This window comes from Flavobacterium sp. ZB4P23 (assembly GCF_003970375.1).
GTDB lineage: Bacteria > Bacteroidota > Bacteroidia > Flavobacteriales > Flavobacteriaceae > Flavobacterium.
Map to the genome: position 1 here is coordinate 634385 of NZ_RYDK01000001.1, position 57671 is coordinate 692055.

The window sequence follows — 57671 nt, forward strand, 5'->3', positions numbered from 1 at the left end:
GTAACTAAAAAGCACTCTTTTACCGGAATTATCGTAGGTACTAGTGTAGCTGATTATTGCAACAATATCATCAAAAAACACGAAGATATTATCGCTTTCAGAGTCCGATTATTAAAAGACTACATGAAATATTCTGAGTTCAATACGGAACCGGTTTTGATGACCTATCCGGATAATAAAACGATTGAAAACTGGATTTTTAATTGTACCCAAAAATTAGCCGATTTTGAGTTTTCAACCACCAAAAAAGAAATTCACTACTTATGGAAAATTGAAGATGCGTTAGAAATCAATTGGCTTCAGAACATTTTTGAAAAAACAGATAGTCTTTATATTGCAGATGGCCATCACCGTACCGAAGCCTTAAAATTATTATCCGAGGAAAATGATGATCCAGACAACGCAGCCAAAAATCATATTCTGAGCTATTTAATTTCTGAAAACAATGTCAAAATATATGAATTCAATCGCTTGGTAAAAGATTTAAACGGTTTCTCGAAAGAAAATTTGATAAAGGAATTAGAAAAGAATTTCATTGTTACAAACAAATTTCAGCAGCCTTTTCAGCCTTCTCAAAAGCATCAATTCGGAATGTATCTGGACAATGAATTTTATAGCTTAATTTTACGAAAAGAAAATGAAGTTTTCTTAACGGCTTTGGATAGTTTAGACACACAAATTTTATACAAAAAAGTGTTATTGCCTATTCTTGCCATCGAAGATTTACGCAATGATGAGCGAATAGAATACCTTTCAGGAAAACAATCCGTATTGGAAGTAAAAAACAAAATTGATCAAGGAGAATTTGAAATCGGTTTCATATTATTTCCATCCAATATTGGAGAAATAAAAGCCTTGGCCGATGCCAATTTAATAATGCCTCCAAAAAGTACGTATATTGAACCAAAGTTTAGAAGCGGATTAGTCGTGTATGAACTTTAACACATTAAAATTTAAACATTAAAATGCCAATAAAAAATAATTTACTCCAAATAAAATCCACTTTACCGGAACATATAACCTTAGTTGCGGTTTCAAAGACCAAACCTGTTTCGGATTTAATGGAAGGGTATGAGGCCGGTCAACGCATTTTTGGAGAAAATAAAATCCAGGAAATGGCGGAGAAATGGGAACAAATGCCAAAAGACATTCAATGGCACATGATAGGCCATGTTCAGACCAATAAAGTCAAATTTATGGCGCCATTTGTGAGCTTGATTCACGGTGTGGATAGTTTGAAATTGCTACAGGAAATCAACAAACAAGCACTAAAAAGCAATAGAATTATTGATTGTTTATTACAAATGCATATTGCCGAAGAAGAAACTAAATTTGGTCTTGACCAAGAAGAACTTGCTTCACTCCTATCCTCAAACGAATTCCAGGAATTAAAAAACATTAGAATCGTTGGATTAATGGGAATGGCAACTTTTACAGACAAGAAAGATCAAATCAAGAAAGAATTCACCCATCTGAAATCTATTTTTGATAAATTCAAAATTCACAATTCACAATTTACCATTCTTTCTATGGGAATGTCCGGTGATTATCAACTTGCAATTGAATGCGGAAGTACGATGGTTCGCATTGGAAGTAGTATCTTTGGAGGAAGAAATTGACTTTTGATTTGAGATTAACGAATATTGACCCGAGCGGTAGCGAACTGGCGAAGCATTTCAGATTTAAAAATCTCTACTTCAAAACTGAATACTAAAAACTGAACACTGAATACTTATTTTGTACGCAATACTAGACATAGAAACCACAGGAGGACAATTCAACGAAGAGGGAATCACTGAAATCGCTATCTATAAATTTGATGGACATGAGGTCGTGGATCAGTTCATTAGTTTGGTAAATCCGGAAATCCCAATTCAACCTTTTGTAGTTAAACTTACCGGTATTAATAATGCCATGTTGCAATCTGCTCCCAAGTTTTTTGAAGTAGCAAAACGCATCATCGAAATGACAAACGATTGTATTATCGTGGCTCATAATGCTTCTTTTGATTACAGAATCTTACGAACCGAATTCAGACGATTAGGATACGATTTTGAAGCCAGAACACTTTGTACGGTTGAATTATCAAAAAAATTATTGCCGGAACAACCGTCCCATAGCCTAGGAAAACTCGTTCGTGCGCTTGGAATCCCAATGGCAGACCGCCACAGAGCCAGTGGTGATGCTTTAGCAACAGTCAAATTATTCAAAATTCTTTTAGAAAAAGATTTAGAGAAAGAAATTGTAAAAGATTTTATAAAGCTGGAAATCGAAAAAGGAATCGCTCCAAAATTACTGGATATTGTGTCCGGATTACCAGCAAAAACAGGTGTCTATTACATTCATAATGAGAAAGGAAATCTAATTTACATTGGCAAAAGCCGAAACATAAAAAAACGAATCAATCAGCATTTTACAGGAACTTCTACAAAATGCAAGAAAATTCAAGCAGAAGTGTTTTCCGTAACCTATGATGAAACCGGAAGTGAATTGATCGCATTATTAAAAGAAAGCGAGGAAATAAAAATCAATAAACCCATATATAACAGAGCACAGCGAAAAAGTATTTTTCAACTGGCACTCTATGCTGAAAAAGATAAAAATGGGTATCTCAACCTAAAGCTTCAAAAAGCAGATGGACGCAAAAAAGAAATCACATCCTTTTCCTCCCTGCAAGAGGGTAAAAACGCATTATTCAGAATTACTTCTCATTATAATTTATGTCAAAAACTAACTGGTTTGTATGTTTCTAAAACCAACTGTTTTCAATACACTATAAAAGAATGTGACGGCGCTTGTATTAGCAAAGTTTCACCTGAAGAATACAATATCAGAGTTCTTACTTTTGTCGATAAAAATAGTTTCGAAAATCAAAATATGGTATTGATTGACAAAGGCAGAACCATCAGCGAAAGATCTGCCGTTTTGATCGAAAACGGAATTTACAAAGGCTATGCTTTTTACGATTTAAATTATCAAATCAACAATATCGAAATACTGAGAAACATCCTCATTCCGATGCAAAATAACCGGGACACTAAAAATATTATCCAAGGGCACATACGAAGCAATAAAACCTTGAAAACGTTAAAATTCTAATCGTATGCTATCAATCCATCCATAATTATGCACCGAATAAAGTCAAAATTTGACACTTTCAGACAAAAAACCAATGTCATTATTTATGGCACAAATACGGCTTCCGGGCGCATGTTTGACCTAGTACTTTTAGGAGTAATTTTGTTAAGTGTTGTAATTGTGATGCTTGAAACCGTAAAAGGTTTCGATACAAAATACCACCAAGAACTCATTATCCTAGAGTGGGTCATTACGATTTTCTTTACCTTAGAATACATTCTTCGAATTATATCTATAAAAAAACCTGTCAAATACATTCTCAGTTTCTATGGAATCATTGATTTGATTGCCACTTTACCTATGTATTTGTCCTTGTTTTATTTTGGAACAAGCGTTTTAACTGTGGTAAGGGCTTTGAGATTACTGCGATTGTTCAAAATATTGAAACATCCAAAATTCTCCAGTCAATCCACTCACTTAAAAGAAGCGCTAATTGCCAGTAGAGGAAAAATATTAATTTTTATCTATTTCATGTTGATCAGCAGCATCCTGATAGGCTCCGTTATGTATGTGGTAGAGGGTAAAGAAAGCGGTTTTACCAGCATTCCCACCAGCATTTATTGGACCATTGTAACACTCACAACCGTTGGCTACGGTGACATATCGCCCATCACACCATTAGGCCAAGCTATAGCATCAGTAGTAATGATCATGGGATATGGAATAATAGCCGTTCCTACGGGTATCGTTTCAGCTGAATTTGCAAACAGCAACCGTAAAAAACCAAGAGCCGAAAGAATTAATCCATGCACCGTTTGCGGAACTGACGGTCATGAATATAATGCAAAATACTGCTACCATTGTGGCACCGAATTATAATTTATTAATTTGAAGCAATTCCAGCTGTACACTGCAACTCCTCGTTATTCCAGTTGTTTTTCTAAGGCTTAAAAGGAGCTTCCTCCGGTCGCTCTTTTACACCAAGAAAAAAAACTGCAATACCTCCGGGGTTTCCGTTTCCATCTGGGCTAAAAACTATGAAATACCTAATCACCATTATCGGACCCACAGCGATAGGAAAAACTTCCTTGAGCATCATTTTGGCTAATTATTTTAAATGCGATATCCTGTCATGTGACAGCCGACAGTTTTTCAAGGAAATGACCATCGGAACCGCAGTTCCAAACCAAGCCGAGCTAGCAACAGCTACCCATCATTTCATCCAAAACAAATCCATATTCGAGAATTATACCGTAGGTGATTTCGAGAAAGAAGCCATTGCAAAACTGGACGAATTATTTCTGACCAATGATTATGCTATACTAGTTGGTGGTTCGGGATTATATGTAGACGCAATCCTAAAAGGTTTTGATGAATTTCCAGAAATAGACCCTACAGTTCGCTCAGCAATAACACTGAATTATGAAAAACTGGGAATTGGGTATTTGCAACAAAAACTCGAAGTTTTAGATCCTAATTATTACAAAACTTTGACTGTCGAGAATTCTCAAACCTTACAAAATCCACAACGTATGATGCGTTTCGTAGAAGTATGTATTGGTGCCGGAAAACCATATTCTTCTTTTTTAAATCAAAAGCAAAACAGTCACAACTTCACTCCTATTTTAATTGGTTTAGAAGCCGACAGAAAGAGTATCTATAACCGAATTAATCAACGTGTAGATGCCATGATGAACGAGGGTTTATTAGCGGAAGCAAAAACGTTATTCCAGAATAAAGAATTGAACGCCTTGCAAACAGTGGGTTACAGAGAACTATTCCGTTATTTTGACAGGGAAATTTCATTGGAATTTGCCATTGAAGAAATAAAGAAAAATACCCGCCGATTCTCAAAACGTCAACTCACTTGGTTCAAAAAAAATGAAAACACCAAATGGTTTGATTTTGAAACTCCTTATGAAACGATTGTGAAGTACATCAATTCAAAAAAATAAAAATATCATTATTGACGACGATCAAAAAAATTTAACCACTAATTCGCTAATAAAAAACCTATACTTCGAATATAATTAGCGGTCATTATTATTATTTATAAAATGTTTTGTTTTAACAATCCCTATAAACAAAAGAAGTACAACAAAAAAGCCTTTTTAAACCCATTACTAATAATTACAATCTATAAATATGCCCATTTCACCTAACTTCACATCTATTCTTAGCAAAGACTGGGAAATCAATTTTACACAATGTGCTCCAAACGGGTTTTTAAAATACACTGATTTGTGTTCTATATTACAATTAACAGCAGCTGCACATTCAGAAATTGGTGGAATCAGTTTTACGGACATGCAGGAATTTAATCAAGCGTGGGTTTTGAGCAGAATGCGTGTTGAAGTTACTAAATTACCTAAATCCGGAGATGTCGTAACGGTAAAAACCTGGATCAATTCCTTAGAGAATTCCCGTTCAGTACGGGCGCTGGAAATGCATGTAAATGGAGAAAAAATTGTGGGTTCAGAGACTTTCTGGGCTGTATTCAATACTAAAAAAAGACGGCCGGAAGCATTGGCGTTGCCGTTCGAGCATTTTGAAGTATATCCAGAAAAAAAAGCTACTCATGAAGGTTTTTCTAAAATTAATTTCAATCAGGAGAAAGAAATAGTTTTTGAAAAAACCATTTTCTTATCGGATTTAGACATTGTAAATCATGTTAATAATGTCAAATATCTGGAATGGTGTTTGGATCTGGTTGATGAAAAATTAATCCTGAATCAGGAAATTATTAGTTTCGAAATGAATTTCCTAAAAGAATTATCTCTAAAGGATAACGTAATTATTCATGAAACTATTTCTAAAAATGAAACTATTTTTAGTATTACAAAAGAAGAAAAAACCAATTTCGCTTTGCAATTAAACTGGAAATAAATATTTTTAAAATAAAAAAAGCCTCAATTTCTTGAGGCTTATAGCTACTTATTCTGCTACTTTATTTTTTACAACTAATCTAAATCCTTCTCCGTGGATATTCAAAATTTCAACATCTTCATCCAGTTTAAGGTATTTCCTCAGTTTTGCTATATAAACATCCATACTTCTGGATGTAAAGTAATTATCATCTCTCCATATTTTTGTCAAGGCTAATTCTCTTGGCATCAAATCATTTTCATGAAGAATCAACATCTTCAACAAATCATTTTCTTTTGGAGATAATTTAATTGGCTCTTCAGTATTAAAAGTTAAAAAACGAAGTTTTGAATTTAAATAAAACTTCCCAATATTAAATTCAAATTGTACTTGTTCTGCTCTGGTATCTGATGATTTTCTTTGAATTATCGCTTTGATTTTCATCAACAATACTTCTGAATCAAAAGGTTTATTTAAGTAATCATCCGCACCCGCTTTGTAGCCTTTCAACACATCCTCTTTCATCGATTTTGCAGTTAAAAAGATAATTGGAACTTCGTTGTTTTTTTCTCTGATTTCTTTTGCTAAAGTATAACCATCTTTGTAAGGCATCATTACATCCAGAATACACAAATCATAAGTATCTTTTTTAAATTTTTCGAAACCTTCCATTCCATTTTTGGCTAACGTGACGTCAAAATCATTTAGCATTAAATAATCTTTCAAAACCGCACCAAAATTCAGGTCATCTTCCACTAAAAGTATTTTCTTATTTACATTTTCCATATTCTAATTTATTAATGGTAATTTTATTATGAAGGTACTCCCTTTTCCCTTTTCACTTTCTACATATACTTGACCGTTGTGGTCATCTACAATTCTTTTTACATACGCTAAACCTAATCCATGCCCTTTGACATTATGAATGTCGCCGGTATGTTCTCTATAAAATTTTTCAAAAATTCTTTTTTGAGCTATTTTACTCATTCCTAAACCGTTATCTTTAACTTTGATAATAACCATATCTTTTACATTTTCAGTAAAAATGTCTATTTCTGGCACATTAGGTGAATATTTTATAGCATTTTCTAAAATATTGACAATCACATTGGTAAAATGAACATCGTTGAGTAATACGGTAGTTCTTAAAGCGCCAAAGTGACTTCTAATGGTTCCTTCTCTATCTTCTAAAATTAGATTTACATGTTCAATAGCATCATTTATAATGTCATGTACATTGAGCGTCTCTTTGATAATGTCCAGTTCTTTCTTTTCTAGTTTAGAAATTCTTAATACATTCTCTACCTGGGCGTGCATGCGTTTATTCTCGTCTTTAATCATCTGAAGGTATCGTAAAACCTTCTCCTTATCATCTATTATTTTTGGATTTCGTATCGCATCTAATGCTAAATTAATTGTGGCTATTGGAGTTTTAAACTCGTGCGTCATGTTATTAATAAAATCATTTTTAATTTCAGAAATTTGACGTTGCCGGATCAATTGATTCAATGCACTTGAATACGCAATCAAAATAATTAGAGTAAAAACAATTGAAAGTACGGTAATACTTACGAGTTCCGACAATAAAAATTTCTTTTTAAGCGGAAATGTAACCAACAAATCATACTTACTGCTTCCTTCATTATCAATAAATACCGGAATAGAATAGGTAGCATCTTTATCATATTTAAACTCGCTTGATTTGATTTTAGTCGCTAAATTATTGCTGTAAATACCAAATTCAAATTTTGTTTCAATACCGTGTTCTTCTAATTCTTTCTTGATTAATTTTTGTAAAACACTGCTCGAAACACGTTCCTCAAGCGGCATTGCTGACAATACATCTTTTGCTGAAATTTTAAAAAGAGCATTGTCTAAAATATCTAAATTTCCTTCTTTTTCAATTCTAACATCTGGAATCAAACTTTGATTCCCACCTAATTTATCAATAGAATTATTGTTGTATACTTCTGTAACGCGTTTAGAACTGAAATTTTTAAATTTTTCACTATCAAATTTCTTATCAAAGAACGTAGAAGAAATATTATAATTCTCAGACATGATACTATTTGAATATATTATGGTTTTGTTTGTTCTTGGGTTTTTCTGAACGTAATAAAACTCTAATATATCATCCTTTTCAGGAACTTTTCCGGTACTATCCTTGTAATGATTTATTTTATCATAAAAATTATACTCTTCTTGTTTTTGAAGATTATTTGCCACATTACCAATAACTTGCTTAACATTAAACTTAAATTGCTCATCATTATTTTTAAACGAGGTATTGAACCAATATACCTGAACTAAAATTATCCCTATTAAGGACAAGCTCATTAATAAAACAAGTAATCTAAAAAAAAGTTTATTCATCAAAACAAATTTAGTATTTTAACAATATATTAAATAATAGATTAACCAAACATTAACAACTATGCTTGTTTTTATACAATCTTTAATATTTTAAGAATTTCATTTGCCTCCTGCTTTGCTGTTTCAAGTGAAACATTATGAATAACAAAATCACTTTTATCAATTCTCTGTTTATCAGTCCATTGTGTATTTATTCGTTTCAAAACAAGATCTCGATTTGATTTATCTCTGTCGATTACCCTTTGAATTCTCAATTCTAACGGTGCTGTAACCGTTATAATAAAATCACATTCTTTATCACGCCCACTTTCAAATAAAATAGCCGCTTCATAGATAATAAACGGCGCCGTCTCTTGTTGTAAAATCCATTGATCAAAATGTTTTTTTACTGCCGGATGAATAATAGCATTGAGTTTTTCTAATTTTTCAGGTTCCTCAAATACGATTTTAGCTAATTTTTCTCTATTTAACAGGTTAATTTCAAAAACAGAACTCCCAAATTCGTTTTTTATGGCTTTTAAAATTACAGCAGATTCCATCATTTTTCTGGCCTCCGCATCCGCAATATAAACGGGAATCCCAAATGATTCAAAATATTTTGCAAGGGTTGTTTTGCCACTTCCTATGCCTCCGGTTAAACCAATGATTTTTGTCATCTTACACTTTAAAAAATAATTCTGGAAAAGCCTCTTGTGGTTTTTGCCTTAAAATAATAACTTTATAATAGGATTTTATGAAACCTAAACCGTAACCATAAAACTGTTTCCAAACCGCTATTAATGATAAATAACCTATTTTAAGGCTCTTATTCTGGTAAGAAGAGACCAAGAACAATACCAAAAAGTAAATAAAATACAACTGAAGCAGATAATCAAAATTAAAAATTAACAACAATACAATTGAAAAGAAAAATCCAATGATGAAAACCGAAGGAAAGAAAAAAGTAAGCTTATTGTATTTTGGATACCAACTGTTAAGAATTGGTCGTGCTTTTCCAAATTTATTTACCTGAGTTGAAAACTTATCCCAGTCGATTCTTCGTTTGTGATATACAAATGCTTGTGGGAAAAGTGTGGTTTCAAAACCTAAGTTCCACAAACGAATTGACAAATCAGGATCTTCTCCTGGATGAATATTTCCAAAACCTTTGGATGCTTCAAAAGCTTTGCGAGACAGCCCCATGTTAAAACTTCGGGGCTGAAACTTATCGATTTTTTCAGAACCGCCTCTAATTCCTCCTGTGGTTAAAAAAGAAGTCATTGCAAAATTAATTGCTTTTTGGATGTCTGAAAAACTATCTAAAGCCTTGTCCGGTCCTCCAAAACAGTCTACATAATTTTGCTTTAAAGCCGTATCAACTTCAGACAAGTACTGCTCAGGTATGATACAATCCGAATCAAAAATGATAAAGTAATCCCCTCTGGCTTTTTTCATTCCATAATTTCTGGAATCGCCAGGTCCTGAATTCTCTTTGTAATAATAGGAAATATCAAGTCTGTCTCCATATTTTTGAGCAACATCCTGACACACTAAAGCAGAACCATCTTCTACGATTACAATTTCAAATATCTCTTTATAGGTTGTATGAGACAAACTTTCTAAAAGTTCATCTACTTCGTCCGGGCGATTGTAAACTGGGATTATTAAGGAAAATAACATATATCAAAATGAGGTATTAGTAGTCTGTTTTTAGGTCTTTAAAATTTTAACAAATATAATGGTTATCCATAAAAAAACCATCAACTATTAATTGATGGTTTTATAAATACTATTTTAAGGTACAATAATTAAGAAATACTTTTAATGTTTACCACTTCGTTTGTATCCGCTTTGTAATCTACACCATCCACGTCAAAACCAAATAAATTGTAAAAATCTTTTCTGTATCCTACTAAATCTCCTATTTCGGATAAATTTTCAGTTACAGCCTCCATCCACAATTTAGCTACTTTTTCCTGAACATCAGGACGCATCTCTAAATCATCAATCCTAATTCTTCCTTTTTCGTCAACAGGAACTTCATTGCCGGTAAACAATCGTTCTTGATACAAACGCTGAATTTGCTCAATACATCCTTCGTGTATACCTTCTTCCTTCATTATTCGATATAATAAAGAAATATACAATGGAATAACCGGAATTGCAGAACTTGCTTGTGTAACCAATGCCTTATTTACAGAAACAAATGCTTTTCCATCAATAGCTGCTAAACTGTCCGTGATTGCAAATGCAGTCGATTCAAGATGATCTTTGGCACGACCAATTGTACCTTTTCTATACACTGCCTCAGTCAATGATGGCCCAATATAGGAATAAGCAACAGTTGTAGCGCCTGGAGCTAATAGATTTTGAGCTTTTAGAGCATCAATCCACATCTCCCAATCTTCCCCGCCCATAACGGCGACTGTGTTTTCTATATCATCACCAGTGCAAGGCTCAATTGAAATTTCAGAAACTTTACCAGAATGAAAATCAACTGTTTTATTGGTAAAAGTACCACCAATTGGTTTCAAAACAGAACGATGCAATATTCCTGTTACAGGATGCATACGAACGGGAGAAGCTAAACTGTAGATTATTAAGTCCACTTGACCTAAATCAGCTTTTATAAGATCTAATGTTTGTTGCTTTACTTCATTCGAAAAAGCATCTCCATTGATACTTTTTGCATACAAACCTGCTTTATGCGCTTCATTTTCAAAAGCTGCAGAGTTGTACCAACCTGGTGAAGCTGTTTTTCCTTCAGAAGGAGCTTTTTCAAAAAATACACCAATAGTTGCTGCATTAGAACCAAAAGCACTTGTAATTCTGGAAGCCAAACCAAAACCGGTTGAAGCCCCAATTACTAATACATTTTTAGCTCCGTTGATTGCGCCTTTTGATTGTATGTATTCTATTTGATTTTTTACATTTTGCTCGCATCCTTTTGGGTGTGATGTCGTACAAATAAATCCTCTCATTCTAGGTTCTATAATCATAATTCTATTGTTTCCGTTTTTATATTGTTGGAAATCCTTATTTTTTAATTCAAAAAAATATAAATTCCTTATCTTATTATTTTATTAATATTTTCCCTAACCGTGATTATATCTATTTTTTTGTTTTCACATTTCACGTTTTCTAATTGGTGACTGGTTAAAAATTCATTAAAATCCTTACAGTCTTTTAAAACATTAAACTCTTTTTTATTGATATCAAATACAATTCCTTTTAGTCTATTCATTGACACCACCAATAGCTCCACCACTTCCATAGGCCAATCCTTTTGACCAACCATTAGCAAGCTCCGCCTCTAAATATAGAAACTTTCCGGCTTGCAAAACCCTGTGATACGAATTTGGGTTATCTCCTTCTTCACTCTTATCACCTTTCAATGCATATTTACGGAAATTTTTTTGTTGTACATAAAGATTTCCATTTAGTGAAACAGCAAAAACTCCGGTCAATTTAGTTTCGTCAGCAATAGTGTACAGAAAAATATGATCAACAATAGAATTTTGATGTATTAATTTTTTTTCTAACCCTACAATTGTTCTACGTTCTACTGGATTAAGTTTGGTGGTTTTTTTATTAATGAAATCTTCTAAAGTAACGTAAAATCCCTCTGGATAATCACTCATCGAAAACATGTAATTATTGGCTGGAATAGAACCAACTGTATGGTTCGAATCTAACACTTGCCCAAAAGAGCTGTTAAAAAAAGAAATACTAATTACACTCAATATTACGATCGATTTTTTGAAATACATATTTTATTTTTTTAAATAGATAATTTTAATTGAATTCGTCTTGATTTTTTAGAGACAAATATAATTTAAAATATTAGTTCAACAAGGCTTTGGCATGATTTAAGGCTGAGTCGGAAACGATTGTTCCAGATAACATTTGCGCGATTTCAACCACTCTTTCTTCTCTAGTTAATAATTTCAATTCAGATTGCGTATCCTCGCCAACAGTCGATTTAAATACTTTGAAATGAGCATTCCCTTTTGCCGCAATTTGGGGTAAATGCGTGATAGCAAAAATTTGCATTTGCTGACTCATTTCCTTCATAATTTCCCCCATTCTTATGGCTATTTCTCCGGAAACACCAGTGTCAATTTCATCAAAAATTAATGTTGGTAATTTTGAATAGTGTGCCAATATCGCCTTAACAGCAAGCATAATCCTTGACATTTCTCCACCAGAAGCTACTTTTTTTAACAAACCAAAATCCGTCCCTTTATTGGCCGAAAATAAAAACTGAAGCTCATCTTTTCCGTTTTGAAAATAGGTTTCAGTTGATTTTACATCCATTTTAAAGCGCACATTAGGCATCCCTAAAGTTTCTAAAATCGCAATCAACTTTTGGGATAAAACTGGAATCGAATTCAATCTATTCGTATGAATTGTAGTTGAAAAAACATCTAATTCAACGGTTTTTTGCTTTAGAGAAAGCGTCAGTGCAGCGATCTCTTCTTCCATATTTCCTAATTCTAATACTGAATTTTCAATATTCATCTGAATTTGAAGTAGTTCATCCACAGATGACACCTGATGTTTCTTTTGCAAGGTAAAAATTACCTGAAGCTTTTGACTAATTAAATCCAATTGTTCCGGATCATTAATCAATTTTTCAGAACAACGATTCATTTCTTCCAAAACATCCTCAAATTCAATCGTTACGCTTGTAATTCTTTCTAAGAAAGATTGGTAATCCGATGAAAAAACAGCAATTTTTTGTAATGAAACCTTAATTTCATTCAAATTATACATCACACCCATTTGTTCTTCATTGGCTATAGCCAAAGATTTATCAATAGATTCCTTTATAATTTCAACATTATTTAATTTTTCAAAATTAGCCTCAAGAGATTCTTGTTCACCTGATTTTAATTGCGCTGCTACCAATTCTTCCAATAAAAAAGTATTGTATTCCTGCTCTTTCTTAGATTCGCTTTGTCTTTTCAGTACCGAATTTAATTTGGATCTATCCGATTTATATTTTTTTAAAAGCGACTGATACTCCAGAATTATATCTTTATTTGTGGCAATAGCGTCTATAATTTCAAACTGTACATTTTCATCCGAAAGTTCTTGAGTTTGTTGTTGCGAATGAATATCAATCAAGAACAAGCTCAATTCCTGCAATTCCTGAAGATTTACGGGGCTGTCATTAACAAACGCTCTTGATTTTCCTGAAGGCAGGATTTCGCGTCTAATTATGGTGTCATTTTCATAATCTAAATCATTTATTTCAAAAAAAGGAAGCAAATTATACTTAGAAATTTCAAAATGAGCCTCAATAATACACTTTTCTTCTTTGTTTTTTAGAGAAGTCAAATCGGCTCTTTTTCCTAAAACCAGCCCCAATGCACCTAAAATTATTGATTTTCCTGCACCAGTTTCTCCAGTGATTGTTGAGAAACCTTTTGAAAAATCGATTGTCAATTTTTCTATTAAAGCATAGTTTTTTATCGAAAGTGACGTTATCATTTATTTGTTTTTTTTATTGGAACCGGGGATTAAATTAAAATCTGGCCGCTAATTAATAGTGTATCAGTGCCCATTTGCTAGAATTCAAAGGAGAAATTTTATTTAGATTATCAACTAAATCTGAAATTGTGATACTAGGACCACCTGAAAATACAGCTACAATTTCATCTGATTTAGCATCAAAAAAGACACGGGTTAAAAACGCATTAGGTCTTGAAGCATTTAACTTAGCTAAATCAATTAAAGATCCTTTTATTTTTTCTTTAGCCTCTTTTAAATCCTGATTCATCAAATCTAATCCGGAATGGTACTCAAACATCGTTTGTCGAACTTGTTTGAATGCCGGGGATAAAATATCATTTATCAAAAAATAACGGTTTTGATTTCCATCGGCCTGACTCCATCCTTTTGATCCTCCTTGTTGTGCTACATTCAAAATATTCTGAGCAGTTTCAAAATAAGGATTTCCGGATTCCATCACAAAAGTATCCGCATCCATTCCTAAAATGACATAACTGTAAAAAGAAAGAACCGAAACTAAATTAGAATCAAAACTGGTAGGGTTAAAAATTAAATTTTCAAACTCAGTATACCGAAAACTAAAATCTTTGTCGTTATAATTTAAAACTGGTGAAGTGTACGATGAATTAAAAACCGGACGGGATGATTGTACCTGGATGGTGGCTATAAATTGATCGGAATTATTAGCAGAAACAGTAATATAAATTGAGCAATTAATTTTTTCATTTTGCTTCACTGTTTGACCGGTCCAATCTGTTTTGTTTACAAACTCACTGATCGAGGTTTGCAAGGTTTTAAAAACTTGTTGATTGGTAACACTCAATCGCTGTGCATCAACCGTTACAGTACAATTCAGTTGTTGTGCTTGGACACCTCCAAAAATAAAAAGCAGCAAAAAAGTAAATATTTTATTCATCTGTAGATTTCTGTTTTTTTATCTGTCACCATAAATCACAACCGTTATTACCTCATAGAGTGTCATGTACTACCTTAGTTTTTCAAAATGCGCTATTACTTTATTTAGTATATCATCCGCAACAGCCTCTTTCGATTTTAATTCCATTGGTTCAAGATTAAAAAACTGGTCTATAAAAGTAACTTTATTCGTTGGTTTTCCAAAACCGGCACCCTGATCTTGAAGGGAATTCAAAACGATCAAATCTAAGTTTTTTTTCTGAATTTTCAGCTTTGCATTTTCGATTTCATTTTCTGTTTCTAAAGCAAAACCAATCAGAAACTGATTTTTCTTCAGCGTTCCCAAAGAAGCTAAAATATCCTTGGTTTTCTCGAGTTCAATTACAAAATTATCAGCTGCCTTTTTAATTTTTTGTTTAGCTACATTCTTGGGCTTATAATCCGCAACTGCTGCTGCTGCAATGGCGACATCTACATCACCGTACCTCTGGTGGCAGGCTAGATACATCTCTTCGGCAGAGACTACATTAATAACTTCAATCAAGGGATTTGAAACTGTAAAAAGCGTTGGTCCACTTACTAAAAATACTGAAGCACCTAGATTAGCAGCGCTAATTGCTATATCAAAACCCATTTTACCTGAAGAATGATTTCCTATAAAACGCACGGGATCGATTGCTTCATAAGTAGGACCAGCAGTAATTAATATTTTTTTTCCTTTAAGAGGTAATTTATTGTTTAAATCCGCCTCAATAAAAGCCACTATATTCTCTGGTTCCGCCATTCTGCCTTCTCCGGACAATCCACTTGCCAATTCGCCTGTTTCGGCAGGAATTATTGTATTACCAAATTGTGTCAAAGAGGAAAAATTAGCAATAGTTGAAGGATGTTTGTACATATCTAAATCCATTGCAGGAGCAAAATACACGGGACATTTTGCGGATAAATAGGCTGCAATCAATAGATTATCACAAATACCATTTGTCATTTTAGACAATGTATTTGCTGTAGCTGGCGCAATAATCATCAAATCAGCCCAAAGTGCCAATTCAACATGATTGTTCCATTTTTCATCTTCATTGTCTTGGTTATAAAAACTAGAATAAACCGGATTTTTGGATAACGTAGATAATGTAAGAGGGGTTACAAAATCCTTAGAAGCAGGTGTCATTATCACTTGGACATGTGCACCTGCTTTTATGAAAAGTCGTACTAATGAAGCGGTTTTATAGGCTGCAATTCCACCAGAAATTCCTAGTAAAATTTTCTTACCGTTTAAAACTGACATAGCATTTATTATTTATTAGAGTCTCTGTGGTAAATTTTACCATCTAACCATTCTTGAACTGCTAAAGCGTGTGGTTTAGGCAGTTTTTCGTAAAATTTTGAAACCTCAATTTGTTCTTTGTTTTCAAAAACTTCTTCAAGACTGTCATTATATGTTGCAAACTCTTCTAATTTCTCTGTCAATTCTTTTTTAATTTCTGAATTGATTTGGTTTGCTCTTTTAGCCATAATGGTTATTGCTTCATACACATTACCAGTAGGTTCTTCAATAACAGTTTTATTATATGTTATTGTATTTACTGGAGCATTCGTCTTTTTTAAATCCATGACTTTATTTATTTAGTAAATTTTTGTAAATCTTTTTCTATTTGAGCTAACATTTGGTTCGCTACTTTTATATATTTCGTTTCAGCATTAAATTTTATCAAATTTGCTTGCGCTGTTTTTGCAACATTCAAACGTTCTTCCATTTTTGCAGGAACACTATTTATTGCCAGTTGGTAAGCTGAATCTAATTTAAAAAACAATGCGTCCTCTTTTAGTGGTGTTCCTGGATAATCTGCAACAAAATTATCTAAAGCAATTATCGCTGATTTAAAATCAGAAATCGTATGGTATCCTTTAGCATTTTCAAAGACTTTTTTTTGTATTTTCTCGCTAAGCATTTTAACGGAAGCATTGGCATCAGCCAGATATTCTGAGTTTGGATAACTATCAATAAACAGTTGTAATTTATCCAATGCTTTGTTCGTGTCCGTTTGATCTAGACTATAAGAAGGAGAAAGCATCGAGTAACTTTTTGCCCCTAAATAAGCTGCTTCTTGTATTTTTTCACTTTTAGGATATCCTGAAACAAAGCTTTCAAATTGATATCCTGCTAAATAATATTGCTTTGTCTTGTAATAGGATTGCGCAAACATATAAAACAATTTTTCTGCTTGAGGCTTTCCTCTGTATGCTGGGCCAATCTGCTCAAAAATACGAATTGCTTTAGAAAATTTTCCTGTATCGTATAATTTAGTCGCCATTTCAAACTTGACAGCAACATCTTCGGTTTTTAGTGCTCTTTGGTATTCGTTACAAGAACTAAAAAAAACTACAAGAAGCAATAGAGATATTATTTTTTTACTCAACATTTAATATTGTTTTTTAGATTTCGTGAATCTTTGATTTCATTTTTTTACTTTTTTCATGATTCCTTTGGCTGAAACAACCTAGCAAATCATACCGAAGTTTCGGTGGCAAATTTAGTTATTAATTTAGCGACTTCAAAATATATTTTTTGTTTAAAAAAATGCTACTTTTTCATCCTTATTTATTCATTTTTTTTACAAACTGATCAATTCTATTTGCTAGTGAATCATCTACTTTTACCAGTGGCAAACGCACTGTATTTTCAGAAATCCCTAGTGACAGAAAGACTTGTTTAATTCCTGCTGGATTTCCCTGCTCAAAAATCATGTCAATACAATCTGATAAAAGATACTGTGTTTTGAACGCTTCATCTGTCTTTCTGTTTAAGCCCAATCGAATCATTTCAGAAAATTCTTTAGGGAAACCTTGACCAATAACTGATATCACACCTGCTCCACCTGCTAAAACCATTGGTAAAGCTATCATATCATCACCAGAAATTACAAGAAAATCTTTTGGTTTGTTTTTCAATAATTGCATTGCCTGAACAAGATCTCCTGCTGCTTCCTTTATGGCTACGATATTTTCGAAATCATTTGCCAAACGCAAAACAGTCGAAGGCAACATATTACTTGCCGTTCTTCCCGGAACATTATATAAAATCACTGGAATGGGAGAGGCTTCAGCAACAGCCTTGAAATGCTGGTAAATCCCTTCCTGAGTAGGTTTGTTATAGTACGGAGAAACGGAAAGTATTGCCGTAAACGCAGTTAAATCTCTTGTTTTTAACTCTTCAACAACTTTTAAGGTATTATTACCTCCTACTCCAAGCACTAAGGGCAAAGTGCCATTATTAGCTTCGATTACAGTACGGATGACCAATTCTTTTTCCTCTGGAGACAAAGTTGCATTTTCTGCAGTGGTACCCAATACTACCAAATATTCAATTCCTCCATCGATAGAAAAATGTACAATTCTTTTTAAAGCTTCGGTATCTATTGAAAAATCTTGTTTAAAAGGAGTTACAAGAGCAACACCTGTTCCTATTAATAATTGCATATTATTTTATATTTTGTTTAATAATTTTAAATATTTGAATAACTCACTTGAAAAAATACGGTAACTATTAACCTCTGTTTTAATCATGAAATGATTTAATCTTTGGTCTATGGATGAAAAACCAACCTTGAATTGTGCTTTTGAATTATGGGTAACTTGCAATAAAATTGCTTTTTCTATATCGTAATAGCTTATTAATAAATCGAATTTTTCATTGCTAAAAGCATTAACCTCCGTGGATGCAATTTGTCCTTTCCAATTGAGATCTCGAGCACTAAATATAGGATATTTTTTTTCGCTAATTTGTTTTAATTTATCGTTATAAACAATAATTTTGATGTTTTCAGGCAAAATTCCATAGGATAAAATTTCCTTTACCAGCAATTCAGTCTCAGCAAAACCAGTAGTATCAACGACTAAACCAATTGTTTGCACACCAGCCACAGATCCATTACTTTTTAAATTCTGAAAGCTGTTTTTTAATGTTTTTTTTACAAAAAAATTCTTTATATAATTTAAAAACATAGTACTTTTACTTGATTACAAAATTAATTAATTAAGTTGCATTTAAAATGGTAAATCTAAAAAAGTATAACGACGTTTCTAAACTTTTTGTTATATTCTTAACATTTTTATTTGTTGCTTCGTGCAGCAAACAAAATTACTATGTTACTAAAATTGAAGGAAAACGAATTCCTGTCACTGAAAAAGAAAATCAAGTCTCTACTACAGACCCCATAGGAAAACAAGCCCTGCAAATTGAAAATTTCATCAAACCGTATCGGGAACACATCAATAAAGATTTAGATAGTGTCCTTGCGTATTGTCCGGAAACATTAGACAAGAGTTCTGGAAAATGGCAAACTACAATTGGTAATCTGATGGCCGATGTCACGTTAAAACGAGGTAATGTTGTGTTTCAAGCTAGAGAAAAAAAGAATATCGACATTTGTTTGCTGAATAGCGGAGGGATTCGCTCTATACTTCCAAAAGGGAATGTCACCGCCCGAACGGCTTTTGAAATTATGCCTTTTGAAAACAGTCTGGTCGTTATTGCGCTAAAAGGAGAACAAATCCTTGAAATCGTTTCCTATCTTATTGCTGAAAAAAAACCGCATCCATTAGCTGGATTAACCTTTACTATTGACAAAAACAATCTTCCAAAAAATATATTGGTTCAAGGAAACCCTGTTCAGCAAGAAACTATTTATTATGTAGGAACCAATGATTATTTATCAAATGGTGGTGACAATATGAATTTCTTTAAAAAAGGAGTTCAAAAATTTGATTTAGAGTACAAACTACGAAATATACTGATTGATTATTTTAAAGAAGTGGATACTATTCCTGTGATAAATGATGTTCGGATTACGGTTGAATAAAAAAGGGTAATAAACAATCCAAAGTAATTTTGAAAACATAAAGCATAGCCCCGATTAAAGTGAAAATCCTTTTTTATCGTTTTTTAACGATAAAAAAGATTGCAACGAAAAGCGGGAAATAGCTCCAAAAAAATATAAAATGAAAAGAAGAGAATTTATTGAGAAAACAGCTGCTGGATCAGCTTTATTAGGTTTAGGTGTATCCTTGAGCAGTTTTGAGTGGTCTAAAACCAAACAACTAACAATTTTACACACCAATGATGTACACAGTTATATTGATCCTTTCCCAGCAGATCATCCCAGAAATGCTAATATGGGTGGTGTGGCCCGAAGAGCCGCTTTGATTGAAACGATTCGGAAAGAAAATCCAAATGTATTATTGCTGGATGCAGGCGATATTTTTCAGGGAACCCCTTATTTTAATTATTACGGAGGTGAATTAGAATTCAAATTGATGAGCATGATGGAATACGACGCTTCTGCAATAGGGAATCATGATTTTGACAATGGTGTAGAAGGTTTGCATGCGCAAATGCCACACGCTAAATTTGAGTTCCTATCTGCCAATTATGATTTTAAAAACACAGTGATGGATGGTTTTGTAAAACCCTATAAAATATTCAACAAAAACGGAATAAAAGTAGGTGTTTTTGGACTCGGGATAGAGCTTGCTGGCTTAGTAGACAAGGCAATGTATAAGGAAACGGTGTACAATGATCCGATTGAAACGGCTCAAGATATGGTTCGGATTTTAAAGAAAGAACAGCAATGTGATATCATAATTTGTTTGTCTCATTTAGGGTATAAATACAGAGACGAACCTGGCAAAATATCTGATTTAAAATTGGCCGAGCTGACTCAGGATATAGATTTGATTATTGGTGGACATACCCATACTTTTCTGGACAAACCAACGGTTATAAAAAATCTTGTAGGCAAAGACGTTTTAGTAAACCAGGTAGGTTGCTACGGTATAAATTTGGGACGAATTGATTTTTATTTGGATAACAATAAAGCAAAAGCTTTTGAAGGAAAATCGATCATAGTGTAACTGTAATCGATTTTTTCGATGAAATTAAACCATTTTATACCAATTATTTTTTTAACAAAACCAACCGTTATTCTGTTCATTGTTTATTTTTAAGTCCGGATTTAAACTTTGGGCATTAATTCCAAATTTATAAAAACAGATTAGCGTGCTATAAATAAGACCAATTGTTTAATAACATAGAACATTACTATGTAAAAACACCTTTACAAGAATTTCAAACAATACATCAAAAAACAGACAATTAATATTCTGGCAAAAAAATATATTTTTAATCAGTCTCTGCAGTAGAACTATGAATTAAATTGATAAAATCATCTTCGGAAATTATTGGGACATTTAGTTTATTGGCTTTATCTAATTTAGCAGGCCCCATATTGTCTCCAGCTACAACATAATCCGTTTTTGCTGAAATAGAATTCCCTATTTTGCCTCCATTATCTTCAATTGCTTTTTTCAAATCGTCTCTGGAAAATTTCTCAAAAACTCCTGAAACTACAAAAGTCTTTCCTGAAAGTTTATCCGTGGCATTTGGATTTATTTTTTCAAAAATTTCAAATTGTACGCCATGTTTTTTTAATCTCTCAATGATACTTCTATTTTCTTGATTTTCGAAAAAATCAATTACGCTTTGTGCAATTCGGTCTCCAATTTCATCCACTAAAATCAAATCCATCAAAGTCGCCTGACCCAAGGTATCAATGTTTTTATAATGTTTAGCCAATTTCTTCGCTACTGTTTCTCCTACAAAGCGAATTCCAAGTGCGAACAAAACGCGTTCGAAAGGAATATTTTTCGAATTAGCAACACCATTCACTAAATTTTCAGCCGATTTTTGTGCCATTCGCTCCAATGGTAAAATCTGATCTACCGTCAATTCATACAAATCGGCATAATTATGCACTAATCCATTATTAAAAAGTAAAGCTATCGTTTCTCCGCCAAGACCTTCAATATCCATGGCTTTTCTAGAAATAAAATGCTGAATTCTTCCAATGATCTGCGGTGGGCAACCATAAAAATTTGGACAATAATGATTGGCTTCACCTTCACTTCTCACTAATTTTGTATTGCATTCCGGGCAATGCGTGATGTATTTTGTAGGCTCCGAGACATCGGATCGTTTTGTTAAATCGACTGCTATAATTTTGGGAATAATCTCTCCTCCTTTTTCTACAAAAACAGTATCTCCTTCACGAATATCTAGCTTTTCTATTTGATCTGCATTGTGTAAAGAAGCCCTTTTTACAATGGTTCCAGCTAATTGAACGGGTTCAAGGTTAGCCACGGGAGTTATAGAACCAGTGCGTCCTACCTGATACGAAATAGAATTTAATTTTGTTGAAACTTGTTCTGATTTGAATTTATAAGCGATGGCCCAACGAGGCGATTTAGCAGTAAAACCCAGTTCCTCTTGATAATGAAAAGAATTTATTTTAACTACTACGCCATCCGTTTCATAAGGAAGAGTATGTCTATGAGTGTCCCAATGATTAATGAATTCAAAAACTTCTTCTAGATTATGAGCTAATTTTGCTTCTTTGGGTGCTTTAAAACCCCAATTTCTTGCCGTTTCTAATCCTTCAAATTGCGATTTAAAAGGCAAATTATTGCCAATTAAAAAATACAACAAACAATCCAAAGGTCGTTTTGCCACTTCAGCACTATCTTGCAATTTTAGACTTCCTGAAGCCGTATTTCGAGGATTTGAATAGGGAGTTTCTCCAATTTCTATTAGTTCCTGATTCATTTTTTCGAAACCGGCAAAGGGCAAAATGATTTCACCGCGAATATCAAATGTCGCAGGGAAATTTCCTTTCAACTTAAGCGGAATTGATTTTATGGTTTTAATATTATTAGTCACATCGTCCCCTTGAAAACCATCGCCACGCGTAACAGCACGTTTTAATTTTCCGTTTTCATACGTAATACTGATAGAAGCTCCATCGTATTTTAGTTCACAAGTATATTCTAATGGAACATCTCCTAAAACCTTCTGAACACGTTTTTCCCAATCGATTAATTCTTCTTTGGAATAGGAATTATCCAAAGAATACATTCTATATTCATGCGGAACGGTTTGGAAGTTTTTTGTTATTGTTCCCCCAACTCGTTGCGAAGGTGAATTCTCATCAAAATATTCCGGATACTGGCCTTCAAGTTCTTGTAGTTTTTTTAATTTCAAATCAAAGTCATAATCAGAAATTATTGCATTATCTAACACATAATAATTATAGTTGTGCTGATTTAATTCCTCCCTTAATTTTTGAATTGTATTCTGAATATCCATAGAAAATAAATTGGCCATTTTAGTTTTGAAAAAGTGTACTAAAATAACCAATTAAAAATAAATAGCAATACAATTACGATGCTATAATAGTATTTATTTGTTGGTACAATAGACCATCACTCAAAAACGAACCTTGCTGTATTAATTCAAAAATTGAAGAATTTCGTTCTTCTGTAAACTCTTTTTTACCCACTTTCATTTCAATAGTATCCGTAAACATATTATCGCTAAGCCATTGCAATCCTTGTTTGGTCAAGAAATCAGTTTCTGGAACTAAAGATTTCAAGACAATTGATTGCACATGAGTATCAAAACAATGAAAAAGGAAAATATGATTTTTAGAAAAATGTTCTAAGTAGGTTGCTTTTGAAAGTACTCCTTCCCAAACCAAATCAGAAAACACATCTAATTCTTGTTCGGCAACTTCCGGTTTTTCTGCTTTTATTTTATCCCACTCGGCTTTATCGATAGTCTGCGTTGCTAAAAAAGTACTGAATTCCTGATTCAATTTCTCAAATTGTTCTTTTGTTAATCTTGAGTATTTCATTATTGCGTTTTAATATTTAACTTTTGTTTTTTAGCTGTTTTTTGAATTTATAAAACAAAAAAAGCCCTCTCAAACGAGAGGGCAAATTTAATCTATATTTTTATCTTTTTTTAGAAAATATATCTAATTCCAAACTGTGCCTGCCATCTTGATAATAAACTTGCATCATAGTTGAAGGTTTTGGTTTGAGTACCGTTAAAAGTATAGGTTGGTATTTTTGTAGTTTTATCAACAGATACTCCAATTGGCTGTACACTTGTTGGTACTTGAACCAATCCCCAATCCGAATTAATCAAATTACCCAAGTTCAGTACATCAATACTAAATTGAATGGTATTCGTTTTATTAGAAGCTGAAGAAATTTTAAAATTATAATCTTGCATTATTTTAAAATCCCATTTTCCTCTCCATGGAGACAGCGCACCATAACGCGCTGCGTACTGACCTCTTCTATCACTCAAATAGTTATCCTGCTTGATAAAGGCATCAAATGCGGCACCTTGACTAACTCCTCCTGTAAATAGCATAGTACTTATTTCGGCTGAAGTTGGTATATAAATTAAATCATTTCCAGTTGCCCCATCATTGTTAATATCTCCACCATACGTATAATTAAAACGGCCTCCTTGTGCGTATTCAAAGAAAGTCGATACAGTAGTGGCCCATTTGTCATTAGTACCGTACTTCCATTTTTTTGAAGCTACGCCTATAAAACGGTGCGTATCGCCATACTTAGAATCAGATAAAACCGCATCATTCACATTCCCCAAAGCCGGATTAAAAGCAAAAGCATCACCCGTAATTTCTGCTTCAATAGAATTAACATCCTGTGACTTCAAATAGTTGTAAGCTAAACTTGCGAACAATCCATTGTCAAAAGTCTTTTGTACTTTGACAGAAGAGTTGAATGCACTTCCTTTATTGGTATTCGTCAATACATATCCATTAGTTCTCGCCGGAAAACCATAATCTGTCCAAGTACCATAATCCGCACTACCGTATATTGCTCTATTATCAACACCTGTCAATTGACTTGTTGGTCTTTTTAATCCCCAATTTTGTATATGAACCCCATTTAAATCTTTATTATAAGACATGTCTATGGTTACAATATAATCATTTTCGAATTTGTGATCAAATCCTAAACTCGTTCTCCAAACCTGTGGAAATTTAAAATCTTCGTCTACTACTTGATAGAAAAATGGGTCTATACCACCTACTTGATTTCCAATCCATACAAAAGGAAGCTTACCGGTAAAGATTCCAGTACCACCGCGTAACTGTTGTTTTTTATCTCCATTAATATCCCAATTGAAGCCAACTCTTGGCGACCAAAGTAAATTATTATTAGGTAATTTAGTTGAATCAAAATTCTTTACACTTCCATCAGCTGGGTTGTAATAATCAATATTTGGCAAATATCCTTCTGAATTATCTGTGTCAATAAATTTTTGAGCTAATTCAGATGTATTGAAATACAATGGTTTATCAGCTCTTAATCCATAGATTAATTTGAAATTATCACTGATATTCCATTCATCCTGAACGTAAAAAGCTAATTGTCCTACTGTCGTTTCAGCTAAATTCCAACCCCCATCAACACCGTCTTTCAATGCATTTTTTGTATCAAAAGTTGTTTGTGCGTTTTTTATTGCAGTGCTGTAATAACCATTTGCAATATTCGCATCAAAACCTGCCATATTTGTACTTCCAAAAACATCAAAACCATACCCTTTTAGGTTAAATGAATTTTTGAAAATGAACTTTTCGAATGAGAAGCCTACTGTATAGGTATGATTTCCTCTGACAATATTTAAATTATCAGTAATTTGAATTACTTTTTGATCTAATTTATTATTGATAGAGAAAGGCTCATGACCTGCTATAATGTAAGGCGAACCATCTTTAGTAATTGTAATTACAGGCGCAGGAGTAGAAAAAGGATTTCTAAAATCATTAAAATGAGTATAACCTGCTTGTAATTTATTAGAAACCGTCTCACTAAATTTAGAATTTAATTCTACTAAAAAAGAGCTAATTTGGTTGTTAATTTGGTACCCTGAATTTTCAAATTGTAACGTATTTACATCAATTCCTCTACGAATAATAGCGGTAGGATGTGCAGGCTTATCTTTTGAAGCATCTAAAAAATTATAAATAACAGCTAGTTTATGGTTGTCATTAATATTCCAATCCAACTTTACAATTCCTTTACTTGAATTAGAATTATGTGTAAATCCTTGATAAGCTCCCGTATTATAACCTAGCTTTCCTAACTCAGTAGATACATGCATTAAATCAGTTTCTAATACTCTGGATTCATTCACTCCAGTAGTTCCATTTCCATCATTAGCAACAAAATTTGATCCTGAATCGCTTCTTTTATCAATTTCAAAATTGGTAAAGAAAAACAATTTGTTTTTAACAATTGGACCACCAAGACTAAAACCGGTTTGTGTTTGCTCTAATGAGGGCACAAATATTTTTTCTCCTTTAATTTTATTACCTGTCATATCCTGATTTCTATAAAAACTATAGGCAGTACCATGGAATTCATTTGACCCTGATTTAGTGACTGCATTTACAGAAGCTCCAGTAAAACCAGATAATGTAACATCATAAGGAGCAGTGGCAACTTGAATTTGTTCGATTGCATCCAATGAAATAGGCTGAGAGCCAGTTTGTCCACCCGGAGTTGCTGCATCTAATCCAAAAGGATTATTAAAAACGGCACCATTAAGCGAGTAACTATTGTATTGATCGTTTCTACCTCCAAAAGAGCCTCCACTTGCTGTTGGTTCTAAACGGGTAAAATCATCAGCTGATCTAGAAATTGAAGGCAGCGCTGATAATTCTCTTCTACCGATAGTGGTTTCTGCACCAGTTCTTCCACTTTGAAAAACTCTATTTTTAGAACCAACTACTTTTACTTCCGCTAATTTCTGACTTTCATCTTTCAAGACAACATCTAAACTGAATACTTTACCTAAATCAAGGTAAACATCATTATATTCTTCACTTCTATATCCTACATAGGATACGACAATTTTGTAAGGACCACCAATTCTCATATTCAACATACTGATTCTTCCATCCGCATTAGATAACGCAGAATACTTAGAACCTGTTGGAATATGTATTTGCCTGAACCGTCGCTCCAGGAAGCGTCTCATTGCCTGAACCTCGCACAATCCCTTTGATGCTAGAAGTTGTAGTTTGCCCAATGACAGCACTGAAACTACATAAAATTAATAATAAAGTAATGATTTTTTTCATTTGTGTAAATGTGTTATTTTGGGTGCAAAAATAAACAAAAAAAAATCACTCCTAAGAGTGATTTTAATAATTCATTAACAATATGTTAACAAATTTATGCTTTTTCAGCAACAATTTCATAATCCAATTCAACTATTACATCTCTGTGCAAACGAACGTTGGCAGTATATTTACCAGTACGTTTAACAATTCCGCTTGTGATGAATTTTCTATCAATTTGTTGTCCACCTTTAGCTAAAGCTTCAGCGATATCAATATTCGTGATTGAACCGAATAATTTTTCACCACCTGCTTTTGCAAAGATTTTAATTTCGATAGCTTTCAATGCTTCAGCCAATGTTTTTGCATCATTAACTACTTTAGCTTCTTTATGAGCTCTTTGTTTTAGGTTTTCAGCTAATACTTTCTTTGCAGAAGATGTTGCTAAATGAGCGTGTCCTTGTGGAATTAGAAAATTACGTCCGTATCCGTTTTTTACAGAAACGATATCATCTTTAAATCCTAAATTTTGAACGTCTTGTCTTAAAATAAGTTCCATGTTGTTGTCCTTTTATATAGAAGTTAGGTTTCGTATTTCAGAAAACCAACAACTGTTAATTTTTTATTATTTTAGTAAATCAGCCACATATGGCATTAATGCTAAGTGACGTGCTCTTTTTACAGCAACAGACACTTTTCTTTGGTACTTCAATGAAGTTCCTGTTAAACGACGAGGAAGTATTTTTCCTTGCTCATTAACAAATTTCAATAAGAAATCAGCATCTTTATAATCAATATATTTGATCCCTGATTTTTTGAAACGACAATACTTTTTAGTTTTGTTTGTTTCTATATTTAAAGGCGTAAGATATCTGATATCTCCGTCTTTTTTTCCTGAAGCCGATTGTTGTAGTGTAGCCATGATAATTAAGCTTTTGTAGATTTTAATTTAGTTCTTCTTCTTTCAGCCCAAGAAATAGCGTGTTTGTCAAGACTTACAGTCAAGAAACGCATTACTCTTTCATCACGTCTAAATTCAGTTTCAAAAGCAATAAGGACTTCTCCTGCTACTTTGAATTCGAATAAATGGTAAAAACCACTTTTTTTGTTTTGAATTTCGTACGCCATTTTTTTAAGGCCCCAGTCTTCTTTCGACACCATTTCTGCTCCTCTACTAGTAAGAAAATCTTCAAATTTGCTTACTGTTTCCTTTACCTGAACTTCAGATAAAACGGGATTTAAAATGAAAACAGTTTCATAATGATTCATAAATATATATTTATTTGTTATTTGGGTGCAAAAGTAATCAATATTTCTTATCTCACAAACCTTATTTCGTTTTTTTGCTTTAAATTTAAAAAAATCGATGATATTATTTTTATTTCTAAATAAAAAAGTAGTAAATTTACTTAACCATATCTAATACTGAAATTTTATGAAACTAAACTGTGTTGTAGTTGATGATAGTTCTATCCAGAGGATGATTATTGCAAAGTTAGTTAATAATAATCAAAATTTACACCTAATAGGGGATTTTTCTAACGCTATAGAAGCAAAAAGTTGCATGGCTATTCACAATGTAGACTTAATATTTCTAGACATAGAAATGCCTGTCATCAGTGGTTTTGATTTTCTAGATGGCTTAAAAGTAAAACCCCAAATTATTTTCATTACTTCCAAGGCAGAATACGCCATGAAAGCGTTTGATTATGACGCAACAGACTACCTTCAAAAACCAATCGCAATTGATCGATTTAACGCCTCTGTAAAAAGAGCTATTGATTTTCATTTACTTAAAAAAGAAAATAAAGAAAATGAAGGCGAGCATATTTTCATTAAAAGTAATTTGAAAAAATTGAAAATTTTCACTTCTAAAATAAAATGGATTGAAGCCTTTGGAGATTATGTCAGAGTCGTTACTGAAGAGGACACTAATCTGGTACTCTCTACAATGAAATCTTTTGAAAATGATCTGTCAAAAGATAAATTTATCAGAGTTCATAAGTCCTATATTATTAATATCGATAAAGTAGAGCGCTTCAATAGCAAATATGCCGAAATTGGGATGACAAAAATTCCTTTAAGCCGACACAAAAAAGAAGATTTAGTACGAGCCCTTTCCTTTTCTTAATTTCCATTTATCAATAAAAATCTACATTTGAAGTTACTTTTATAGCTCTGAACTGAGCAACAGCCTCAAAACTATTTAGCATTTTCTGAATCGTTTTTTTTGTGTTCCCAATAGACACATTTTGAGGTATTTTGATAATAATCATACGAATGTATTCGTTTCTAATCCTGCTGATAGCTGGTTCTTCCGGACCCAATACTGGCATATTTAAGTTTTGACTTATCACTTGATACAGCCACATAGCACCTTCCTTTAACTTATCAAAATCACGTTGTTTTAGCGTTAGTTTTATAAGCCTGAAATACGGTGGATATTTATAAATTTGTCGGTCATACAATTGTTCGTTATACATTCCAAAATAATCGTTCTTAGTAACTTGCTGTATTGTATTGTGATTGGGATTGTAGGTTTGTATGATCACTTTCCCTTGTTTTTGAGAACGTCCTGCTCTACCGGCAACTTGAGTCATCATCTGAAAACTTCTCTCAAAAGCTCTAAAATCAGGATGATATAACATATTATCCGCATTCATTATTCCTACTAAACTCACGTTGTCAAAATCCAACCCTTTGGCCAGCATTTGGGTTCCTACTAATATGTCCATTTCTCTGTTCTTAAAACTATCAATGATTTTTTCGAAACCAAATTTTCCTCGGGTCGTATCCTGATCCATTCTCCCTATTTTTGAATTTGGAAAAATAGACAGTAATTCTTGTTCAATTTGTTCGGTTCCAAAGCCTTTTGTAGTCAAATCAACACTAGAACATTCGTGACAATGTGTAGGTTTAGCCATGGTGTATCCACAATAATGACAACGCAACTGGTTTTTATGCTTGTGATAGGTCAAACTTACGTCGCACTGTTGGCATTGAGGTACATGACCGCAAGTGATACATTCAATTACAGGAGAATATCCTCTGCGGTTTTGAAACAAAATCACTTGCTCTCCTAAAGACAACGCGTTTGTAATTTCTTCAATTAAAACGTCACTAAAATGTCCTGTCATTTTTTTTCGAAAGTATTTGTCTTTCAAATCCACCAATTCAATATTGGGCATCCTGACATTCCCGAAACGTTCCGAAATTTCGACCAGACCAAATTTATCTGATTTGGCATTAAAATACGTTTCTATACTTGGCGTAGCCGAACCCAAAAGCACTTTTGCCTTGTGCGAATGTGCTAAAACTATAGCCGCATCCCGGGCGTGATACCGCGGAGCCGGATCTGCCTGCTTGAAGGTTTGCTCGTGTTCTTCATCTACAATTATGAACCCTAAATTATGAAAAGGCAAAAACAAAGCGGACCTCGCTCCAATTACCACTTGCGCTTTCTCAGAATTTTGCAAAACTTGATTCCACACCTCAATCCGTTCATTATTGTTATATTTCGAATGAAAAACCGCTACTTTATTTCCAAAATAACTTCTTAATCGACCTACTAATTGAGTCGTCAAGGCAATTTCAGGCAGTAAATACAGGATTTGTTTTCCCGTTGCCAAATATTCTTCGATGAGTTTGATGTAAATTTCCGTTTTTCCACTGGATGTTACTCCGTGTAATAAACAGACTTCTTTTAGAATAAAACGATCTTTAATTTCTTCGAAAGCAGCTTGTTGCGCCTGACTCAACTGTAATTCTTCATCACGAATTTTTCCGTTGAAATGTACTCTGTCTTCCTGCAAAAAATAATCTTCGAATATTTCTTTCTCGATTAAAGCTTTAACAATTGCCGAAGAAGAATTAGCTTGCTCAACTAATTTTTTTACGGTAATGGGTTTAGCTCCGTTCCTTTCGGCCTCGCCTTGGGACTTTTGCGTTGCGCTCAATTGAAAATAGTGCATTACGATTTCCTTTTGTTTGTTGGCATTTTTCAGCGTCTCAAGTAATTCGCTTAAGCCTTGATTGGATTCGTATTTAGGGTGCAGCCGCACGTAGCGAACTAATTTAGGTTTGTAGCTTTCCTGTATTTCTTCCTGAAGCACCAAGATGTTCTTATCAACTAGTTTTTGAATAACAGGAAAGATATTTTTCTTGTTTAAAATAGCAATAATATCTTGAATTTTTAGCGAATTCTGCTGTTGCAAAGCTTCGTAAACTAGGAATTCATCATCCGAAAGAAGATTGGTATCCACAAATAAATTCGTTTTTTGAGAAATCAGGGTTTCGCTTTCCAGCAAAAGAGCACTTGGCATGGCACCACGATACACATCTCCAATGGCACACATATAATAGGAAGCGATCCACTGCCAATGTGCAATCTGGATTTCAGTTACGATGGGCTTTTCATCCAGAATTTGATGGATTTCCTTCGCATCATACAACTCTGGTTTGTTTTGATGAGTTTCAATAACTAAAGCCGTAAAAATTTTACTTTTCCCAAAAGGGACAGCTACCCGCATTCCTTTTTTGATGTATAAAAACTCCGTTTCGGAAACGCTATACGTGAATGTTTTAGCTAAGGAAAGAGGTAAAATTACTTCTGCAAAATACATTTATAATCAATTATGAGTTATCAATTTGAGTGATGTGTTGAATTTTTACTTTGAACCCATAACTCCTAATTTCACACTTATTTTACTCTGTTCCAAGTTTGTGTTCTTCCAAATAAGGCCACACCAATATATCCTCGAACGTTCAGTTTATCAGTACCATTCAAAACCAAAGAACATTTGTAGAGCTTCCCCGTAGTTGGATCCAAAATTTTTCCTGAATTGTATTCTTTACCATCTTTAGTAAGGCCTTTGATAATCACAAGCCCCATAATAGGCTTATTTTTTTCATCACCGGAACATGCTGTACATACACTTTTTTTCTTTTCGGTATCTAATATGTCAACGATTTTTCCGTAAATTTTACCGGAACGTTCGTAGATTTCGACTATTGATTTGGCTTTGCCTGTTTCGTCATCAATGGTTTTCCATTTTCCGATAACGCTATGCGTTTGTCCATAAAAGGCCATCGAAATAAATAATACCAGAATTGTAATTATATTTTTCATCTTTTTCTTTTTAGAGCCCTGATAGCCTTGAAAATCCTGTCATGGCAAGAAACGAATAGCAGGAAATAACCCTTGATTTTGAGACTATTTTGGTTTAAAAATTATATTTTTTTTGCTTTCAGTTTATTTACTGTGGCATTCAATTCAAAACCCAACAGTAATATCATGCAGTTGATCCAAATATAAAACATCAAAACCAATAATGTTCCTATTGAGCCATATAATTCATTGTATTGTGAAAATTTTGTGACCCAAATTCCAAAACCGTATGAATCCAGCAGAATCAATATTGTTGTAAATACAGAGCCAATAGAGATAAAAGCTCTGTTTTTATAATACTTAGTTCCAAACTTAAAAAGTATAGAAGTAGTAGCTAAAATCATCAAAATCACGAATGCATAGCGTCCTAAAATAATTAGTTGCAGCTGATCGCTAAATACTGTTTTCTGTATAAATACCTCAAAAACAACAATTATTGCAACCGTTACAATTAAAAGTAAAGACAGCAATAATGACATTCCTAATGCGACTAAATACTGACGGATAAACCCTCGTTTGATCAGGACGTGTCGGGAAGATTCAAAACCTCCCAGAATTCCATTTAATCCATTTGCCATTAATAAAATGGAGAGCAAAAACCCATAGGAAACTAATCCTGAGTGGCTGTTATTAAGAATATCATTGATGATTTTATAAATAGCATCATAGGTATTGGGCGGAACTCCATCCTTTACAAATTGAAGAAAATCATTCTGAAAACCTTCAATAGGTATGTAAGGAATAAGATTTAAGATGAACAGCGCAAAAGGAAATAAGGCCATGAAAAAACTAAATGCAATTGCACTGGCATGATAGGTTACCGCACTCTCCACAATCCCAAGTCCGTAAAGTTCTAACAAATCGTATAAGGACAAGCCTTCTAGCCAAGGAAGCTTGATCTTTTTTAGCACATGAACCAGATTGCGAATTATCGGGATTTTTTCGAGCTTAACCTCTATCTCTTTACTCATATTGCTTTTAAACTCAAATCCATGTTGTAAACGGAATGCGTCAAGGAACCTGACGAAATATAATCTACTCCACATTCTGCATACTTGCGAATGGTATTTTCATTTATATTTCCCGAAGATTCAGTCCGGCATTTATCCCCAATCAAAGCTACTGCTTTTATCGTATCCTCATAATTAAAATTATCAATCAAAATCCGGGATATTCCTTCACTTTCGAGAATTTCTTTTATTTCAGCTAAACTTCTGGCTTCGACAATGATTTTAAGATCCAGATTATTTTCCTTGAGGTAGGCTTTGGTTTTGGCAATGGCCAAGGTAATTCCGCCTGCAAAATCATTATGATTGTCCTTGAGCATTATCATATCATACAAAGCATACCGGTGGTTTTCACCGCCACCAATTTTGACTGCCCATTTCTCACAGGCCCTGAATCCCGGTGTTGTTTTGCGGGTATCGAGAATTTTTGTATTTAGCCCTGTTACTAAACGAACGTATTCTTTGGTTTTAGTTGCTATAGCTGACATTCTTTGCATTGAATTCAAAACTACACGTTCTGATTTTAAAATAGATTGTGAACTTCCCGAAACATGAAAAACAACATCTCCTTTTTTTACTGAAGTTCCGTCCTTAATAAAAGTCTCTATTTGTAAATTAGGGTCTACATACTCAAAAATCATTTTGGCAAAAGCCACGCCTGCAATAATACCGTCTTCTTTTACCAATAATTTTGCTTTTCCTGTGGCCGATGCCGGAATACAAGCCAAAGAGCTATAATCTCCAGGGCCCACATCCTCCCTAATGGCGTTTTGTATTAGTATTTGTAACTCGTTATTGAATTGTGCTTCGCTAATCATTTTATAGAAAATTTATGGAATGCTAAAGTAGCATATATTTTGTGGATTTGAAAATTTGAGAGTTGGCTTCTTTGGATAAAGAAACAAATGAATCTATTTTATCAAGAAAAAAACTAGACATATTAAAGATCTAATTGTAGAAAACAACACAGTTACCATACGCAATTACAGCTTTACACATTGACTTTAGGCGCTCTAGCTATTTAAACCCATAAATCAATTGTTTATTTAGGGCAGTACTATTTAAAATCCTATATTTGGATTTAGTAACTAAATCACTATTTTATGAAATCTTATTTTAGCCTGCTTTTTGTATCGTCACTACTTTTTATTTCTTGTAAAAAGGAAGTAGACATACAAAATACTACTCCGACAAATATCGTTCCTTTTACTGAAGTTGGCAGACAAATGCAGAACCAATCGCAAACTACCACTCAGCAACAACAAAATACGGATCCTACTGCTGTTGCCACTGGCGCAAATCCAGCTCATGGTCAACCTGGTCACCGATGTGATATAGCCGTTGGTGCTCCTTTGAACTCCCCGGCTGCTACAAATGCTTCTGCTACGCCACAACAAAACGCGCCTGTTCAGGCTAATACAGTCTCAACTGCAACAACGCAAGACCAGGGAACTCCTACGGCTGAAGGAATGAATCCGCCACACGGACAAACCAATCACCGCTGTGATATTGCTGTGGGTGCTCCGTTGCCTAAATAGGAATTTGAATGCTCCTCAAAAATAAAAAATGGGCGCAAATCCCCAAGTGTTTAGGCCCGTTTTAGTTTTTGAATCCTACCGCGTGATAGTAATTTGTTCAGCGAAAAGATGTTACAATACCAACCAACAATGACACCTGTACTAATTTTTGATTTTAATTTAAATAGCGATCTAAGCAATTGGAAAATTGTAAATGATGCTGTGATGGGAGGAATATCCAAAAGTACATCTTATTTAGAACTCAAATGGAAAGGGAACCTTTGAAGGTACTGTTTCATTAGAAAACAATGGCGGATTTTGTGCTGTGAAATATGTTTTTGAACCAATGTATCTAAAACCTGCTAAACATATTGCATCCACATTAAAGGAGACGGCAAACAATACCAATTTAGAGTGAAGATAAATCGTACAGACCCACATTCGTGTGTATTCCCTTTTCAAACTACCACTGATTGGCAAACAATTGAAATTCCATTCACCCAGTTGTATCCAGCTTTCAGAGGACGAAAATTAGATCAGCCTAATCATTGACGGTTCTAAATTAGAGGAAAATGCTTTCCTGATAGGCAATAAGAAAGAAGAGTCATTTCAATTGCTAATTGATCGCATTGAGGTAAAATAAATAGCATCTTAGCTTTCGTAATTTTATAAATTTAAAAATCAGATTATTAATTTCCATTAAAGAGAATGTAATTTAAAACTGCTAATTTTTCTATCTTTGCATCTCTGAAATCTAACAAAAATGAACATCAAATTGATTGCTATCGGTAAAACTGATAACAAAGCGCTACAATCCTTGATCGACGATTACACCAAGCGTTTGTCTTTTTACATTAAATTCGATTTAGATATTATTCCTGATATCAAGAACGTAAAAAACTTATCGGAAAGTCAACAAAAAGAGAAGGAAGGCGAATTAATTTTAGCAAAAATCACACCAACGGACCAACTTATTTTGTTGGATGAAAACGGGAAAAATTTTTCCAGCGTTGGCTTCTCAGAAGAATTACAAAAGAAAATGAATTCCGGAGTAAAGACTTTAGTTTTTGTTATTGGCGGTCCTTATGGGTTTTCGGATACGGTTTATGCTAAAGCACAAGGAAAAATATCGTTGTCTTTAATGACTTTTTCGCATCAGATGGTTCGGTTGTTCTTTATCGAACAATTGTATCGTGGATTCACGATCTTGAAAAACGAACCGTATCATCATCAGTAATTATTTCGTTTGAAGTGTTCTTTTTTTAAAGTTTAGTAAATAAATTCTTGATTACTTTTCATTTGTACTTTTAAACTTTCAATAAAAATTTTGTTTTGTATATAACTTCCAAAGCTTAAATTTTCATCAAACCTAAATAAAAAAGTAGTTGCAACGTCTTTGGGTAAAACAGTATTAATTAAATCTTGAAGCTTTTCTTTTTTGAAAACTTGATTCTCAATTAAAATCTCATTATTCTTATTGAAAATATGATGGTTCCAATTGGTTTTTCCAATTTATAAAACACATTGGTAAAAGGTATAAAAACTAAATTTTTTCCGATTGTATTAGCATAAGAATAATAATTTTCGGTCTTTTCATTCTTGTGTGCTTTTTCTTAGCGCTTCTTTTGTTGCAACCTCATAATATCCGGAATAGCAAGTCGTAACGGTTAACGTTTGTCTACATTGAGAATCCAATTGGTCTAAATAATACTCTTTTTACGGTTTACTTCAGCCAGCGTATCCAAGCCTTTTGTTCTAAAAAAAAATAGATTGGCGAAAGATCCTCTACCACTTTGACAATTGAAATATTTGATTTTGGCAATAAAACCGCTTCTTTATTTCCACAGGAAAAAAGAGTAAAAAGAACAATCAACATAAAATATTTCATCGTTATAAATTGATTTTATTGAATAATGTAACGCATTCCACAGCTTCTTTTACATCGTGAACACGAAGGATTTTTGCGCCTTTGGTCAATGCCAAAGTATTTAAAACTGTAGTTCCATTTAATGCATTTTCGATTGAAGTATCTAGGGTTTTATAAATCATGGATTTTCTGGAAACTCCCACAAGAAGTGGTAATTTCAAGATGTTAAACAAGTCCATTTTTTGAAAAACTTCATAATTTTGTGCTATTGTTTTGGCAAAGCCAAAGCCCGGATCAATAATTAAATCATTGATTCCAAAACTTCTGGCCATAGCTACTTTTTCAGAAAAATAGAACACCATTTCTTTTACAATATCATCGTAATCCGTAAGTGTTTGCATCGTTTGCGGATTGCCTCGCATGTGCATCATAATATACGGAACATTGTATTTTGCAATTATCTCCAGCATTTTGTCGTCCAGATTTCCGGCTGCAATATCATTGATGATAGCCGCACCACTTTCAATCGATGCTTTTGCTACTTCGCTTCTAAAGGTATCAATAGAGATTATTGTATCTGGAAACTGCTTTAGAATCAAATCAATAACAGGAACAATTCTGGAAATTTCATCTTGTTCCGAAACGAATTCTGCATTTGGTTTGCTCGAATAAGTACCTACATCTATAAAAGTTGCGCCATCAAGCAGCATTTTTTCAGTATGAGAAAGGATTTCGGTTTCATTCTTATACTTTCCTCCATCAAAAAAAGAGTTGGGTGTCACATTCAAAATTCCCATTACTTTGGGAGTTGATAGATCAATGAGTATTCCTTTACAATTAATTGTCATTCTTTTTTAGTTTTAAAACTACTACTTTCAACATTATTTACCCTTCATTCTACATTCAAAAAAATTATTCTTATTTTTGAAAAAATTTGAATACAAATATACACCAATAATGAAGAATACTTCAAAGGAATATGATGCTGTGATTGCGACTTGTCGGGCACTGTATATCAACAAAATGAAAGATTACGGATGTGCTTGGCGCATTTTGAGACTGCCTTCATTAACGGATCAAATCTATATTAAGGCCCAAAGAATCCGAAGTTTACAAGAAAATGAAATCCGCAAAATTGATGAAGATGAAACGGGTGAATTCATTGGGATCATAAATTATGCTCTCATGGCGTTGATTCAATTGGAATTAGGCGTTGCAGATCAGCCTGATTTAAGTGTGGAAAAGGCAACCAAATTATACGATGCCAAAATCAAACTAACCAAGGAATTAATGGAAGACAAAAATCATGATTACGGGGAAGCTTGGCGCGAAATGCGTGTGAGTTCACTAACAGATTTAATTTTGCAAAAATTACTTCGTGTCAAACAAATTGAAGACAACAAAGGAAAAACATTAGTTTCTGAAGGAATCGATGCTAATTATCAGGACATGATAAATTATTCGGTTTTTGCCTTGATTCTAATGGGTTTTGGAAATAAATAATAAAAAGCAATAACTAAACATGAAATCACTGGGATTCCAAAATCACAAACTGTAATCCAGAATGGCGATACCATATTCCATTAAAACATAAATATTATCTTCATATGAAAAATATAATTACTCAATTTTCTAGAATTTTCGTTGGAATCCTATTCATAATCTCCGGATTAATCAAACTGAATGACCCTGTTGGTTTTTCTTATAAATTGGCAGAGTATTTCAGTGAACCCGTATTCAACATGCCCTTTTTTGTTCCGTTTGCACTGGGAATCGCCCTGTTTTTAGTGATTCTTGAAGTGGTTTTGGGGATTATGTTACTCATTGGATACAAGACTAAAGTCACGGTTTGGAGTTTATTGGTTTTGATTGTAATGTTTACCTTCCTAACTTTTTATTCCGCTTATTTCAATGTAGTAAAAGATTGTGGCTGTTTTGGCGATGCGCTAAAACTAACACCATGGCAATCGTTTACAAAGGATATTGTGTTGTTGTTCTTTATTCTGGTATTGTTCTTTAACAAAAAATTAATCCAACCCTTATTTAGAACTACCGTTCAAAACATAATTATTTATGCCAGTATCGTTTTATCAGCCTTTATGGGCGTTATCGTTTTAAACCATTTGCCATTAATAGATTTTAGACCATTCAAGGTAGGAAATAATATTCAACAAGGAATGCAAATCCCTGACGGCGCTGATAAATCAGTGGTAGAAATGGTGTTTATATACAAAGTGAATGGTGTAGACAAAGAATTTACCGAAAAAGACCTAATGTCGATTCCTGAAGGCGCCGTATTTGTAGACCGAAAAGACAAAGTCATCACAGAAGGATATGTTCCTCCTATTCATGACTTCACGATGGAAAAAGACGGTTCGGATTATAAAGATCAGTTCTTGCGAGAGCCAAAATTGATGTTGATTGTAGCCTATAATTTAGTGAATGCCGATAAAGCGGGAATGGGCAAAATGGAAAAACTGTATTTAGATGCAAAAACAAAAGGATATAAGGTAATTGGAATGACATCTTCCTTACCGGAAGAGATAGCTGCAGCAAAAAAACAATATGGATTGACATTTGACTTTTATTTTTGTGATGCCATCACATTAAAAACAATTGAAAGAGCCAATCCAAGTATTGTATTGCTCGAGAAAGGAACAATCACACAAAAACTTCATCATAACGACGTCAAAGACTTAAGATTATAAGAATAGGACGGTTCTGATTTACGGTATTACAGAACTTTAACCGCTAATTATTTTTACCCATTAAAAGCATTTATGTTAAAATGTTTTCTTAGTAAAATTGGATCTGTACTGCTTACTCTTTTTGGAGTGTTTACAGTGATATTATTTTTGTTTACTGTTTTGCCTGGGGATCCTGCACGCATGATGCTGGATCAAAATGAAAATTCAGAACAACTGGCCATTGTAAAAAAGAAATATGGTTTTGATAAACCTATTGCTACTCAATACTTGTATTATCTGAATGACCTGTTGCCTATTTCTTTGCACAGTGATACCCAATCCGATTATACTTTCTGAGCGAGGGAAAATACAATGCGGTACCCCTTTTTGGAATTGGTACAAATGAATTGGTTTTGAAAACCCCCTATTTAAGAGAAAGTTTTCAAAAAAGCGGAAAAAAAGTTTCTCAAATTATTGGACATACATTGCCAAGCACAGCCGTATTAGCCATATTTGCCATAGGTATCGCTATTGTTTTTGGAATTGTTTTTGGTATTATTTCTGCCTTATACAAAGATACCTGGATCGATCGCCTAATTGCTTTAATCAGTACTTTAGGGATGAGCATTCCTTCCTTTTTCAGTGCAATCCTATTTGCCAGGCTCTTTGGATTTGTAATACAAAAATAAACGCAGTTTAATATGCCCGGAAGCCTATAAGAAGTACATAATTTCGATGAAGGAAGTTATATTCAATGGATTTTGTATATGCATATTTAGATCCCAAAATAAGACTGGGATAATCACTGTATTTTGACAAGAAATAGCATTTCCAAAGTAACAACAGGTTTCACGTTGTCTAAATCTCATCAACTATAACGATATTGCTGAAGCATTTTTGAATTCCGCTTTCAAAATATGGTATTCTGCACAACTCAATCCAATTGTTTGTTTTAACTTTGTTTAAAAAACAACTCTATAATGAAACAAATACTATTACTTCTAATATCTATTGTAACCTTTTCTTGCGCAAAAGAGGGAAAAACTGAATTTTCTAAAACGGCTTTGTCTGAAACCCTACTAGCCGCTGACGGAAGTCAGGTTGCTTTTCAGGATGTTTTAAAAAAACACGAAGGCAAAACCATAGTAATTGAAGTTTGGGCTTCTTGGTGTGGGGATTGTGTCAAAGCAATGCCAAAAATCAAAGAATTACAAGTGAACAATCCTGATGTTGCTTATTTATTTATTTCAATGGACAAAACTGCCGATAAATGGAAAGTTGGAATTGAAAAACACGAATTGAAAGGAGATCATTTCATGGCAAATGACCAAATGGGAGGTGTATTTGCAAAAGCCATTGACCTAGATTGGATTCCAAGATATATCATTGTGGACAAAACCGGAAAAATTGCTTTATACCGCGCTATTGAAACTGATTTTGACACGATTAACGAGACTTTAGAAAATTTAAAATAAAGCATTCAAACACCATTTGAGATGCAGTTCTTATCATTTGAAAAACTTCAAAAAAACGAAACCAAAAACTAAATATAACACGACAAAATGAGAAAGAAGATTGTTGCAGGAAACTGGAAAATGCATAAAAATGCAGAGCAAACAGAAGATTTATTAAATGAATTAATAGCAAAAATCCCTACAGATACTGCTGTGCAAATAATTGTAGCGCCAACATTTGTAAACCTGGCTTCTGCTGTAGATCATTTAGAATTTACCAATATAGATGTTGCTGCACAAAACGTTCATCAAGCAGAAAGCGGTGCTTTCACGGGTGAAATTTCGGCAGATATGTTAAAAAGTGTAGGTGTAGACATTGTCATTTTAGGACACTCCGAACGCAGAGCCATTTTTCAGGAAACAGATGCTTTAATTGCGAATAAAGTAAATACGGCTTTGGAACATGACATAAGAGTTATTTTTTGTTTTGGTGAAGAATTAAAAGACCGCCAATCAAAAAATCATTTTAATGTAGTTGAAAACCAATTGCGAGATGGTTTATTTCATATTGAGGCTAAAGACTGGGACAGTATCGTTTTAGCCTATGAGCCAGTTTGGGCAATAGGAACAGGAGAAACAGCTTCTCCGGAGCAAGCACAGGAAATGCATGAATTTATAAGAGAAACCGTTCGTAAAGCTTTTGGAAGCGATATTGCTGAAAACGTATCTATCCTATATGGAGGAAGCGTGAAACCGGATAATGCTAAAGAAATTTTCTCAAAACCAGATGTAGATGGAGGCCTCATTGGGGGTGCCGCACTAAAAGCTGATGATTTTGTAGCAATTGTAAAGGCTATCTAAATTTCAATTTTAAACGTCATAAAAAAGCGGTGATTCATTTTACCGTTTTTTTTATATTCCTATTTCAACCTGAAAACGCAGGTGCCAGTTGTTCTTTGTATTACCGTCAAAATAATGTAGGGTATCAAAAGTCAATTCCGTTTGCAATTTAAAAGTGTGTTCCCAAATATATTTCGTCAAACCAATGGTATACTGTTTTGTGTTTGGTGCTAAAAGCTTAATGTCCTCGCCCACTTTTTGAGTAGAATACCGTCCGATAATCTCATAATTTGATAACAAATTATAACTCAATTGATGATCAAATCCGTTACCAACGTAAGCAAAATTAGATTGTGAAATATCATCCGGATTTATTGTAACTGCATTTCTTGGAGTAATTCTGGACATATAACTTGACATAGCGGCCCATCCGTTGTATTTAATCAAAACATCAAGCATCACTGATTTCATAGTGCGAGCTTCAAATAAATCATTTCCTAATTGACCTTGGGTTCTTTTGGCATGATTATTTTGCTGAAAAGCACCCGAAAGCATTAATTTCGGCTTTTTTTCTCTTACAATATCCCCTTCAAAATAGGTTCCGTCTCTTGAAAATGCCCCAAACGGTAACAACTCTACCTTCCCTGTTAAGGCAACACCTTCATCTGTATTCCCCGTGATATTTCGACCTTCTCCTGTTGAAATAGCTGTTTTGAAATTATAGGAAAATTTATCCCGAAATTCATTCATATTGTGAACTTGAAAACCAAAATCCCTGTCAATTGTAAATCTGGCATTGTTAATCGATCGGTCCGTTAACTGTAATCCGCCTGAAGAATTCACACGTTGGCGATTTCCTGGTAATTTTGTTTGTCCAAAACTGATATTCCAGTGTCTATTAGGTCTGTAAAAAACAACTGCATCTCTGATAATATTTATGTTCTCACCTTCTCTAATTTCACCAACATCGCCCGGAGCAAATGACAATTGAACTGCATATAAAAATTTTGGATTTCCCACATATCCGTCAAATCGCAAACGTAATCTTCGGATTTGTCCGTCATATCCCCTTTTTTCATCTTCATTTTCAATATAAGTCACCCTATTTTGCATTCGGAACCGAATATTCAATTGGTATAAACTATCCGGAGAAGTGATTCCAATTCCTTTACCAAAACTATAGTACGGAAGCGCCGATAATCTTAAGTCATTATCTTGTTTGCTTTGCTTGATATTCACCTGCGCATTGCTGGAAATGCAACTTACAAAGATCCAAAATAAAATTATTTTTTTCATGGTGTACTACTGTGTTTTGGGTACAAATGTAAAATAAAATTTGATTTACAAATACTCTTTAATATGCGATTGTTACCTTTGCAAAAAAAACAAGCATGTCAAATATTTATATAGCGTACCATTTTACTATTGAACCTAAAGAATTGGGGTCTGAAATCTTAATCGCGGAATTGGGAGAAAGAGCTTTTGAGAGTTTTACAGAAACTGAAACCGGGATTTCAGCTTTTGTGCAAAAGGATTTATGGAATGAAACCATCTTAGCGGATATCCATATTTTACAATCCGAAGAATTTACGATTGATTATACATTTGAAGAAATCGAACAAGTCAACTGGAATGAGGAATGGGAAAAGAATTTTGAAGCCATTGATGTCGACGGAAACTGTCATGTACGAGCACCATTCCATCCAAAAACAGATGCCGAATTTGATATTATAATTGAACCAAAAATGAGTTTTGGAACAGGGCACCATGAGACCACTCACATGATGATTCAACATTTATTAGAAATAAATGTAACCGGGATGAAAACACTCGATATGGGATGTGGAACCGCAATATTAGCAATTCTTGCCGAAATGAAAGGAGCGCAACCAATTGACGCTATTGATATTGACAATTGGTGTTACTTGAATTCTATAGAAAATGCAGCACGTAATAACTGCAAACACATTACCGTTTATGAAGGGGAAGCCTCTTTATTAGAAGGTAAAAAATACGATTTGATTATAGCCAACATCAATAGGAATATTTTGTTGAACGATATGCAGAGTTACATATACAGTTTAAACCCTAATGGAACGCTACTTTTAAGCGGTTTCTATCATGAAGATATACCATTTATAGATACCTCTTGTACCGAAAAAGGACTGATTTATGTTAAAAAACTTGAAAGAAACAATTGGGTATCTTTAAAATATGTAAATTAGTATTATTTTTTTATTAATTACGAAAGTACAAAAACCTACAAAATGAGTACTAAAGAAAAAGTAAGAGAAAGAGTCCTAGTCAAAGAAGCCACCCGACTGGACAGCGAAATCATCGTTTACAATGACGATGTAAATACATTTGATCATGTCATTGACACCTTAATTCGCGTATGCAATCACACACCGGAACAAGCAGAACAATGTTCGTTAATCGTACATTATAACGGAAAATGTACAGTAAAAACAGGACCTTACGACAAATTAAAACCACAATGCGCGCAATTATTAGAAGCAGGATTAAATGCAGAAATAATTTAAGAATAGTAAAAAGTCCCTTTAATAAATAAATTACTGTGAATAATTCAAAAACATTCTTTTTTATTTTATATTTGAATAAAAAAAAGTGTTCTTATGGAAGAATATGGTAAAATTTTAGTTTTTGTAATGCCCATTTTTTTGATATTAATTAGCATCGAAAAAATTTATGGGCATTACAAAGGGGAAGATACCGCACCTAACATGGATGCTGTTTCGAGCGTGAGTTCTGGAATGGTCAACTCCCTAAAAGATGTTTTAGGACTTAGTATCACACTGGTTTCTTACGACTGGATCGTATCTAAAATAGCTTTATTCAATCTTGAAGCTACCTTTTTAACCTATTTTATTGGATTTATAACTATTGATTTTTATGGCTATTGGAGTCATCGTTTGTCGCATCAAATTAACTTTTTATGGAACAAACATGCGATACATCATAGCAGTGAAGAATTCAATTTGGCCTGTGCCCTACGCCAGCCCGTTTCCAGTTTTGTAAATCTGTTTACCTTTTTATTGATTCCAGCCGCACTTTTAGGAGTTCCCTCCAAAGTGATTGCGATAACCTTACCAATTCATTTATTCCTTCAATTTTGGTACCATACTAAGCACATCAAGAAAATTGGTTTTCTGGAAAGAATATTGGTTTCACCATCCCATCATAGGGTGCATCATGCCATCAATCCAGAATACATGGACAAGAACCATTCGCAAATATTCATCATTTGGGATAAATTGTTTGGTACTTTTCAAGCGGAATTAGAAAGCGTTCCACCTGTTTTTGGAATCACAAGACCAGCCAGAACCTGGAATCCGATCCGGATAAATTTCCAGCATTTATGGCTATTGATTACAGATGCTTGGCGCGCCGAAAACTGGAAAGATAAGTTTATCATTTGGTTTAAACCAACAGGCTGGCGTCCAGAAAATTTTGAAGAAAAATATCCCGTTGTCAAAATTACCAATGTATATGATTTTGAAAAATACGGCGTTCAACATTCTAAAAAACTAATGTACTGGTCCTTATTTCAAGCAATTATAACGTTGTTACTTATTAGTTATATGTATAATTCTATCGTGGTGATAGGGTTGCCAAATGTATTTATTTACGGCGCATTCATCTTCCTGACCGTTTACAGTTACACGGAATTAATGGATACCCGCAAAATTTCCATCTTCTGGGAAAGTATCCGTTTTGTTTTTGGAATTGGACTAATTTTCTATTTTGGCGATTGGTTTGGAATGAATCAACTTTTTCCTTTTGCGAGTTATATTATTGGTGGTTATCTCCTTTTATCCTTGGCTGTAACTGTATATTTTGTCAGCACTAATTTTGAAAAAGATGCCATGATTACCGTTCAATCTTAAAAAAAATATGAAACACAACATTAAAGTAAAGAGTTTTATTGGGTTTAGTCTTGTTTATCTATTGCTAATTCTTTTTGGTTGGGAAACTATAGCTTGGTTTTTGAAACCATTTTTATTGCCGTTTTTAATTCTGACAGTTTATTTACACGAAAGATTTAGTACTAAAAAAGTTCTTATAACTGCTTTGACTTTGTCGTGGATAGGGGACATTATTTTGATGTTTGCTGACAAAGGAGAGTTGTATTTTATTGCAGGGCTGATTGCCTTTCTACTTTCGCACATTTCGTATATCATACTATTTAACAAACAATTGAAAATTTATTTAAAGAATAGTAAAATTATTTTCTGGGTAGGAGTTACAGTAATCGTAGTTTATTTAATCGTAATGATGTTGCTTTTATTGCCAAGTTTAGGGGACTTAAAAATTCCTGTTCTATTATATGCCCTTACTATTTCAATTATGTTGTTATTTGCGCTCAAGGGTTTTTTAAACTGGCAAAAACCTGCCAACAGCTATATATTAATTGGCGCTATTGTTTTTGTAGCTTCAGATAGTCTTTTGGCCTTTGATAAATTCTATGCGCCATTGCAATACAGCTCCTTTCTGATTATGGCAACCTATTTACTTGCGCAATATTTGATTGTTTCCGGCATTTTAAAATTAAACAAAAAAAAATAGCATTCCCACAAGAGAATGCTATTTTGATGTCAAGTGTTTTTCGATTAATGAGGCAATTTATTTTTCAATAGTCCATATAGATAGGTCCCTAAAAGAGACCCGAAAAGCACTATCAAAATGGTCCAAAAACCAGCCCCAAGCAAGATGAATATTGGTCCCGGACAAGAACCTACCAATGCCCAACCCAATCCAAAAAACAATCCGCCAATCCAGTATCTGGCAGAGCCTTTTTCTTTATCCGGAATTTCTATAGATTCTCCCTTGATGTCTTTTATATTGTTTCGTTTAATGATTTGAATGCCAATAATTCCCGTCAAGATAGCCACCGAAATAATTCCGTACATGTGAAACGACTGAAATTGAAACATTTCATAAATGCGATACCAGGAAACGGCTTCAGATTTAGTCAAAACAATTCCGAAAACAAATCCAACCAATAGATATTTTAGTATATTTTTCATTCTTTTTATTTTTAAATTTTAAATGATGATTGGTTATCTACTTTACAATTAATGGCAATAAAAAATGCGCCATTATCAATCCACCAATGAAGAATCCAATTACGGCTTTCAACGAAGGAATTTGTAAATTACTCAAGCCTGAAATGGCATGTCCTGAAGTACAACCTCCTGCATAACGAGAGCCAAAACCTACCAAAACACCACCAATAAGCAGTATAAAAATATGCTTTGGGGATTCTAAAATGGAGATTCCAAAAAGCGCATCCGGCATTAATTTTCCGTTTGGAGCTTCAATACCAAGTTGTGCTAATTGTGCAATTGTTTTAGGATTAATAGTTACATTTGAAGCATCACTCATAAAATGAACGGCAACAAAACCACCTAACATTGCGCCAAGAACAACCACTAAATTCCAGCGTTGTGCTTTCCAGTCAAAATCAAAAAAAGAAACTCGTTTTCCTAAACCAGCCATCGAACAAAGCGAACGCAAATTAGAAGACATTCCAAAAGACTTTCCGAAATAAATAAGTGCCAGCATAATCAAGCCGATCAAAAAACCGGAAACAGACCAAGACCAGGTTTTAAAAATAATATCCATATTGTTTTTTTGTACAAAGATAAGAAGCATTTTACGAGATTTTAAGACAAATGTTATATTCCACAATAGACACTTGTAAATTATTCAGGGAACTCGCAATAAGGTCTGAAGTTCTGGTTATATTTGTGTCGAAGTACTTCCTTGCAATTAAAAGTGCCGTTTAAATTTTGACATTATAAATCTACCTTAAATATGAAAAAATCGATCCTTTTTATTGCTTTGCTAATAGGTACTACTTCTTGTATAAGTACACAATCTACTTTGAAAAACACGGACGATAATGCTCCCGATTTATTGCTGTCACAAGACTATACTTTTGTGATTACTCAGTACAGCACAAACAAAAAATATGGATATGATAAGGATTATCCCATCAATATATTCTTTAATAACACTAAAAACGAAACGATCAACCAAGAACGGTTTTTGAACGCATTAGCTGGGCCTAATGGTGAAAAAATAACGTATACCAAACAAGAAAGTTGCTGTCCGTTTCCAACGAAAAGAAGTGAAATGGGTGCTGGATTTCTGGATGTTTATGAATTAAAATGGAACGGTCAGAAAGAACCGCTACTACTCTACCTGAACATCTATGAAAAAGGAATATTGATGGTTCCGGTGGGACTTACATTGAAAAAAAAATAGTTTTTAAAATCCCAAAAGTCCTTATAAACCAAATTCCTAGCCCTGATGGCAGTGAAAATCCTCCCGTTTTTCAGGGAGATTGCAACATACAGCAGGAAATAGCTCCTAAAAAAAAGTTAATGCCCGAAATTAATTGGGAAACGTAAATTGGAAATCGTAAATCATAACTACCTTTGCACCTTTAAAAAATCATACTATGAACTTACAACATATTCCACAAATCAAATATACTGATAGTGGCAATTTCTTCTTGTTAGCTGGGCCTTGTGCCATTGAAGGGGAAGAAATGGCGATGCGAATTGCCGAAAAACTAGTTGGTATTACTGATCATTTACAAATTCCTTTCGTTTTCAAGGGTTCTTTCAAGAAAGCTAACCGATCTAGAATTGACAGTTTTTCAGGAATCGGTGACGAAAAAGCATTGAAAATCCTCAGAAAAGTTTCGGAAACATTTAAAGTTCCTACCGTTACGGATATTCATACAAATGAAGATGCGGATATGGCTTCTCAATATGTTGATGTATTGCAAATTCCAGCTTTTTTAGTGCGTCAAACGGATTTAGTAATGGCTGCTGCCAATACCGGAAAAGTAGTCAACTTGAAAAAAGGACAATTCATGAGTCCGGAAAGCATGAAACATGCGGTTCAAAAAGTATTGGATTGTAACAATGAAAAAGTGATGATTACCGATAGAGGAACGATGTTTGGCTACCAGGACATGATTGTTGATTTTAGAGGAATTCCTACAATGCAACAATATGCTACAACTGTTCTTGACGTTACCCATTCGCTACAACAACCCAACCAAACAGCTGGTGTAACTGGTGGAAGACCTGATATGATTGAAACTATAGCCAAAGCTGGTATCGCTGTAGGCGTAGATGGAATCTTTATAGAAACTCATTTTGATCCTGCCAATGCAAAAAGCGATGGTGCTAATATGTTGCATTTGGATTATTTTGAATCCTTAATGACCAAGTTAGTTGCCATCAGAAAAACAATACACACATTTTAAATTTAGGCACCATATATATTGAAATATCTTTTATATTACGCATCCCTTATTATTTTATTTACCAATAGTATAATTGCACAGGAAATTACAGAAATTCAAACTAAATATACAACTCATAACAAAGGAAAATTTTTCATCTCATGGGGAGGAAACAGAGATACTTACTCCAAGTCGGACATAACCTTTCGAGGTAAAGATTACAATTTTACCTTAGAAAATGTCCAAGCGCAGGACAAACCAAAAGGGTGGCATGTAGATTATATCAATCCAGCAAAAATGACTATTCCTCAAACTAATTTCAGAATGGGGTATTTCATAAGTGACCACTACAGCGTTGCTATAGGTGTAGATCACATGAAATATGTAATGCTACAAGACAAGGCGGTAACGATCAATGGGCATTACCCCAATCCGGGATCTTATGATGAGCTATTAGCCAATAATCAAGTTCTTTTGACAGCAAAATTTCTCAAATATGAACATACCGATGGTTTAAATTATGTGAATACTGAGTTTTCTCGACATGATGATATCTCGTCATTATTCAAAATTAGAAATACGGATAAAATTCAAGTTAATTTAACCGAAGGAGTTGGTTTTGGTCTCTTATATCCAAAAACTAACACCACTTTATTAGGAAAAGATCGTCATGATGATTTTCATGTTTCAGGGTATGGAACTTCTTTGAAAGCAGGATTGAATGTTACTTTTTTTAAACATTTTTATATCCAGGGAGAACTCAAAGGAGGGTATATTAACATGCAAGACATTCGAACTACACAAAGCACCGAAGACAGTGCTTCACAAGATTTTTTCTTTTTTCAGAGAATTATTGCTGTAGGAGGAATATTCAAAATATAAATACTTTACACACAATAAAAAAACGAGGCTGTCTGGATATGACAGCCTTCTTTTGTTTACCAAAATTTTATTTGAATGATCGTGATGTGTTTTGATTTAATTGAAATTGTTTAGCGTATTTCTTTAATTATAAGCCGTTGGGTGCAATTATTCAAAACGTCAGTTCGAGTGTTTTTTGTGTAGTAAAACGGAACAAAACTTCTCAATACGCTTCGCACTCGAAGTGACGTGTATCGAGAACCGTTTTTAATACTAATTTTCTAGTTCTCGATATAATCCCGCCCAAAAGCGGGATCACTCGAACTGACAAAAATTATCATCAAAAATTAATTGCACCCAACGGGTTAATTATAACATATTATTAGCTAAATGTGGTGTACTATTTTCTTCCATAATAATAAAAATTTTATCTATCCAAAACTTGAATGGTAAATACCCTTCAAACTTAATTAAAATCACGTAAAAACACCTATAGCCAGACGAATTACTATTTCTAAATTTGCATGTATAACCTAATTTACATTAAATGAAAAATTCAGCACTAAATTCAGAGGAAAACACTAACCATTTTAATTTTAAAACTATTTTAAAAAAAATTGGATTTTATTTGTTAATTGTGCTTGTTTTTTTACACTTTAAGTTTTAATTATTTTCTCTTATGATGCTAAGTCGAGACCAGGAGACACCACAACCAATTGTTTCAAAAAATTATTATGCTGCTTTATCAGAAGAAATTCTATCAACTGCAAAATTAGGCAATATATGACTTTTCTTATAATATAATTTTTTATATCAGACAACAAAAATCAAAAAGAGTCTGGACACTGATGCTTTAAAAAAAACTTTTTAGATTAATAAATATAATGAATGTAACAAAGATGAATACTGATTCACATGGGGCATATAACTTTGATAATTTTTTTAATATATCTGCTGATTTTATATGTATTGCGGGATTTGACGGCTATTTTAGAAGAATAAATCCGGCTGTTTCAAAATTATTAGGATTTTCAGAAGAGGAATTGTATGCTAGACCCATCAGTAGTTTTGTGTATGCATCTGACCTTAAAATTACTATTGAAACCAGAGAAAAAGTATATAAAAACAAGCCTCTTTTGAATTTTGAAAATCGGTATTTAACAAAAACCGGGGAAATTATATGGCTGTCCTGGACATCGATGCCTGTCGAGTCCGAAAGATTAGTGTATGCGATTGCCAAAAACATTACCCATAAAAAAAGAATCGAAGAAGAACGCAATTTACTTCTTGCCAATCTTACCCAAATTAATAAGGAGCTCACGGTTTTGTCACATAAAACATCCCATGATTTAAAGTCTCCCATTAACAATATGCTTTCGGTCTTCAGTTTGATAGACAGCACTAAAATTCATGATCCGGAAACACTGGAATTGATCAGCACTCTTAAATTGACCAGTGAAAATTTAAAACAAACTTTAAACGATTCGATTGATGAATTAATTGATAATGAAAACATCAACACTCAAATAGAAAAAATAAACCTAAATGAAGCACTCAACGAAGTCTTGATCTCGATAAATTCTTTAGTCCAAGATTCAAAAGCAGAAATTAATATCGACTTTTCAGCTTTTGAAAATGTAACTTTTAACAAAGCGTACATCAAAAGTATTTTTTTAAATTTATTGACTAATTCGATTAAATATGCAAAACCGGATGCCCCTCCAATTATTACTATACAATCTAAAAAGGTAAATGGAATCAATCAATTAATTTTTTCTGATAATGGGCTGGGTTTTGATTTAGACAAAGTAAAAAACAGGATTTTTGGATTGTATGAAAAATTTCACAGCAACAACGACAGCAACGGTATAGGGCTGTATTTAGTGTACAACTACATCACAAGCTTAGGCGGGCGAATTGCGGTTGAGAGTAAAATAAATGAGGGTGCTACATTCACTATTTCTTTCAAATATTGAATGTAGCACCTTCTAAGATTTTGGTTTTTTAATTGACAATCCCTTGCTGATCCACCAGATAAAGTAAGGAAGCCATAGCCGCTGCTCCTAGTTCCAACTCTCTTTTATTGACAGCATCAAATGTGTCATTAGCGGCATGATGGTAATCAAAATAACGTTGCGAATCCGGTTGCAATCCCACCTTTACGATATGATTGGATTGCAGTGGACCAATATCAACACCGGAATGTCCTTTTACAAATTTGTGGATTAGGTATGGTTCAAATAACGTTGCCCAATTACTGATTTTGTTAAAATTTGCTTCATCAGCATCAATTGAAAATCCTCTTGGGGAAAATCCTCCCGAATCGCTTTCTAAAGCAAAAATATGGTTTTCATTATTTTTATTGGACTGTACTTCATATTCTTTGCCGCCTCGAACTCCGTTTTCTTCGTTCATAAACAATACCACACGCAACGTATTTTTAGGTTTATACCCAATGTTTTTGAAGATATTTAATACCTCCATACTTTGAACACATCCAGCACCATCATCATGAGATCCGTCTCCTAAATCCCAGGAATCAAGGTGGCCGCCAACGACCATTATCCTTTCAGGATGTTCAGAACCCGTTATTTCACCAACCACATTGTAGGATAAAACATCATCAAATATTTCACAAGATTGTTTGAAATAGAATAGCGAATTTGGATTTTGTTTTAAACTTTTGCTCAACAGTTCGGCTCCATTTGTACTAATGGCAGCAGCTGGAATTCGTTGTTCTTTGGAAATTTCTCCATAATTAGTTGCACCGGTATGCGGTAAATCATCCAATCGCAAATTCATGGATCTTACAATTACAGCTAAAGCACCGAGTTTTCCAGCTTCTCTGGCTCCTGATGATCTTTGGTCAACACAACTCCCATAGGCTTTGAAAGTTTCGATAAATTCAGGATTCATCGCTCTGTTGAAGAAAATGATTTTCCCTTTTACTTTTGCTTCCCCTAATGCGGTTAATTCTTCCAGGCTGTTTACTTCAATTATAGTTGCTTGTACTCCTTTTTTTGGAGTGGCCACTGAACCTCCCAGCGCGCAAATGGGGAAATTAATTTTTTGTTTTCCTACTTGTAAATATGCGATTTCTTTTTCGCCACGAACCCATTTTGGCACCATTACTTCCTGGAGATAGACTTTATCTAAACCCAGGGTTTCTAATTGTGCTTTGGTATACAAAACTGCTTTTTCAGCTCCTATAGAACCTGATAATCGGGATCCAATGGTATTGGATAAATGGTCCAGCCAAGGATAACATTTGGCATTGGTTAAGGATAATTTGTAAATTTCTTTTAACATTTGTTCCTCCTTAGCTTGCGCAAAAGCAGTAATTCCACCAAAGAAAAGTGCGGCTAAAACAATTGATTTTTTCATAATAAATTTGGGCTTTTTTGGGTATTCTTCTTTATAATTTTGGTTATGGTTGCCGTCGCAATTTCGTAATTCTTACTGAATATTTTATGCTAGATTCAAAAAAAATCCTGCAAGTTATATTTTCTTGCAGGATATCCTATTTATTTTATTGGTTCAAAACTGATTGCCGTTCCACCTCCGGGAGCTAAATTCAATTTGATTTTTGATTTGCTGGTTACTGTTATCGTTCTTATTTTATAAGCGATAGGATTCTTTTTCCAATCGGCATCTTTAGCATCTTCATAAATGATGGCTTTGTATTTCATTCCTTTGGTCAGGAAATCTAATTTAATTTCTGATTTTCTGGCATTCTCATCTGTTATTGCACCCAAAAACCAGGTTTCCTTTCCTTTTGTTTTTCGAGCAACCATAACGTAATCGCCTGGTTCAGCTTCTAAATACTTACTTTCATCCCAATCTGTTTCTACATCTTTGATAAACTGAAAAGCATCCGGGTATTTCTCATAATTTTCTAATAAATCGGCCGCCATTTGCAACGGAGAATACATCGTTACATACAAAGCCAGTTGCTTGGCTAAAGTCGTGTGTACCTGCTCCGTTTTATTTTTATCATAATAACTCATTTTAATTTCAAATATGCCCGGTGTATAATCCATAGGTCCGCCCAGTTGTCTGGTAAACGGCAAAATAGTTTCATGCATAGGTGGATTTCCTACGCTCCAAGCATTGAATTCATTCCCGCGAGCCGCTTCGGCAGCGATATAATTAGGATATGTTCTTCCGTAACCGGTAGGTCTTGATGATTCGTGGGAATTAATCATAATCTTGTAATCCGCGGCACGTCTAACAACAAAATTGAAATGATTCACCATAGATTGCCCGTCATGAAATTCGCCACGCGGAATAATTTTACCCACATAACCGGTTTTTACCGCCGGATATTCGTGTTTTTTCATCAAATCAAAAGCACGATCCAAGTGTCTTTCATAATTACTGACAGAACCCGATGTTTCATGATGCATGATCATCTGTACATTTTTTGCTTTGGCATAAGCCGAAATTGCAGCAATATCAAAATCCGGATACGGAGTGGTAAAATCAAAAACTTCCTCTTTCCAGTTTCCGTTCCAATCTTCCCAACCTACATTCCAACCTTCAACAAGTACCCCACCGAAACCATTTTTTGCGGCAAAATCAATGTATCTTTTCGTGTTTTCCGTGGTAGCGCCATGTTTTCCTGAAGCTTTTGGGGCATCTGCAAAATTAGTGGCATTTTGAGAACCGGCATAATCCCAAGTTGATTTCCCAACATGCATTTCCCACCAAATTCCAACATATTTCATGGGTTTGATCCAAGACGTATCGTCTAATTTTGACGGTTCATTGAGGTTCAAAATCATTTTAGAAGCCACAATATCTCTGGCATCATCACTAATCATGATTGTTCTCCAAGGTGACACACAGGGTGTTTGCAAATACGCTTTGTCACCAATAGCGTTAGGAACTAATTCGGCTTTTAATTTGTAATTTGTCACATCAGCATTCAGGTGCATGACCGGATAATTGACAACCGCAGCTTCAAAAATATTGAGATACAAACCTGATGGTGCTTTCATCATCAAAGGTGTTTGAACCATATATTTTCCCGGAATAGATTTTACTCCAATTCCATTATTCATATTGATTTTGCTGTTATCAATTTCAGAAAACTTAGTTTCATTGTATTCGTATTCATTACTGTCAAAATCTCCTGGAATCCAGAATACTTTATTATTTTCGGTCAAATTGAATTGCGTAACCTCATCCGAAATGATAAAATAATTCAACTCCGCTTGTCTTGGAAAATCGTATCTGAAAGCTACACCTTCATCAAAAACTCTAAAAATAATGTTAATTTTCACCTTAGTTTCCTTGTTAATCAGCGAAACATTAAGCTCATTATACTGATTTTGAATACTAGTTTGTTCCCCTAAAACGGGTTTCCAAGATTCGCTGAAACTTGAAGTTTTTGAAGTCAGAATTTCAAAATTAGTGTCGAGATCCGGTTTTTCCTTTAATTTTATGCCTAAAAGACTTTCTAAAACAACTGCTTTATTTTTGTAATTTACAGAATATGCCGGTTGACCATTTCCTGCTAATTTAAAATTTAGGGCTATAGTGCCAGATGGAGACTGAACGGTTTGAGCATGTCCAAAACTGAACATAAAGAGTAGAAAAAGAGAAAGTAAACATTTCATTTTTAATGATTTTTTTGAATTGATAAAAGTAAATAAAATAGTCGTGTATCACAGCCTCACATGTACCAAATACCATTATTTTGTTTAAAAAAACCCTTCAGTACAAATACTGAAGGGCCGATCATAAATAAATAAACCAAATCTATTTAATCAACTCAAAACTAACTTTCCGGTCCGTGTTCGAATCTGTTCCTACAAAAACTTGAAAAGTTCCCGGTTCTGCAATAAACTTCAAATCCGAATTATAAAATTTCAATTCTTCTAGGGAAATTTCGAAAGTAACTGTTTGCTTTTCTCCTTTTTTAATTGCTATTTTTTGGAATCCTTTCAATTCTTTTAGCGGTCTTGTAACTGAACCTACTAAATCTCTTATATATAATTGAACGACTTCCTTACCATCAAAATTTCCGGTATTGGTGACATCAACAGTCACATTTAATTTCTCGATGAAACTCATTTTATCTGCTGATATCCTCAAATTCGAATACTCAAAAGTGGTGTAACTCAATCCAAATCCAAAAGGATATAAAGGTTCATTTCTTTCGTCGATATAATTCGATCTGAATTTTTCGAACTTCCCTTCTTTGTTCCCTAAAGGTCTTCCTGTATTTTTTTGGTTGTAATAAATAGGTACCTGCCCTACACTTCTAGGGAAAGTAGCAGTCAATTTTCCCGAAGGATTTTCATCGCCAAACAAAACATCAGCAATTGCACTGCCTGCTTCACTACCGGCAAACCAAGTATTCAAAATAGCAGGAACGGTTTCGTTTTCCTGAACCAAAACCAATGGACGGCCAGTAAATAAAACCAAAACCACCGGTTTTCCCGTTTTCAATAAGGCTTGTAATAAGTCTTTTTGCGCTTGTGGAATTTCTAAGTTCGTTCTGCTACTGCTTTCTCCGGACATTTCTGCTGATTCTCCAAGTGCGGCAACAATTACATCCGATTGATTCGCAATTTTCAAGGCTTCCTCCAATAATTCTTCGGTAGTTCTGTCATCGCGATGTAAGGTTTTGCCAAACATAGTTGCTTTTTCCTCGAAAGCGGCATCATAATCCAGATTGCTTCCTTTGGCGTAAAGCACTTTGGTCGAATTCCCAACCACTTCTTTGATTCCTGCCAAAAGTGAAATGGATTTATCCTGATTTGTGGCTACACTCCAGGTTCCTGCCATATTTTCTTTGGCATCAGCCAAGGGTCCGATTAAGGCAATCGTCCCAGACTTTTTCAAAGGAAGCAACTGATTTTGATTTTTTAATAAAACTAAAGATTGAGCAGCTGTTTTTCTGGCTTCGGCTCTGTTGCTTGCTGTAAAAATTTCCTTTTTTGCTCTTTTAGCATCTGTGTAACGATACGGATCATCAAACAATCCCAGATCATATTTGGCATTCAAAATAAGACGCACGGCGTTATCGATTTGTTCGACGCTAACTTTTCCTTCCTCCACTGATTTCTTTAGAGTCGTAAGGAAGCCTTCGCCCACCATATCCATTTCAATCCCAGCATTTAATGCCAAGGCTGAAACCGTTTGCAAATCCCCCATTCCATGATCTATCATTTCCGGAATTCCTGTAAAATCAGTTACTACAAATCCTTTGAAACCCCATTGCTTACGCAACACATCAGTCATTAACCATTTGTTTCCGGTTGCAGGAATTCCATCAATTTCATTAAAAGACGCCATAACTGATCCAACGCCGGCGTCAATAGCCGCTTTGTAGGGAGGAAAATAATCATTGTACATTTTTATTCGGCTCATGTCAACCGTATTGTAATCCCGTCCAGCGTCTGGTGCTCCATACAGAGCAAAATGTTTCACACAGGCTAAAATGGTATTATTCTTTGATAAATCATTTTGTTGGTACCCATTGACCATCGCTTTTGCAACTAGGCTTCCCAAAAAAGGATCTTCACCAGAACCTTCCGAAACCCTACCCCAACGTGGATCACGGGAAATATCAACCATTGGGGAGAAAGTCCAGTTGATTCCATCAGCACTGGCTTCTTGTGCCGCAATTTGAGCACTTCTTTCTATCAGTTTCATATCCCATGTACAAGACAATCCAAGCGGAATAGGAAAGGTCGTTTCATACCCGTGAATTACGTCCATTCCAAAAAGCAACGGAATTTTCAATCGGCTTTTTTCGACAGCGATCTTTTGAACTTCATATATTTTTTGAACTGATTTGATGTTGAATAAACCACCCACTTTACCTTCTTCGATATTCTTCGCGACATTGGAACTGTTGGCCTGACCCGTGGTAATATCTCCCGAAGTAGGTAAATTTAATTGCCCTATTTTTTCTTCCAAAGTCATTTTAGAAAGTAACTCTGAAACGAATTCGGTTTTAGGTTTAATTTTAACGTTCTTTTTAGTTGTCTTTTTTTGGCTGTAGCCAAAAAGAGAAATTCCAAAAAGTAATATAATAAGTTTAATTTTCATTTTGTCTGTTTTTTGTTTGTTGGAACATCCAATCATAAATTTCTTGGTTGTCATACGCGCGCGACCAACTGTCGTGGTTTGCATTATCAAAAATGGTTAATTCCACATTGGAGTTCTTTGGAATGTGCAAAACGTAATTTAGTTCGTAATTTTTAACGACTTCCGTTTTAATTTTCCCCCTCCTCTCAGTTTG

Annotated in this window: 53 protein-coding genes and 3 pseudogenes (2 of these 56 running past the window's edge); 25 read left to right on the forward strand and 31 right to left on the reverse strand. The window is 33.9% G+C overall.

From position 1 onward, the window contains the following. From EKL99_RS02645 to EKL99_RS02670, 6 genes are all read left to right on the forward strand, one after another. Positions 1–942: the 3' portion of a DUF1015 domain-containing protein gene (locus EKL99_RS02645; RefSeq protein ID WP_126462905.1), read on the forward strand. It extends 279 nt beyond the left edge of the window; the window shows 942 of its 1221 coding nt (coding positions 280–1221); the start codon falls outside the window, past its left edge; the stop codon is at positions 940–942. Positions 943–965: 23 nt separating this feature from the next. Beyond that, positions 966–1619, forward strand: coding sequence for a YggS family pyridoxal phosphate-dependent enzyme (locus EKL99_RS02650; RefSeq protein ID WP_126576348.1), 654 nt, complete (start codon positions 966–968; stop codon positions 1617–1619). A 118-nt stretch (positions 1620–1737) separates the two neighbouring features. Then, positions 1738–3099: an exonuclease domain-containing protein gene (locus tag EKL99_RS02655; protein WP_126576349.1), complete on the forward strand. Its 1362-nt coding sequence runs from the start codon at positions 1738–1740 to the stop codon at positions 3097–3099. A 27-nt stretch (positions 3100–3126) separates the two neighbouring features. Further along, a complete protein-coding gene (locus EKL99_RS02660) occupies positions 3127–3957 on the forward strand; it encodes an ion transporter (protein WP_126576350.1) in 831 nt (276 codons plus the stop codon). Positions 3958–4115: 158 nt separating this feature from the next. Then, positions 4116–5033, forward strand: coding sequence for a tRNA (adenosine(37)-N6)-dimethylallyltransferase MiaA (miaA, locus tag EKL99_RS02665; protein ID WP_126576351.1), 918 nt, complete (start codon positions 4116–4118; stop codon positions 5031–5033). Positions 5034–5223: 190 nt separating this feature from the next. Beyond that, positions 5224–5964, forward strand: coding sequence for an acyl-[acyl-carrier-protein] thioesterase (locus tag EKL99_RS02670; protein ID WP_126462918.1), 741 nt, complete (start codon positions 5224–5226; stop codon positions 5962–5964). Positions 5965–6012: 48 nt separating this feature from the next. Here EKL99_RS02670 and EKL99_RS02675 read toward each other — a convergent pair whose 3' ends face one another. The 13 genes from EKL99_RS02675 to EKL99_RS02740 form a co-directional block, all read right to left on the reverse strand. Continuing rightward, positions 6013–6729, reverse strand: a complete 717-nt coding sequence (locus tag EKL99_RS02675; RefSeq protein WP_126452426.1) for a response regulator transcription factor — start codon at positions 6727–6729, stop codon at positions 6013–6015. Positions 6730–6732: 3 nt separating this feature from the next. Further along, the gene (locus EKL99_RS02680; protein ID WP_126576352.1) at positions 6733–8316 is read right to left on the reverse strand and encodes a sensor histidine kinase KdpD; all 1584 of its coding nucleotides are present in this window, start codon (positions 8314–8316) and stop codon (positions 6733–6735) included. A 71-nt stretch (positions 8317–8387) separates the two neighbouring features. Next, positions 8388–8972: a dephospho-CoA kinase gene (gene coaE, locus EKL99_RS02685; protein WP_126576353.1), complete on the reverse strand. Its 585-nt coding sequence runs from the start codon at positions 8970–8972 to the stop codon at positions 8388–8390. A gap of 1 nt (position 8973) precedes the next feature. Continuing rightward, entirely contained in the window at positions 8974–9975 is a 1002-nt protein-coding gene (locus tag EKL99_RS02690) for a glycosyltransferase family 2 protein (protein ID WP_126452432.1), read from the reverse strand. Positions 9976–10103: 128 nt separating this feature from the next. After that, entirely contained in the window at positions 10104–11294 is a 1191-nt protein-coding gene (fabV, locus tag EKL99_RS02695) for an enoyl-ACP reductase FabV (RefSeq protein ID WP_126462923.1), read from the reverse strand. A 237-nt stretch (positions 11295–11531) separates the two neighbouring features. After that, positions 11532–12065 carry a hypothetical protein gene (locus EKL99_RS02705; RefSeq protein WP_126576355.1) on the reverse strand — a complete coding sequence of 178 codons (534 nt, stop codon included), beginning with the start codon at positions 12063–12065 and terminating at the stop codon, positions 11532–11534. A 73-nt stretch (positions 12066–12138) separates the two neighbouring features. Beyond that, positions 12139–13791, reverse strand: coding sequence for a DNA repair protein RecN (gene recN, locus EKL99_RS02710; protein ID WP_126576356.1), 1653 nt, complete (start codon positions 13789–13791; stop codon positions 12139–12141). Positions 13792–13843: 52 nt separating this feature from the next. After that, positions 13844–14728, reverse strand: coding sequence for a DUF4835 family protein (locus tag EKL99_RS02715; RefSeq protein ID WP_126452438.1), 885 nt, complete (start codon positions 14726–14728; stop codon positions 13844–13846). Between the two features lie 69 nt (positions 14729–14797). Further along, positions 14798–16015, reverse strand: coding sequence for a bifunctional phosphopantothenoylcysteine decarboxylase/phosphopantothenate--cysteine ligase CoaBC (coaBC, locus tag EKL99_RS02720; RefSeq protein ID WP_126452440.1), 1218 nt, complete (start codon positions 16013–16015; stop codon positions 14798–14800). A gap of 8 nt (positions 16016–16023) precedes the next feature. Further along, a complete protein-coding gene (locus EKL99_RS02725) occupies positions 16024–16341 on the reverse strand; it encodes a DNA-directed RNA polymerase subunit omega (protein WP_026709525.1) in 318 nt (105 codons plus the stop codon). Between the two features lie 8 nt (positions 16342–16349). Then, a complete protein-coding gene (locus EKL99_RS02730; protein ID WP_126553631.1) occupies positions 16350–17150 on the reverse strand; it encodes an outer membrane protein assembly factor BamD in 801 nt (266 codons plus the stop codon). A gap of 175 nt (positions 17151–17325) precedes the next feature. Continuing rightward, positions 17326–18207 carry a 4-hydroxy-tetrahydrodipicolinate synthase gene (dapA, locus tag EKL99_RS02735; RefSeq protein WP_126462933.1) on the reverse strand — a complete coding sequence of 294 codons (882 nt, stop codon included), beginning with the start codon at positions 18205–18207 and terminating at the stop codon, positions 17326–17328. Positions 18208–18213: 6 nt separating this feature from the next. After that, entirely contained in the window at positions 18214–18732 is a 519-nt protein-coding gene (locus EKL99_RS02740; protein ID WP_126452446.1) for a hypothetical protein, read from the reverse strand. A 47-nt stretch (positions 18733–18779) separates the two neighbouring features. Between EKL99_RS02740 and EKL99_RS02745 the strand changes: the two genes are divergently transcribed. Together EKL99_RS02745 and EKL99_RS02750 are read left to right on the forward strand one after the other, a co-directional pair. Beyond that, the gene (locus EKL99_RS02745; RefSeq protein WP_126553629.1) at positions 18780–19589 is read left to right on the forward strand and encodes a 5'-nucleotidase C-terminal domain-containing protein; all 810 of its coding nucleotides are present in this window, start codon (positions 18780–18782) and stop codon (positions 19587–19589) included. 139 nt (positions 19590–19728) lie between these two features. Then, positions 19729–20640, forward strand: a complete 912-nt coding sequence (locus EKL99_RS02750) for a bifunctional UDP-sugar hydrolase/5'-nucleotidase (RefSeq protein WP_126553627.1) — start codon at positions 19729–19731, stop codon at positions 20638–20640. A 268-nt stretch (positions 20641–20908) separates the two neighbouring features. Here EKL99_RS02750 and ligA read toward each other — a convergent pair whose 3' ends face one another. From ligA to rpsF, 6 genes and pseudogenes are all read right to left on the reverse strand, one after another. Beyond that, a complete protein-coding gene (gene ligA / locus EKL99_RS02755; protein WP_126553814.1) occupies positions 20909–22927 on the reverse strand; it encodes an NAD-dependent DNA ligase LigA in 2019 nt (672 codons plus the stop codon). A 73-nt stretch (positions 22928–23000) separates the two neighbouring features. Further along, entirely contained in the window at positions 23001–23474 is a 474-nt protein-coding gene (locus EKL99_RS02760; RefSeq protein WP_126553625.1) for a DUF6495 family protein, read from the reverse strand. A gap of 110 nt (positions 23475–23584) precedes the next feature. Continuing rightward, positions 23585–26750: pseudogene (locus EKL99_RS02765) on the reverse strand (carboxypeptidase regulatory-like domain-containing protein). Between the two features lie 94 nt (positions 26751–26844). Continuing rightward, the gene (gene rplI, locus EKL99_RS02770; RefSeq protein ID WP_126462941.1) at positions 26845–27288 is read right to left on the reverse strand and encodes a 50S ribosomal protein L9; all 444 of its coding nucleotides are present in this window, start codon (positions 27286–27288) and stop codon (positions 26845–26847) included. A gap of 66 nt (positions 27289–27354) precedes the next feature. Further along, the gene (rpsR, locus tag EKL99_RS02775; RefSeq protein WP_007138295.1) at positions 27355–27651 is read right to left on the reverse strand and encodes a 30S ribosomal protein S18; all 297 of its coding nucleotides are present in this window, start codon (positions 27649–27651) and stop codon (positions 27355–27357) included. 5 nt (positions 27652–27656) lie between these two features. Next, complete coding sequence (gene rpsF / locus EKL99_RS02780) at positions 27657–27998, reverse strand: 30S ribosomal protein S6 (RefSeq protein ID WP_035671622.1); 342 nt, start codon at positions 27996–27998, stop codon at positions 27657–27659. A 166-nt stretch (positions 27999–28164) separates the two neighbouring features. Here rpsF and EKL99_RS02785 point away from each other — a divergent pair, with 166 nt between their 5' ends. Then, on the forward strand, positions 28165–28860 hold the full coding sequence (locus tag EKL99_RS02785; RefSeq protein WP_126576357.1) for a LytTR family DNA-binding domain-containing protein: 696 nt from the start codon (positions 28165–28167) through the stop codon (positions 28858–28860). 10 nt (positions 28861–28870) lie between these two features. On the opposite strand, the gene priA is transcribed toward EKL99_RS02785, so the two are convergent. The 4 genes from priA to nadC all read right to left on the reverse strand — a co-directional run bounded on the left by priA (position 28871) and on the right by nadC (position 33721). Continuing rightward, positions 28871–31351 carry a primosomal protein N' gene (priA, locus tag EKL99_RS02790; protein WP_126562413.1) on the reverse strand — a complete coding sequence of 827 codons (2481 nt, stop codon included), beginning with the start codon at positions 31349–31351 and terminating at the stop codon, positions 28871–28873. Between the two features lie 77 nt (positions 31352–31428). Then, complete coding sequence (locus EKL99_RS02795; RefSeq protein WP_126576358.1) at positions 31429–31857, reverse strand: DUF2147 domain-containing protein; 429 nt, start codon at positions 31855–31857, stop codon at positions 31429–31431. 101 nt (positions 31858–31958) lie between these two features. After that, positions 31959–32867 carry a YihY/virulence factor BrkB family protein gene (locus EKL99_RS02800; RefSeq protein ID WP_126462949.1) on the reverse strand — a complete coding sequence of 303 codons (909 nt, stop codon included), beginning with the start codon at positions 32865–32867 and terminating at the stop codon, positions 31959–31961. Further along, on the reverse strand, positions 32864–33721 hold the full coding sequence (gene nadC, locus EKL99_RS02805) for a carboxylating nicotinate-nucleotide diphosphorylase (RefSeq protein WP_126564221.1): 858 nt from the start codon (positions 33719–33721) through the stop codon (positions 32864–32866). The genes EKL99_RS02800 and nadC overlap by 4 nt, the downstream gene beginning before the upstream one ends. 285 nt (positions 33722–34006) lie before the next feature. Here nadC and EKL99_RS02810 point away from each other — a divergent pair, with 285 nt between their 5' ends. The 3 genes and pseudogenes from EKL99_RS02810 to rlmH all read left to right on the forward strand — a co-directional run bounded on the left by EKL99_RS02810 (position 34007) and on the right by rlmH (position 35657). Beyond that, a complete protein-coding gene (locus EKL99_RS02810; protein ID WP_126553613.1) occupies positions 34007–34441 on the forward strand; it encodes a hypothetical protein in 435 nt (144 codons plus the stop codon). 204 nt (positions 34442–34645) lie between these two features. Next, positions 34646–34972, forward strand: a pseudogene (locus tag EKL99_RS02815) (CIA30 family protein). A 211-nt stretch (positions 34973–35183) separates the two neighbouring features. Continuing rightward, the gene (rlmH, locus tag EKL99_RS02820; RefSeq protein ID WP_126462955.1) at positions 35184–35657 is read left to right on the forward strand and encodes a 23S rRNA (pseudouridine(1915)-N(3))-methyltransferase RlmH; all 474 of its coding nucleotides are present in this window, start codon (positions 35184–35186) and stop codon (positions 35655–35657) included. Positions 35658–36310: 653 nt separating this feature from the next. Here rlmH and folP read toward each other — a convergent pair. Then, positions 36311–37135, reverse strand: coding sequence for a dihydropteroate synthase (gene folP / locus EKL99_RS02830; protein ID WP_126462957.1), 825 nt, complete (start codon positions 37133–37135; stop codon positions 36311–36313). A gap of 109 nt (positions 37136–37244) precedes the next feature. On the opposite strand from folP, the gene EKL99_RS02835 reads away from it, so the two are divergent. The 5 genes and pseudogenes from EKL99_RS02835 (at position 37245) to tpiA (ending at position 41289) form a co-directional block, all read left to right on the forward strand. Continuing rightward, positions 37245–37790 (forward strand): DUF1599 domain-containing protein, encoded by a 546-nt coding sequence (locus tag EKL99_RS02835; protein WP_126553609.1) that lies wholly within the window; start codon positions 37245–37247, stop codon positions 37788–37790. Between the two features lie 104 nt (positions 37791–37894). Further along, entirely contained in the window at positions 37895–38995 is a 1101-nt protein-coding gene (locus EKL99_RS02840; protein WP_126553607.1) for a BT_3928 family protein, read from the forward strand. A 72-nt stretch (positions 38996–39067) separates the two neighbouring features. Then, positions 39068–39690: pseudogene (locus EKL99_RS02845) on the forward strand (ABC transporter permease); the annotation flags it as partial. Positions 39691–39954: 264 nt separating this feature from the next. Beyond that, complete coding sequence (locus EKL99_RS02850) at positions 39955–40449, forward strand: TlpA disulfide reductase family protein (protein ID WP_126576359.1); 495 nt, start codon at positions 39955–39957, stop codon at positions 40447–40449. Between the two features lie 87 nt (positions 40450–40536). Beyond that, positions 40537–41289: a triose-phosphate isomerase gene (gene tpiA, locus EKL99_RS02855; protein WP_126462964.1), complete on the forward strand. Its 753-nt coding sequence runs from the start codon at positions 40537–40539 to the stop codon at positions 41287–41289. A 51-nt stretch (positions 41290–41340) separates the two neighbouring features. On the opposite strand, the gene EKL99_RS02860 is transcribed toward tpiA, so the two are convergent. Continuing rightward, positions 41341–42564, reverse strand: a complete 1224-nt coding sequence (locus EKL99_RS02860; RefSeq protein ID WP_126562428.1) for a porin — start codon at positions 42562–42564, stop codon at positions 41341–41343. A 95-nt stretch (positions 42565–42659) separates the two neighbouring features. Here EKL99_RS02860 and prmA point away from each other — a divergent pair, with 95 nt between their 5' ends. The 4 genes from prmA (at position 42660) to EKL99_RS02880 (ending at position 45855) form a co-directional block, all read left to right on the forward strand. Then, positions 42660–43493 (forward strand): 50S ribosomal protein L11 methyltransferase, encoded by an 834-nt coding sequence (prmA, locus tag EKL99_RS02865; RefSeq protein ID WP_126576360.1) that lies wholly within the window; start codon positions 42660–42662, stop codon positions 43491–43493. 42 nt (positions 43494–43535) lie between these two features. Beyond that, positions 43536–43811: an ATP-dependent Clp protease adaptor ClpS gene (locus tag EKL99_RS02870; RefSeq protein WP_126576361.1), complete on the forward strand. Its 276-nt coding sequence runs from the start codon at positions 43536–43538 to the stop codon at positions 43809–43811. 93 nt (positions 43812–43904) lie between these two features. Next, on the forward strand, positions 43905–45176 hold the full coding sequence (locus EKL99_RS02875) for a sterol desaturase family protein (protein WP_126576362.1): 1272 nt from the start codon (positions 43905–43907) through the stop codon (positions 45174–45176). 7 nt (positions 45177–45183) lie between these two features. Continuing rightward, positions 45184–45855: a lysoplasmalogenase gene (locus tag EKL99_RS02880; protein ID WP_126462974.1), complete on the forward strand. Its 672-nt coding sequence runs from the start codon at positions 45184–45186 to the stop codon at positions 45853–45855. A gap of 44 nt (positions 45856–45899) precedes the next feature. Here the strand turns inward: EKL99_RS02880 and EKL99_RS02885 are convergent, their stop codons facing one another. Both EKL99_RS02885 and EKL99_RS02890 read right to left on the reverse strand, forming a co-directional pair. After that, positions 45900–46316 (reverse strand): DUF6691 family protein, encoded by a 417-nt coding sequence (locus tag EKL99_RS02885; protein WP_126462976.1) that lies wholly within the window; start codon positions 46314–46316, stop codon positions 45900–45902. Between the two features lie 37 nt (positions 46317–46353). Next, positions 46354–46914 (reverse strand): YeeE/YedE family protein, encoded by a 561-nt coding sequence (locus tag EKL99_RS02890; protein WP_126463087.1) that lies wholly within the window; start codon positions 46912–46914, stop codon positions 46354–46356. Positions 46915–47106: 192 nt separating this feature from the next. On the opposite strand from EKL99_RS02890, the gene EKL99_RS02895 reads away from it, so the two are divergent. The 4 genes from EKL99_RS02895 to EKL99_RS02910 all read left to right on the forward strand — a co-directional run bounded on the left by EKL99_RS02895 (position 47107) and on the right by EKL99_RS02910 (position 51390). Then, on the forward strand, positions 47107–47559 hold the full coding sequence (locus EKL99_RS02895; RefSeq protein WP_126576363.1) for a 2-dehydro-3-deoxyphosphooctonate aldolase: 453 nt from the start codon (positions 47107–47109) through the stop codon (positions 47557–47559). A 196-nt stretch (positions 47560–47755) separates the two neighbouring features. Then, the gene (kdsA, locus tag EKL99_RS02900) at positions 47756–48574 is read left to right on the forward strand and encodes a 3-deoxy-8-phosphooctulonate synthase (protein ID WP_126576364.1); all 819 of its coding nucleotides are present in this window, start codon (positions 47756–47758) and stop codon (positions 48572–48574) included. Between the two features lie 18 nt (positions 48575–48592). Beyond that, positions 48593–49435 (forward strand): hypothetical protein, encoded by an 843-nt coding sequence (locus EKL99_RS02905; RefSeq protein ID WP_126553591.1) that lies wholly within the window; start codon positions 48593–48595, stop codon positions 49433–49435. 863 nt (positions 49436–50298) lie between these two features. Then, positions 50299–51390 (forward strand): PAS domain-containing sensor histidine kinase, encoded by a 1092-nt coding sequence (locus EKL99_RS02910; protein ID WP_126462983.1) that lies wholly within the window; start codon positions 50299–50301, stop codon positions 51388–51390. A 28-nt stretch (positions 51391–51418) separates the two neighbouring features. Here the strand turns inward: EKL99_RS02910 and EKL99_RS02915 are convergent, their stop codons facing one another. The 4 genes from EKL99_RS02915 to EKL99_RS14600 form a co-directional block, all read right to left on the reverse strand. After that, entirely contained in the window at positions 51419–52798 is a 1380-nt protein-coding gene (locus EKL99_RS02915; protein WP_126576365.1) for a M28 family peptidase, read from the reverse strand. Between the two features lie 140 nt (positions 52799–52938). Then, on the reverse strand, positions 52939–55035 hold the full coding sequence (locus EKL99_RS02920; protein ID WP_126576366.1) for a glycoside hydrolase family 97 protein: 2097 nt from the start codon (positions 55033–55035) through the stop codon (positions 52939–52941). Positions 55036–55177: 142 nt separating this feature from the next. After that, positions 55178–57478 (reverse strand): beta-glucosidase BglX, encoded by a 2301-nt coding sequence (gene bglX, locus EKL99_RS02925; RefSeq protein WP_126576367.1) that lies wholly within the window; start codon positions 57476–57478, stop codon positions 55178–55180. Then, positions 57468–57671, reverse strand: partial view of a hypothetical protein gene (locus EKL99_RS14600; RefSeq protein ID WP_231507361.1) — the 3' portion only. Its footprint extends 57 nt past the window's final position; the window shows 204 of its 261 coding nt (coding positions 58–261); the start codon falls outside the window, past its right edge; the stop codon is at positions 57468–57470. Before EKL99_RS14600 ends, bglX begins: the two co-directional genes overlap by 11 nt.

What these genes read in the sequence shown, in the direction of transcription:
- EKL99_RS02650 (WP_126576348.1), top strand. Translation starts at nt 966, where the DNA reads ATGCCAATAAAAAATAATTTACTCCAAATAAAATCCACTTTACCGGAA.
- EKL99_RS02660 (WP_126576350.1), top strand. Translation starts at nt 3,127, where the DNA reads ATGCACCGAATAAAGTCAAAATTTGACACTTTCAGACAAAAAACCAAT.
- miaA (WP_126576351.1), top strand. Translation starts at nt 4,116, where the DNA reads ATGAAATACCTAATCACCATTATCGGACCCACAGCGATAGGAAAAACT.
- EKL99_RS02670 (WP_126462918.1), top strand. Translation starts at nt 5,224, where the DNA reads ATGCCCATTTCACCTAACTTCACATCTATTCTTAGCAAAGACTGGGAA.
- EKL99_RS02675 (WP_126452426.1), bottom strand. Translation starts at nt 6,729, where the DNA reads ATGGAAAATGTAAATAAGAAAATACTTTTAGTGGAAGATGACCTGAAT.
- EKL99_RS02680 (WP_126576352.1), bottom strand. Translation starts at nt 8,316, where the DNA reads ATGAATAAACTTTTTTTTAGATTACTTGTTTTATTAATGAGCTTGTCC.
- coaE (WP_126576353.1), bottom strand. Translation starts at nt 8,972, where the DNA reads ATGACAAAAATCATTGGTTTAACCGGAGGCATAGGAAGTGGCAAAACA.
- EKL99_RS02690 (WP_126452432.1), bottom strand. Translation starts at nt 9,975, where the DNA reads ATGTTATTTTCCTTAATAATCCCAGTTTACAATCGCCCGGACGAAGTA.
- fabV (WP_126462923.1), bottom strand. Translation starts at nt 11,294, where the DNA reads ATGATTATAGAACCTAGAATGAGAGGATTTATTTGTACGACATCACAC.
- EKL99_RS02705 (WP_126576355.1), bottom strand. Translation starts at nt 12,065, where the DNA reads ATGTATTTCAAAAAATCGATCGTAATATTGAGTGTAATTAGTATTTCT.
- recN (WP_126576356.1), bottom strand. Translation starts at nt 13,791, where the DNA reads ATGATAACGTCACTTTCGATAAAAAACTATGCTTTAATAGAAAAATTG.
- EKL99_RS02715 (WP_126452438.1), bottom strand. Translation starts at nt 14,728, where the DNA reads ATGAATAAAATATTTACTTTTTTGCTGCTTTTTATTTTTGGAGGTGTC.
- coaBC (WP_126452440.1), bottom strand. Translation starts at nt 16,015, where the DNA reads ATGTCAGTTTTAAACGGTAAGAAAATTTTACTAGGAATTTCTGGTGGA.
- EKL99_RS02725 (WP_026709525.1), bottom strand. Translation starts at nt 16,341, where the DNA reads ATGGATTTAAAAAAGACGAATGCTCCAGTAAATACAATAACATATAAT.
- EKL99_RS02730 (WP_126553631.1), bottom strand. Translation starts at nt 17,150, where the DNA reads ATGTTGAGTAAAAAAATAATATCTCTATTGCTTCTTGTAGTTTTTTTT.
- dapA (WP_126462933.1), bottom strand. Translation starts at nt 18,207, where the DNA reads ATGCAATTATTAATAGGAACAGGTGTTGCTCTTGTAACTCCTTTTAAA.
- EKL99_RS02740 (WP_126452446.1), bottom strand. Translation starts at nt 18,732, where the DNA reads ATGTTTTTAAATTATATAAAGAATTTTTTTGTAAAAAAAACATTAAAA.
- EKL99_RS02745 (WP_126553629.1), top strand. Translation starts at nt 18,780, where the DNA reads ATGGTAAATCTAAAAAAGTATAACGACGTTTCTAAACTTTTTGTTATA.
- EKL99_RS02750 (WP_126553627.1), top strand. Translation starts at nt 19,729, where the DNA reads ATGAAAAGAAGAGAATTTATTGAGAAAACAGCTGCTGGATCAGCTTTA.
- ligA (WP_126553814.1), bottom strand. Translation starts at nt 22,927, where the DNA reads ATGGATATTCAGAATACAATTCAAAAATTAAGGGAGGAATTAAATCAG.
- EKL99_RS02760 (WP_126553625.1), bottom strand. Translation starts at nt 23,474, where the DNA reads ATGAAATACTCAAGATTAACAAAAGAACAATTTGAGAAATTGAATCAG.
- rplI (WP_126462941.1), bottom strand. Translation starts at nt 27,288, where the DNA reads ATGGAACTTATTTTAAGACAAGACGTTCAAAATTTAGGATTTAAAGAT.
- rpsR (WP_007138295.1), bottom strand. Translation starts at nt 27,651, where the DNA reads ATGGCTACACTACAACAATCGGCTTCAGGAAAAAAAGACGGAGATATC.
- rpsF (WP_035671622.1), bottom strand. Translation starts at nt 27,998, where the DNA reads ATGAATCATTATGAAACTGTTTTCATTTTAAATCCCGTTTTATCTGAA.
- EKL99_RS02785 (WP_126576357.1), top strand. Translation starts at nt 28,165, where the DNA reads ATGAAACTAAACTGTGTTGTAGTTGATGATAGTTCTATCCAGAGGATG.
- priA (WP_126562413.1), bottom strand. Translation starts at nt 31,351, where the DNA reads ATGTATTTTGCAGAAGTAATTTTACCTCTTTCCTTAGCTAAAACATTC.
- EKL99_RS02795 (WP_126576358.1), bottom strand. Translation starts at nt 31,857, where the DNA reads ATGAAAAATATAATTACAATTCTGGTATTATTTATTTCGATGGCCTTT.
- EKL99_RS02800 (WP_126462949.1), bottom strand. Translation starts at nt 32,867, where the DNA reads ATGAGTAAAGAGATAGAGGTTAAGCTCGAAAAAATCCCGATAATTCGC.
- nadC (WP_126564221.1), bottom strand. Translation starts at nt 33,721, where the DNA reads ATGATTAGCGAAGCACAATTCAATAACGAGTTACAAATACTAATACAA.
- EKL99_RS02810 (WP_126553613.1), top strand. Translation starts at nt 34,007, where the DNA reads ATGAAATCTTATTTTAGCCTGCTTTTTGTATCGTCACTACTTTTTATT.
- rlmH (WP_126462955.1), top strand. Translation starts at nt 35,184, where the DNA reads ATGAACATCAAATTGATTGCTATCGGTAAAACTGATAACAAAGCGCTA.
- folP (WP_126462957.1), bottom strand. Translation starts at nt 37,135, where the DNA reads ATGACAATTAATTGTAAAGGAATACTCATTGATCTATCAACTCCCAAA.
- EKL99_RS02835 (WP_126553609.1), top strand. Translation starts at nt 37,245, where the DNA reads ATGAAGAATACTTCAAAGGAATATGATGCTGTGATTGCGACTTGTCGG.
- EKL99_RS02840 (WP_126553607.1), top strand. Translation starts at nt 37,895, where the DNA reads ATGAAAAATATAATTACTCAATTTTCTAGAATTTTCGTTGGAATCCTA.
- EKL99_RS02850 (WP_126576359.1), top strand. Translation starts at nt 39,955, where the DNA reads ATGAAACAAATACTATTACTTCTAATATCTATTGTAACCTTTTCTTGC.
- tpiA (WP_126462964.1), top strand. Translation starts at nt 40,537, where the DNA reads ATGAGAAAGAAGATTGTTGCAGGAAACTGGAAAATGCATAAAAATGCA.
- EKL99_RS02860 (WP_126562428.1), bottom strand. Translation starts at nt 42,564, where the DNA reads ATGAAAAAAATAATTTTATTTTGGATCTTTGTAAGTTGCATTTCCAGC.
- prmA (WP_126576360.1), top strand. Translation starts at nt 42,660, where the DNA reads ATGTCAAATATTTATATAGCGTACCATTTTACTATTGAACCTAAAGAA.
- EKL99_RS02870 (WP_126576361.1), top strand. Translation starts at nt 43,536, where the DNA reads ATGAGTACTAAAGAAAAAGTAAGAGAAAGAGTCCTAGTCAAAGAAGCC.
- EKL99_RS02875 (WP_126576362.1), top strand. Translation starts at nt 43,905, where the DNA reads ATGGAAGAATATGGTAAAATTTTAGTTTTTGTAATGCCCATTTTTTTG.
- EKL99_RS02880 (WP_126462974.1), top strand. Translation starts at nt 45,184, where the DNA reads ATGAAACACAACATTAAAGTAAAGAGTTTTATTGGGTTTAGTCTTGTT.
- EKL99_RS02885 (WP_126462976.1), bottom strand. Translation starts at nt 46,316, where the DNA reads ATGAAAAATATACTAAAATATCTATTGGTTGGATTTGTTTTCGGAATT.
- EKL99_RS02890 (WP_126463087.1), bottom strand. Translation starts at nt 46,914, where the DNA reads ATGGATATTATTTTTAAAACCTGGTCTTGGTCTGTTTCCGGTTTTTTG.
- EKL99_RS02895 (WP_126576363.1), top strand. Translation starts at nt 47,107, where the DNA reads ATGAAAAAATCGATCCTTTTTATTGCTTTGCTAATAGGTACTACTTCT.
- kdsA (WP_126576364.1), top strand. Translation starts at nt 47,756, where the DNA reads ATGAACTTACAACATATTCCACAAATCAAATATACTGATAGTGGCAAT.
- EKL99_RS02910 (WP_126462983.1), top strand. Translation starts at nt 50,299, where the DNA reads ATGAATGTAACAAAGATGAATACTGATTCACATGGGGCATATAACTTT.
- EKL99_RS02915 (WP_126576365.1), bottom strand. Translation starts at nt 52,798, where the DNA reads ATGAAAAAATCAATTGTTTTAGCCGCACTTTTCTTTGGTGGAATTACT.
- EKL99_RS02920 (WP_126576366.1), bottom strand. Translation starts at nt 55,035, where the DNA reads ATGAAATGTTTACTTTCTCTTTTTCTACTCTTTATGTTCAGTTTTGGA.
- bglX (WP_126576367.1), bottom strand. Translation starts at nt 57,478, where the DNA reads ATGAAAATTAAACTTATTATATTACTTTTTGGAATTTCTCTTTTTGGC.